The following is a 56339-nucleotide window of genomic DNA, read 5'->3' as shown; positions in this document are numbered from 1 at the left end:
ACGGCGACACGTCCGGGCCGCCGCGAGCGTCGCCGAGCAGCGCGGTCCAGCCGACGTTGTTCGCGGTGCGGTCCCAGCTGCCCAGTTCGGCCATCTGGATCGCCGACGGCGAATCGTTGCGGTCGTCGAGCATCGGGTACACGAGCAGCTGGCCGAGCAGTTCCGGTCCGCCGCGGTCCCGGGCGAGCAGCGCCGTCGCCGCCGCGAGCCCGCCGCCCGCGCTCGCCCCGCCGATCACGACGCGAGAGGCGTCGAAGCCGTGCTCGGCGGCGTGCTTGACCGTCCATTCCAGGCCGGCGTAGCAGTCCTCGACCGGAGCCGGATGCGGGTGTTCGGGCGCGACCCGGTAGTCGACGCAGACGAAGCCGAGGCCCAGTTCGGTCGCGTACTCCTTGAGGAAGTACAGGTCGCCGCCCTGGTGGCCGCCGATGATCATGCCGCCGCCGTGCAGCCAGTACAGCACCGGGACGTCGACCGCCCCGGCGGGCCGCGCGAGGATGAGCGGGATCGGGCCGCGCGGGCCTTCGGCGTCCGCTTCGGACACTTCGAGGGCTCCGTCGGCGGTGATCTCCTCCAGCGAGATCTGCCGCTTCGCCGCGGCCGCGCGCACCGCCGGGATCGATTCGAGCGTCTCGATCGGCGGACGCTCGGTTGCCAGCACCTCAAGCGCCGCGGCCAGCTCGGGGTCGAACGGGAGCGGTGGATACGCAGTCATCGCGGGGCCTCCAAGGACTCGGGTGCTGGCCCCATCCTCGCCGCCCGGGAGCCGGACCGGGCCAGCCGGGCGGCGGGAATCTCCCGCCAGGCGGCGGGTCAGCGGTCCAGGCTGATCGCGTTCTTCGCCCGCTCGACCGATTCCTCCGACGCGGGCCCCGCCGCGTTTTCCGTGGCCAGCGCCTGGTTCAGCTCGACGAACGGGCGCATCCGGGCCTCGTAGCCCGCCACGGATTCCGCCAGCACGTACGCGCCGGCCAAGGCGAGGCTCGTGCCCTGTCCCGACAGCACGGACGCGCAGTACCCGGCGTCGCCGACCAGCGCGACCCGGCCGGTCGTCCAGCGGTCGAGACGGATCTGGAGCATGGCGTCGAAGAAGAACGTCTCGGACTCCTCCATGGCTTTGACCAGGTCGGGCACCGGGCCGCCGACCTCGCTCAGGCGTTCCGCGACGAGCTTCTTCTGCTCCGCGACCTCCCGGATCTCGCGGTACTCCGGCTCGCCGAAACCGAGCGTCACCCGGATCTCCTCGTTGCCCGGCACCGGATAGACCGCGCCGCCGACGCCCTCGCCCTGGAACCAGATCTGCCAGTCTTCGAGGCCGACCGTGTTGGCCGCCGGGAAAATCGCCAGGTACTGGCCGAGATAGCGGCGGAACTGGTCCTCCGGGCCGAACGCGAGCCGCCGGACCGCCGAATGCGCGCCGTCCGCGCCCACGATCAGGTCGAACGTGCGGGGTTCGGCCTCGGCGAACTCGACCCGGCCGGACTCGGCGTCGAGCGCGGTGATCTCGTCGCCGAAGCGGAACTCGACGCCGGCGGCCTCGTGCAGCAGCTCGACCAGGTCGTCGCGGAGGATCTCGACGTCCTCGCTGTCGAGCCGGCCGCTGCTGTACGCGCGCTCCTCGGAACGGAACATTTCGTTGCCGGACGCGTCCAGCATCGACATCCCGCGCATCCGCGTGCGCTTCGCGCGGACCTGCTCGCCAATGCCCATCCGGTCGATGACCTCCAGCGCGACGCCCCGGACGTCGATCGCCTGACCTCCGCTGCGCAACCCCTCGGCGCGCTCCACGACCGTCACGTCATAGCCGCTGCGGCGCAGCCAGTAGGCCGACGCGCAACCCGCGACTCCCGCGCCGCAAACCAGTGCTTCAGGCATGTCCTCACCTCTCGGTACGGTGCATCATTACCCTGATGAACCTGCCGTGACCTGGACTCTGCTGCCAAAACTGACCTAGTACAGATGACCCGCTGACCTAGTACAGACAGGACCTCGATGCCGACGACCGAACCGCCGTACCTCCGCGTCGCCGCCGCGCTGCGCGAAGAGATCTCGCAGCTGCCGCCGGGCGCGAAGGTGCCTTCGACGCGTCAGCTGGCTTCGACGCATGGTGTCGCGAATGCCACCGCGGCCAAGGCGCTCGATGTGTTGCGTCGCGAAGGCGTGGTCCGCGCTGAACCGCGGTCAGGCCATGTCGTCGCTGGTCAGCAGGCGGAGGCTGAGTCGAAGCGTCCGGTGTTGACCCGGGATCGGTTGATACGTGCGGCAATCGCGATCGCCGACACGGAAGGCGTCGCGGCGCTGTCGATGCGCGGACTCGCCGCGCGGCTGGGCGTTCCGGCGATGGCGCCGTACCGCTATCTGTCCGGAAAGGACGAACTGATTTTCCTGATGGCGGACACTGTCTACGGCGAAACCGGTTACCCGGCGCGGGAACCGGAGGGGTGGCGGGCGCGGTTGGAGCTGGTGGCGCGCACGCTGTGGTCAGTGCACCGGCGGCATCCGTGGCTTGCCCATCTCGTCCCGCTCACCCGGCCCTGGCCGCTGCCGAACCTCGCGGCGCACAACGAACGCGCGCTGGCCGCGTTGTCGGTCTTCGGACTGAACGCGGCTGACCTGTGCGATTTGAATGTGCTGTGCTACAACCACATCCAGGGCACCGCGATCCATCTGGAACGCGAACGGCACGCGATGGGGGCGACCGGGATCACCGAGGATCAGTGGATGGAGACACAGGCGCGGGGGTATGCGGCGCTGACGGGGTCGGGACGGTATCCGGTGCTGGCGCGGATGGTGCGGGATCTTGCCGAGGGATACGACCTCGATCTGGACCATCTGTTCGAGATCGGGCTGCAGGCACTGCTGGACGGGCTGGCTGTCCGGTATCCGGTCGGCGGGGCGGTTTCCGGGCTGTACGGCTGCGTTGCGCCCGGTGGAACTGGCGGGCCAGCCTCCGCGAACTCGCCGGCCGCTAAGGAGTGAGCTTCAGAATGTCGATCCCCCGCTTGTTGTCCGCCACATACGCGTACCCGTCGTGCCAGTACGGTGCCCACGAAGCCGCGTCCGCCGGACGGAAGTACGCGATCTGCGTCGGGTTCGACGGGTCGCTCACGTCCAGGAATCGCGTGCCCTGCGCGTAAAACGACTGCACCAGCACGTGCCCGCGCAGGTCGAAGTAGTGCGCCGAGCAGTCGTCGGACACTGGGTCGCTGCCTTCCTGCCCGGCGACGCTCCAGGTGCCGATGCTGCGCATCCGGAACGGCTTCTCCGGCGTGGACCGCCAGCCTTCGCCCTGGTACGAGCCGTCCAGTGCCGAGATCGTCAGCACGCCGTCGCCCGCGCAGCCGGGGAGGAAGCTTTCCTCGGTGGCGTACACGAGGTCGTGCCCGCGCCAGGCGCCGTCGTCGCGGGGGCCGACCGGGTGGAAGCTGTTGTGCATGAACTTCGACGGTGCGGCGGTTTCCGACACTCCGCCGCCCGCGTACGGCACCGGGTTGAGCGCCGTGGCCCAGCGGTAGCGGTTCTGCACCGGGTCGCGGTGGAGGCCGGACGTCCAGTACCCGCGCACGCCACCCGCGCCGGACACCCACGCGACGCCCTTCTTGTCCACCTGAACGTCATGCACGTAATCGGTTTTGCCGTCATTGCGGGCGAGTTCGATCGGGTCCGGGTGCACCTTCGGGGCGCGCGGGTCGCGCACGTCGGTGACCCAGATCGGCCTGCCGCCCCAGTCCGCGGGCTGGTCGTCGGCCTTCGCCGGGCCGCCGGTCCAGAGGTAGCGGCAGCCCTCGACACAGCTGGTGGTGTGGCCGGCCGGGACCTTGACGTAGCTGAGGATCTCCGGTTTCTCCGGATGCGCCACGTCGACCACGTAGATGCCGGATTCGCCGGTGTGCGTGTTGCCCTTGAACGCGCGCGGGTCCCGGGAAAGGAACACGAGCTTGCGGTTCGCGTCGACCTCGGTGTCCTCGGTTTCCCACAGCCCGGGCAGGCTCAGCTCGCCGATCGCGCGGGGCTTGGCCGGATTGGCCGTGAGGTCGTACACCTTCAGGCCGAACTGGCCGGACACGACCATCACGTCGCGTGTGCCGTAGCTGAGGAAGTTCGCCGAAATGGCTCCTTGCGCGTCGGGCACGTTGCCGACCGGCCGCACGCCCTTGATCGCGCCCGGATCGCCGAGGCTGTGCTTCGCTTCGGTGACCGGCTTGTCGTCCTCGCAGGCCGCGGCGGGCAATCCGGTGGCGAGGAGGGTCGCCGCCGCGGTCGCGATCGCCAGTCCGGAGCGGATCCACCAACGGCGCACGCGAAACCTCCTGGAGACCCAGTGTGACGGGAGTACTTTATGGCGGTCCCTAACCGGACACAACCGCCTTTCGTTGCTTTCCACCTGGTAGTAAGACAGCATGCGATCGCGTCTGCTGGTCCCGCTCACGCTCGCCGCCGTCGTCGCGGCCGGTCTTCCCGGCTGTTCGTCCTCGGCCGAACCCGCTCAGCCCGGCGTCCTGTCGGTCGGCCTCGGCGAACCCGGCACGCTGCTGCCCGCCGACGTCACCGATCCGTCCGGGCGGCTCGTCACCGGCGCGTTGTGGACTCCGCTCGCCGATTACGATCCGGCCAGCGGAAAAGTCACCCCGCGCGCGGCCGAGTCGATCACCAGCGCGGACCGGGTGACCTGGACCGTCCGGCTGCGGCCCGGGAAATTCCACGACGGCACTCCGGTCACCGCGCAGTCCTATGTGGACACCTGGAAGGCGATCGCGGGCCACCACTGGGCCAGCACACCGGTGCTCACGAAGTCCCTGCGAGCCAAGGAAATCACCGCAGTCGACGCGAATCAGCTGCGGATCGTGCTCGACCGGCCGTCGAATCAGGTGCCGGCCTGGCTGTCCGCGCCCGGGCTCGTGCCGCTGCCCGCGTCGGTGCTGAAATCGCGCGACTGGAACGGATTCGCCCGCCATCCGATCGGCAACGGCCCGCTGCGGCTGGAGGGCGACTGGCAGTCCGGCTCCGGCGGCAAGCTCGTCCGGGTCGCGGCGGATCCGGGGCGGGCCAAGAAAATCGAGCTGCGCGTCGGCAACCCGGCGGAGCAGTACGACGAGGTCAAGGACGGCAAACTCGACGTCGCCACGTCCGTCCCGGGCGAGCGGCACGAGGCGATGCACGCCGATTTCGCCGACCGGCACACAATGTGGGCGCTCCCCCGCGCCGGCTACCTGGTGTTTTCCGCCGAGGCAACACGATTCGCCGATCCGACGGTGCGGCACGCCTTCGCGCTCGGCACCGACCGTGCCGCGCTGGAGTCCGGCCCGCTCGCGCACCAGGCGGACGCGGCCAAGGGATTGCTGCCGCCCGCGGTCGCGCCCGGCGAGCGGTCCGGGAACTGCCGTCCCTGCACATTCGACGGTCCGGCCGCCAAATCCCTGCTGGAGCAAGCGGGATTCACCGGCGACGCGGCCGTCTACTACGACAGCTTCGACGGCACCTGGCCGCAAGCCTTGGCCGGGGGCCTGTCGAAGAGCCTGGGAATTCCGGTTACCGCACAGCGAAAAGCCACCGGCGGCAAGCCGAGCGGACCGGCCGCGCTGGAGGTCAAGGCCGTGTCGCCGAGCCCGGCCGACCTTCTCCACGCGCTCGCGGACGCCGCTGGTTACACCGATGCCGGGTTCGCCGCCGACCTCAATTCCGCCGAAACCACCGCGTCACCGGAGGAAGCCGCGCAGCTGTTCCGGATCGCGGAGAACGAGGCCTTGCGCGATCTTCCGGCCATTCCACTGTGGACGGGACACGGCCACGCCGTCTGGTCCGCCCGGGTCCACGACACCGTGACGACGCCGTTCGCCGGAATCGACCTGACGCGGCTGCGTGACTAAACCCGCGCGTGTCGCGCCAGCACTTCGCCGAACGCCGCCGTCAACGGGTCCGGTTCGCTGCGGCCGTACGCGACCAGCTCGCGACGGATCGGCTTGCCCGGAAGCAAAATCCGGCCGATGAACTCCGCGGGCAGCACGTTCGCGGGAACCAGCGCGGGCCCCAATCCGGCGGCCGCGAGCAATGGTGCGGCCGCGGTCTGCTCCGTGCGTACCGCGGGCCGCGGACGGAATCCCGCTTCTGCGCAAGCAGCATCGAGAAGTTCGGCCAAGCCGTGGCCAGGCGCGTAGTGCACCCACGCGCAGTCGGCAAGCTCGGCCAGGTCGACAGTACCGTCCGAAGTGGACTCCGTAGCACCGTCGGCCGGGAGCACCACCACAAACTCCTCAGTACCCAGCGTCCGCACCGGGCCAGTCCACCCGGCCGGACGCGGACCGATCGCGAGGTCCGCTTCACCGGCCAGCATCGCGTCGCGCAGTTCGTCGGCGTGACGGTATTCGAAAAGCCGCACGTCGACGTCCGGCCGCTCGCGCCGCCACACCCGGAGCGCGGGTGGAAGCACGCCGAGACTCACTGAGTAGACGGTCGCGATCAGCAGCTCTCCAGCGACCTGGCCAGAAGCCTGCCGCGCGGCGCACCGGGCACGTTCGGCGTCGGCGAGCGCGGCGCGGGCGTGCGGCAGCATCGCGCGGCCCATCGGCGTGAGCCGGACTGAACGCGGCAGCCGCTCCAGCAACGGCCCGCCGACGCTGTGTTCCAGCGCCCGCATCTGATGCGACAGCGCGGGCTGCGTCACGTGCAACTGCTCGGCGGCCCGGGTGAACGAACCGGTGTCGACCACCGTGACCAGGTACTCAAGCTGCCGCAGGCTTGCCATAAATCCAGTTTATCGAAGCGGTGATAAGTAAGCCTTGGACTCATCGACCGAGCACGGTCAGGATCGAAGACATGAGCAGCACACGCGTGGCCCTCGTGGCCGGGGCCAACGGGATCATCGGCCGGAAACTCATCTCTCACCTGCGGACTCTCGACGGCTGGGAGGTGCTCGGGCTCTCTCGTCGCGGCGGGTCGGGCAGCCTCGCCGTCGACCTGCTCGACCCGGCGGGCACCCGGGCGGCGCTGGCCGGCGTCGGCGCGACGCATCTGTTCTACGCGGCCTACCAGGACCGGCCGACGTGGGCCGAACTGGTGGCGCCGAACGCCGCGATGCTGGAGAACCTGGTGAACGGCCTCGACGAAGGCCCGCTGGAACACGTCAGCCTGATGCAGGGCTACAAGGTCTACGGCGCGCACCTCGGCCCGTTCAAAACTCCCGCCCGCGAGACCGACGCCGGACAGCACATGCCGCCGGAATTCAATGCCGTCCAGCAGAAGTTCCTCCAACGCCGAGCCGCGGCCGGGGGCTGGTCGTGGTCGGCGATCCGGCCGTCTGTGGTCGGCGGGACGACGCTCGGCAACCCGATGAACCTCGCGCTCGTGATCGCGATCTACGCCTCGATCTCGAAGGAACTCGGCCTGCCGCTGCGCTTTCCCGGCAAGCTCGGCGCGTACGACAGCCTGCTGGAGATGACCGACGCGCAGTTGCTCGCCGAGGGCACGGTGTGGGCGGCGACCTCCAGTCAGAACGAAGCGTTCAACATCGCCAACGGTGACCTCTTCCGCTGGCGAGAGCTGTGGCCGAAGCTGGCGGCGTACTTCGACCTCGAAGTCGCTTCGCCGTTGCAGTTGCCGCTGACGACAGTGATGGCCGACAAAGAACCACTGTGGACCGAGATGGCGGCGAAGCACGGCCTCGCTGCTTCGTACGCCGACGTCTCTTCGTGGGCCTTCGGCGACTTCGTGTTCTCGTGGGACTACGACATGTTCGCGGACACGTCGAAGTCACGCCGCGCCGGTTTCCACTCCTACGTGGACACTGAGCAGATGTTCTACCGGCTGTTCGACGAGTTGCGCCGCGACCACGTCATCCCCGGCCGATGAACGGCATCGTGGTGGCGGTGATGGTGAGGAACTGGACGTTGGCTTCCAGCGGCAATCCCGCCATGTAAAGAACCGCGTCGGCGACGTGGCCCGCGTCGAAGGTCGGCTCGGCCAGCAGCCGTCCGTCGGCCTGCGGGATGCCCGCGGCCATCCGCTCGGTCATCTCGGTGGCCGCGTTGCCGATGTCGATCTGTCCGCACGCGACATTCCAGGCACGGCCGTCGAGCGAGATCGACCGGGTGAGACCGGTGACGGCGTGTTTGGTGGCGGTGTAGGCGACGCTCGCCGGGCGGGGCGCGTGCGCGGAGAGCGAGCCGTTGTTGATGATCCGGCCGCCACGGGGATCCTGGTCGCGCATCAGCCGCACGGCCTGCTGCGCGCACAGGAACATGCCGGTGAGGTTCGTGTCGACGGTGCGCCGCCAGTCCTGGACGGACAGTTCCGCGACGGTGCCGCCGAGCGACACTCCGGCGTTGTTCACCAGCAGATCCAACCGGCCCCACTCGCTGCGCACGGTCGAAAAAAGGTCCTCCACCGAAGCCGGGTCGGCGACGTCCGTGGGCACGACCAGCGCGTTCGCGGCGGAACCGGCCGTCTCGCGCAGGGCATCCTCGCGACGTCCGGCGAGCGCGACCCGGTAGCCGGCACCGAGCAGCGCCCCGGCGATCCGGCGGCCCAGCCCGGAACCTGCCCCCGTGACCACAGCAGTCTTGTCCGGCCCAGTCTTCTCCGACATGTCGGCCTCCTCGAAAGTCCGTTCGCCCGCACGTTGCCATATCGCGGCACACTGGGTGCATGGGACCACGTGACACTCTGCTCGCCGGTTTCGCCAAACAGCTGGGCCATCCGCGCGGCCGGGCCGGACAGGCTGTTGTCCGGCTGCTCAACAACGTCAACCGCGGGCCGGTCACCGGAGCGGTCGACGCACTGGAGATCCGGCGCGGCGAAACCGCCCTGGACCTGGGTTTCGGCGGCGGTCTCGGACTGGACCTGCTGCTGCGCTCGACCGAGGGCGGCACCGTGCACGGCGCGGAGATCTCCGAAACGGCGCTGGCCCGGGCGCGGCGGGCGTTCCCGAAGAACCTCGCCGCCGGACGGCTGGTGCTGCACCAAGCCGGAATGGCCGAGCTTCCGCTGGACACCGGAACGATCGACGCGGCGCTGACCGTCAACACCGTCTACTTCGTTCCCGACCTGGCGCCCGCGTTCGCCGAGGTCGCGCGGGTGCTCACCGGCGGCGGCCGGTTCGTCGTCGGCATCGGAGATCCCGCGATGATGCGCGAGATGCCGTTCACCAGCCACGGCTTCCGGTTGCGGCCGCCGGAAGAGATCGAGAAAGCGCTCGCGGACGCGGGGCTCGAACTGCGCCGCCACGACCGGCTCGGCGACGGGCCGCGGGCGTTCCATCTGCTGGTCGCCGGACGCTGAAAAGGGCGGGTCCCCCGATCGGTGAACCCGCCCTTCCCGGTACCGCTACTTCTTCGGCACGCCCAGCGCGGCCAGCGCCGGACCCGCCATGATCACGCCGTTGCCGGTCACCGCGTCGAACCCGGGCGCTCCGAGGTCGATCGCGCTCGACACCAGCGCCGTCCGGACCTCCGCCGGGGTCGCGGACGGTTTGCCGGACAGCAGCAGCGCCGCGATCGCCGCCGCGTGCGGGGCGGCCGCCGAGGTGCCGTAGAACGGCTGGAAGCCGGTGACCGAGGTGGCCACCCCGTCGGCCGCGGTGAGGTCCGGCTTCGCACGGGTCGCGCCGCCGGTCGAGGACACGTTGCCCGGGGTCAGCTCGGTGCCGTCGGCGTTGTAGAAGAGGTGCCGCTGGCCGTCGGAGGTGAAGCGCTCCCACTTGCTGGCCGAGGTGAACAGACCCGGGTACGGACCGGCCGGGTTCGCCGGGTCACCGGTCTCCAGCGGACGGCCGAACGCGGTCGCCGCCGGAGCCGCGGCCACCGAGAACGCCGCCGCTGCTGCCGAGTGGCCCGAGGTCACGCCTGCCGTGCTGAAGCCCTTGAGCGAGCCGGAGTCGACGAACCGGCCGCGGATCACGTTGAGCGCGAAGAACCGGTCCGCGCCGTTGTACTTGACCACCGCGACGCGGTAACCGGAGCCGGACGTCGGCACGGTCAGGCTCTCGTACGGGTTCTGCGAACCGTTCTGCGGGTTGGCACTGGACGCGACGACGCTGCCGGAAGCGTTGAGCAGGAACAGGTCGTAGTCGCTGGTCGAGTGCCCCCACGGGTCCGACCAGAACAGCGTCACCGGCCTGCCGAGCGAACCCGGCGAGAGCGGGTCGGCCGTCTGCACGCCGCTGCCCGGATCGAAGTCGTGCGGGGTGCCGGTGACGCCCGGCAGCGTGGTGCCGGACGAACGGAAGTCGCCCTCGTAGTAGCCGCTGGTGCCATCGGTGAGGTTGCCGGAGTTGCCCGCGGAGGAGAAGTAGAGCGCGCCGGCCGCGGTCACGTCGTTGACCGCCTGCGCGACCTGCGTGTCCTGGAAGGGCGACTCGTCGAAGTACGCCACGTCGTCGACGATCACCGTGCACTTGCCGGTGGTGCGCAGCGCGCGGATGTTGTCCGCGAAGCTGGACTCGCTGGTGAACGCGGTCGCGAAGCCGAGCGTCGCGCCCGGGGCGAGGTCGTGGACGATCTCCAGCATCGCGGTGCCCTCGTCGCCGCTGCCTGCCTGGCCGGGCAGCACGTCGACGGCGGGCAGTTCGCCCGCGTCCTGGGACTTCTTCAGCGAGTTGACACCATCGGAAAGCACGCAGACCTTCACGCCGGTGCCGTTCACGCCGTATTGCGTGCGCGCGGTGTCGGCGCCGTGGGTCTTGTCCCCTTCGGACACCTGCACGGCGGCGACGGCCTTCTTGGCCAGCTGCTGGCGCTGCGCGTCCGGCTCGTTCCAGGTCATCGCCTGCGTCGCGGGCTGGACCTGCCGGACGTCGCCGCGCGCCGCGATCCGGTCCACCGCGTTGAGCGGCAGCTGGGCGCGAACCGAGCCATTGGACGATGTGGACTGAACGGTGCCGCCCGCGGCGCGCACGGCCTTCGCGATCGCGGCACCGGCAGTGCCGGCGATGTCGACCGCAACCGTTCCGGCCTGTGTGACCGGCAAACCAGTGCGGTAATCCGGCAGCTGCGCGGCGAGAGTGCGGTCGGCACGCAGGCGCTTCTCCACAACGAGCTGGCTGGACTGCTTCTGCTCAGCCGGGCTGAGGGTCTTCTTGATCCCCTGCAACGCACTGATCCCCGTCCCAGTGCGCACGTTCGCCACGTCCGCGGCGGACTGCTGCGCGACGGCGACCCCGCTCCCGGCGAGCACCACCCCGACCGCGAGGGGTACCGAATACCCCGCCACCCGGCTCGTTCTTTTCATGACAGCTCCTGTCCTCGCCCCCGGCCACCCACTGTGGTCACGTGAATCTAAAGAGCGACCGCGGCTAAGACCACCGACCAAAGTGGTATCTGCCCGGATGGCCCATCTGGTGAGACTTCAACGGGCTCTTCCGGCCTCGGACCGGAGCTGGCACCCTGCGCTCGTGGCGAACCTGGGGAGGGATTTCGCGCGGCTGTGGGCCGCGTACGCGATCAGCACGGCAGGCAGCACGGTCGGCGCGGGCGCGCTCGGGCTCGTCGCGGTGCTCGTGCTCGACGCTCCCGCATGGCAGGTTTCCCTGATCACCGCCATCTCGGCTGCCGCCAGCGCGGTCCTCGCCTTCCCGCTCGGCCCCCGCGTCGAATTCGCCCGGAAGCGTCCCGCGATGATCACCGGAGACCTGGTCCGCTGTGCCGCGCTGGCGAGCGTGCCAGTGGCGGCTGCGCTGCACGTGCTGACCATGCCGCAGCTCTACGCGGTCGACATCGTCGTCGCCACCGCGGCCGTCATCTTTTCCGCGGCCAGCGGCGCGCATCTCAAAGCCCTTGTCGCACCGGACGAGCGGGCTGCCGCCTTGAGCCGCTTCGAAAGCACCGACTGGGTCTGCTGGTCGGCCGGACCGCCGCTCGGCGGGGTTTTGATCAGCGGTCTTGGCGCGACCGCGACGATGCTCGTCGACGCTTTCTCGTTCCTGCTGTCCGCGCTCGGAATCCGTCGTTTGCGGACACCGGAGCCACCGGTTGCAGTTGCTTCAGGGCCTGGGCGCCGAGGATTCACCGACGGATGGCGTTTCCTGCTGCGAAGTCCTGAGCTGCGGCCGTTGTTCTTCAACTCCGTGTTGTTCAGCGGCTCGGTTCTTTGGGTCACGCCGCTGCAAACCGTGCTGATGCTGCGGGATCTCGGCTTCGCGCCTTGGGAATACGGGCTGGTGCTCGGTGTTCCCTGTCTTGGCGGGCTCTTCGGGGCTCGCCTCGCGCCGACGCTCAGCTCCCGTTACGGCGCGCAGAAAGTCTTGCGGTGGACCAGTTTCGCGCGTACGCCGTGGCTGCTCGCCGCTCCGTTCGCCTTTCCCGGGCCGGCCGGGGTCGTCTTGCTGATCGCCGCGGACTTCGGGCTGTTGCTGGTGGCGGGCATCTTCAACCCGACCTATTCGGCGTACCGGCTGTCGCTGATCGACGACGCCGTGCTGACGCGGACGCTCACCGCCTGGTCGACCGGAACCCGTACCGCCAAACCGATTTTCATCACCCTCGGCGGGATCGCTGCCGGAGTGCTCGGCGTGCCCTTCTCCCTGGGGGTCGGAGCTGTGCTCTGTCTGCTCAGCGCCGTCGCGTTGCCCGCCCGCCGGGCCGGATGATCAGTTTTTGTCGGTGGTGCCGGTTACCGTGGCTGCCATGTTCAAGATCGACCGCGCGGCCGCTGCCGACGCCGCCGCGCTCACCGACCTCATGCACGCCTCATCGGCCTATCAAGGCCGGTACGCCTCGATCCTGGAGGGATACGCCGTCACGCCGGATTACCTTCGCCAGCACCAGGTTCTGGTCGCCCGCGGCCCCTCGGGACCAGCAGGGTTCGCCGCGCTCACCGATGCCGAGCTGGACTCGCTGTTCGTCGCCGACGAAGCGCAGGGAACCGGGCTAGGTACCCGGCTTGTGCGGCAAATCCTTGGGGTGGCAAGGGAAAACGGACTGTCCGAGGTGCGCGTGGTGTCGCATCCGCCCGCGGCGAAGTTCTCCGAACGCATGGGCGCCCGGCGGATCGGGATCGTCCCGGCTCGACCGCCGAAGATCTCGTGGTCCCGGCCGGAGCTGGTGTTCTCCTTGCCCGAAACCGACAGTGCCCTGGCCCGCGCAACCACCGCGGGCCAGGGCGACCGTCGAAGAATCAGAAGTTGATCATATGACCGGCCAGTCCGTGTACCGCTTCCTTGACCGCCTCGCCCAGTGTCGGGTGCGCGTGCACGTTGCGCGAAACCTCGTGCACCGTAAGGTCCCACTGCTGCGCCAGCGTCAGCTCCGGCAGCAGCTCCGTGACGTCCGGGCCGATGAGGTGCGCGCCGAGCAGTTCGCCGTACTTCGCGTCGCTCAGCACTTTCACGAAGCCCGCCGCGTCGCCGAGGCCGTGCGCCTTGCCGTTCGCCGTGAACGGGAACTTCGACACCTGGACGTCAAAGCCCTTCTCGCGCGCCTGTTCCTCGGTCCAGCCGAAGCTCGCGATCTGCGGCTGGCAGTAGGTCGCGCGCGGGATCATCACGAAGTCCAGTTCCATGGTCTCCGCGCCGGCGATCGTCTCCGCCGCCACGATGCCCATCGACTCCGACGCGTGCGCCAGCATCAGCTTCGCCGTCACGTCGCCGATCGCGAACAGATGCGGCACGTTCGTCCGGCCGCGGCCGTCGATCGCGATCGCGCCGCGCCCGGTCAGCTCGACGCCGGTGTTCTCCAGGCCGTAGCCCTCGACGTTCGGCCGGAACCCGATGGCCTGCAACACCTTGTCGGCTTCGAGCACCTGCTGCTCGCCGTTCTTCGACACGGTCACCAGCACCTTGGCTCCCGAATCGTCGATCGCCTCGACCTTGGTGCCCAGCAGCACCTTGATCCCCAGCTTGCGGTAGCGCTTGGCCAGCTCGGCCGACACCTCGGCGTCCTCGAGCGGCACCATCCGGTCGAGGAATTCGACGATCGTCACGTCCACGCCGTAGTTGCGCAGCACGTAGGCGAACTCGACGCCGATGGCGCCGGCCCCGGCGATCACGATGCTGCCCGGCAGCTCGCTTTCGAGGATCTGCTTTTCGTAGGTGACCACGCGCTCGCTGCGCTGGGTGCCCGGCAGCAGCCGCGCCGTCGCACCGGTGGCGATGATGCCGTAGGTGAAGGTGATGCGCTCGCCGTTCACCTCAAGGGTGTTGGCGTCCACGAAGGTGCCGCGCCCGTCGTACTCGGTGATCTTGTTCTTCTTCATCAGGAAGTGCACGCCCTTGACGCGCCCGTCCGCGACCTTGCGGCTGCGCTCGTACGCCGCGGTGTAGTCGAACCGGATCTCCCCGTCGGAGGAGATGCCGTAGGTCTTGGCCTCCTCCTTCACCGTGTGCGCCAGCTCGGCGTTGCGCAGCAGCGCCTTCGAAGGGATGCAGCCGACGTTGAGGCACACCCCGCCCCAGTACTTCTCTTCCACGACCGCCACGCTCAGGCCCAGCTGCGAAGCCCGGATCGCCGCGACGTACCCACCGACTCCGGCCCCGAGGACCACCACGTCATAGTCTGCGCTCATACCGTTGAAACTACCTCCCGCGCCCGCGCGGGGCGGCGTGACGGCGCCCGCTTTCGGCCCGGCCGCCGCCCGTCCGGGGCCGCCCGCCCGCTGCCCCGGCGCATCCTCCGGCGGCTGGTCCCGGCGAAACAGCGCGTGCTCCGCGGCAAGCGCGCCACGACCTTTTCCGGCGCAGCCGGATCGTCCACAGTGCCGGCTGCGCCCGCCGGTACCGCGGAGTCCGCCGGTCAGACCGGCGGACGCTCGCCCCGGATCCCGGCCAGCAGCTCCGTCACCGCGGCCATGATCCGCTCCGTCGCCTCCTCCAGCACGTCCCTGGTCAGCTCGCGCTCGCGCAGGTCGCCGAGGTCCACCGGCTCGCCGGCGACGAACTCGATCTTCGGCCGCGGCAGGAAGCGCGGGAACCACGAGCCGGCGGGCAGCAGTTCATGCGTGCCCCAATTCGCGACCGGAACCACCGGCACGCCGGTCTCCAGCGCGATGCGCGCCGCGCCGGTCTTGCCCTTCCCCGGCCAGCCGTCCGGGTTCGCGGAGAGCCCGGCCTCCGGGAAGATCGCGACACATTCGCCTGCCCGCACCGCGGCGACGGCGTCGCGGTACGCGCCCGCGGCGGTCGGCGCGCCGCGGTGGACCGGGATGTGCTTGCCCGAACGCATCACCGACTTGATCACCGGCGCGTTCCACAGGCTCGCCTTCGCCAGGTACCGCGGCACCCGGCCGGAGCCGAGGCAGAAGGCGGTGAGCGTCGTCGGGTCGGCATTCGACAGGTGGTTGGAAGCCACCACGACCCCGCCCGATTCCGGGATGTTCCGCGCGCCGCGCACGCGGAACCTGCTCGTGAGGGCGAGCAGCTGCCACACGACCTCGATCGCGAAGTGGTACCAGGCGCCCCGGCCGGAGCGGGCGAAGCGCCTGCCGTACCTCTGCATGCCGCGGAAGCCGAGCAGCTCCCCTTCGAGCGGGGTCCAGTGGTCCCGGGTCCGGGTGCGCAGCGCCATGAGCGTCATTCGTAGCGGAAGACGCTCCGGTTGGGCGCCGCGCGACCTCAGGACGCGGCGGGAATCACACCCGTTCGAGCACCACCACGGGGATCTCGCGGTCGGTCTTCTTCTGATAGTCGTTGTAGGCGGGCCACACCGCGGCGAGCTTGTCCCACAGCCGGGCGCGTTCCTCGCCGGTCGCGGTCCGGGCGCGCGCGGTGAACTTGTCCGCCCACACCTGCACGCCGACCTCGGGGTTCTCCTGCAAGTTCAGGTACCAGCCGGGGTGGTTCGGCGCGCCGCCCTTCGAGGCGACGATCACCGGGTTGCCGTTGTCCTCCTGGTAGATCAGGGCGAACTTGCGGTCCTGCCCGGTCTTGCGGCCCTTCGTGGTGAGCACCAGCGTCGGCACGCCCTCCTGCCAGTCGTGCCCGACCTGCCCGTCGGTCTCCTCGTAACGGCGAACGTGCTCGTCACCGAACAGCATGCGGATTTCCTTTCGTTCGACTTCCGCGCTCGACAGCCCGGACCTGTCCTCCCACCCTGCCGCGAACCGGTCGGTCGCGCTGATCAGCTCGTGCAGCGTGCCCGGTTCGTCGAAGGCGTGCCCGGCGTCGCCGATCATCTTCAGCTCGGCGCCCGGCAGCACCTGCGCGAGTTCCCAGGCGGTGGTGGCGGGAGTGACCGCGTCGTACCTGCCCTGCACCAGAACGCACGGGATGCCCGACAGCTTCCCGGCGCCGCGGATCAGCTGGTCCGGGGCGAGCCAGCCGCCGTGCCGGAAGTAGTGGTTCTCGATCCGCGCGATCGCGAGCGCGAACTCCGGCTCGGCGAACGCGGCCACCACCTCTTCCTGCGGGGTGAACTTCACCGTCTCGCCCTCCCACCGGCTCCAGGCGAGCGCGGCGGGCCCGTGCACCTTCGGGTCCGGGTGATTCAGCAGTTCGTGGTACACCTCCAGCAGGTCGCCGCCGCGACGCGCGTACGGCACCGGCGCGAGGAAACGCGACCACGCCTCCGGGAACATGCACGCCGCGCCCCCGCCGAAGAGCCACTGCACTTCCTTGAGCCGGAGCGTCGCGACGCCGCGCAGGATCAGCTCGGTCACCCGCTCCGGATGGGTCTCGGCGTAGGCGAGCGCGAGCACGCTGCCCCACGAGCCGCCGAACAGCTGCCAGCGGTCGATGCCGCGATCCTCGCGCAGCTGCTCCATGTCGGACACCAGATGCCAGGTCGTGTTCACCGACAGGTCGACGTCCGGTTCGCTGCAGTGCGGCGTGCTCCGCCCGCAGCCGCGCTGGTCGAAGAGCACGATCCGGTAGCGCGCCGGGTCGAACAGCCGCCGGTGCCGCGCGGACGCGCCGCCCCCGGGACCGCCGTGCAGGAACGCGACCGGTTTGCCCTCGGGATTGCCGCATTCCTCCCAATACAGCGTGTTGCCGTCGCCGACCGGCAGCATCCCGTGGTCGTACGGATCGAGTTCCGGGTACAGACCGAGCATGCAGCCACTATGCCCGACCTCGGCCGGGTCCCGCTGGGGGTCCACTGTGGACGCGCGGACGGGGCCGGGCGGCTCCGGTTAGGCTTCCCGCGTGGCGAAGGTACTGGTGGTGGAGGACGACGCGGCGATCGGCAGCGTCCTCGACTCCGCGCTGCGCGGGCACGGCCACACAGTGCGATGGTGCCGGGACGGCCGGAGCGCGCTGCGCGAGACCGCGGCCGATCTCGTGCTGCTGGACCTTGGCCTCCCGGACGTCGACGGCGTCGAGGTGTGCCGGCGGCTGCGTTCGGCCCTGCCGGGCGCGGTGCTGGTGATCCTCACCGCGCGGGCGGACGAGATGGACGTCGTGGTCGGGCTGGAGACCGGGGCCGACGACTACCTCACCAAGCCCATCCGGCTGGCCGAACTGCTCGCCAGGGTGCGCGCGCACCTCCGCCGGGGCGCGCCCGCCGCGCCGTCGACGCCGGTCGTCCGGATCGGCGCGCTGGAGGTCGACATCGCGAGCAGGCGGGTCAGCCTCGGCGGCCGGGAGGTCGCGCTGCGGGCCCGGGAGTTCGACCTGCTCGCGCGGCTGGCCGTCCAGCCGGGGCAGGCGGTGAGCCGGGACACGCTGATGTGCGACGTGTGGGATTCGCACTGGCACGGCTCCACCAAAACGCTCGACGTGCACATCGCCGCGCTGCGCCGCAAGCTGGCCTCGGCCGCCGAGCCGCCGCACGAGGCGCCGAGGATCGCCACCCTGCGCGGGCACGGATACCGGCTAGAGGGGGACTGAACGGGGTGCGCCGCCGGATCGTGACACTCACCGTGCTCGCGGCGGTCCTGGCCACGAGCCTGTTCGGGCTGCCGCTCGCTGTCGGAACGCTGTGGTACTTCCGCACGCACACCACGTCCGAGCTGGAGCGGGCCGCCGACGGTGCTGCCGTCGTGGTCTCCGACGCGCTCGCCGACGGCCAGCCGTTCGAGGTCCCGGACAACGACAATGGAGCCGAGGTCGGCGTCTACGACCCGGCGGGCCGCCTTCTCGCCGGAGAAGGTCCGCCCACCGCGGACGACGTGGTGCGCGGAGTCGCCGTGACCCGCAGCGACATGCTGAACCACAAAGTCGGCGACGAGGACGTGCTGGCCGTCCCGGTGCTGACCGGCGCCCGCCTCACCGGCATCGTGCGCGCGGCCCTCCCCCGGTCCGCGCTGACCCGCCACGTCGGCATCACCTGGCTGGCGATGGGCGGGTGCGCGATCGGCGCGGTGCTCGCGAGCTGGCTGGTGGCACGCCGGATCGCCGCCCGGCTGACCCGTCCGCTGGAAGACCTGGCCGGCACCGCGACCCGGCTCGGCGAAGGCGACTTCTCCGCCCGGTCCCGGCGCTCGGCGATCCCGGAAATCGACCGCGTCGGCGCTGCCCTGGACGTCACCGCGACCCGCATCGGCGAAACCTTGGAACGGGAACGCGCCTTTTCCGCCGAGGCCTCGCACCAGCTCCGCACCCCGCTGGCCGGACTGCGCCTGCACCTGGAATCCGCCTTGGAAACCCCCGGCCGCGACCCCTACGCGGCTGTGCGCGCCGGAATCACCGCCGCCGACCGGCTGGAACGGACCGTCGAAGACCTGCTCGCGCTCTCCCGGGAACGCCGCGCCTCTCGCGACGAACTGAACCTGGCCGCCCTCCTGGCGGAATTGACCGACGTCACGCTGCCCGGCCACCGCGAACTGCGCCTGGAGATCACCGACCCGCCACCAGTACGCGCGTCGGCCCCCGCGGTCCGGCAAGTGCTGGCTGTCCTGCTGGACAACGCGGTGAACCACGGCGAAGGCACCATCACCGTCCGAGCCCGCGACGCCGGCGGCGCACTGGCCGTGGACGTCGTCGACGAAGGCCCGGACCTTGGCGAACGCGACCCGTTCTCCGACCACACCCCCGACGGCCACGGCATCGGCCTCCGCCTGGCAAGAAGCCTGGCCGAAGCCGAGGGCGGCCGGCTGCGCCTGTCGCGGCCCGATCCGCCGACGTTCACGTTGCTGCTTCCGGAAGCACCTGCCTCCTGAACCACCCTCGGGTGCGCGGGCACACACCCCCCTCGGGTGTGCCCGCGCACCGCCGACCTGCCCGGCAGGCGACCGGCACAGCTGCCCTCCGCGCCGCCAAGATCCCCCCGCCGCGGACGAGGGGACACTGCGCCGCTCTCCTGGCTCACCGCCCGGCAACCTCCCGCGCCACAGCCACCGCACCTGACCGCGATTCCTCCCCGGCCCGCCTCCGCGGCCAATCCCGGTCACCCGCAAGCGTCTCGCCCGGCACCCTCGGCTCCTCCGCCCGCCCCCGCCCGCAGCCGCCGCGACGGGCACGACTCCACCTTTCATCCGGCCCCGCCCAGCACCCCGGCTCCTCCATCCGCCCCGCCCGCAACCGCCGCAACAGGCACCACCCCGCCATTCATCCAGCCCCGCCCAACACCCGCCCAGCTCGCAGCCGCCGCGACGGGCACCCGGCCTGCCCGGCGTCCGGCCAGGCCGGGTGCTCACCGCCCACCTACCTCGCCCTGACCTGCGCGAGCAAACCCGCCAGCGCGAGTCCCCCACCCCGATCACTTAGAGTCAGAAACGGCCCGCAGGCCCACCCGCCGCAGGCGGCAACCCCGCAGAAACCAACCCCGAGAGCACAATGAATCACGCGTCACCGCCAGCAATCCACAACACATCTCGGTTTTCGGGGCAGTTTTCGATCGATACCGTGGCTCGAAGTCGGCCTGAGCGCAACCGGCGTCACCATCAATCGCTAGGAGCCGCCCGGTGAGCACCACCTCCAGTTCCGCGCGCGGGAGGCTCGGCACGGCCGTGCTGCGCCGCAAACCGGTCACCGATCTGGTGGCCGAGGCGGACCACGGTCCGCTCAAGCGGTCGCTCGGGCTCAGCCAGCTGACCATGCTCAGCATCGGGGCCACCCTGGGCAGCGGGATCTTCGTGGTGCTCGGCGAGGCGGTCCCGGTGGCCGGGCCAGCTGTCGTGGTTTCGTTCGTGCTGGCCGGGATCACCGCGTTGTTCTCGGCGCTTTCTTACGCCGAACTGGCGGGCATGATCCCGCTCTCCGGCTCCTCGTACTCCTACGCGTACGCGACGCTCGGCGAGCTGGTCGCCTGGGTGTGCGGCTGGTGCTTGGTGCTGGAGTACGGCGTCTCCGTCGCGTCAGTCGCGGTCGGGTGGGGGCAGTACGTCAACGAACTGCTGCACCTGGCGTTCGGCGTCACGTTGCCAGAAGCGCTCAGCGGACCTCCGGGCGACGGCGGGCTGGTCAACATTCCGGCCATTGTCGTGGTGCTGCTGGCGATGGTGCTGTTGCTGGCCGGCGCGAAGGAAAGCGCGCGGGCCAACGCGATCATGGTCGTGGTGAAGATCGGCACGCTGATCCTGTTCTGCGCCATCGCGTTCACCGCGGTCCGGGCGCAGAACTTCACCCCGTTCCTGCCGCTCGGGATGGCCGGAGTCAGCGCGGGCGGAGCGAAGTTGTTCTTCTCCTACATCGGGTTCGACGCCGCGTCCACCGCCGGCGAGGAGGCGCGCGACCCGCAGCGCGACCTGCCGCGCGCGATTCTGCTGTCGCTCGGCATCGTGACCGTTCTCTACTGCCTCGTCGCGTTCGCGGCGATCGGGGCGCTGCCCTGGCAGCAGTTCGGCGACAAGCAAGCCGCGCTGTCGCACGTGCTCGCCACGATCTCGAACAACCCGCTCTGGGCGATCCTGCTCGCGATCGGCGCGATCGTGGCGACCTCCAGCGTTGTGCTGACCGTCCTTTACGGACAGACCCGCATCCTCTTCGCCATGTCCCGCGACGGGCTCGTGCCGAAGTCGCTGTCCACCGTCCACGCGAAAACCGGCGTGCCGCGCACCAACACCTTCGTGGTGTCCGGGTTCGTCGCGCTGCTCGCCGCGTTCATCCCGCTCGGCAAGCTCGCCGACGCCACCAGCATCGGGACGCTGTTCGCGTTCGGGCTGGTCAACGTCGCCGTGCTGCTCCTGCGCAAACGCCGCCCCGAGGCGCAGCGCACCTTCCGGGTGCCGTTCGCGCCGGTCACGCCGATCCTCGGGCTGGCCTGCTGCGCGTACATGATGTTCAGCCTCGACGGGGCGACCTGGGTCGTGTTCGGCGCGTGGATGCTGGTCGGGCTCGTCATCTACTTCGGCTACAGCGTCCGTCGTTCGCGGCTCGCGGAGGTCGTCCGATGATCGTCGCCGTTCACCAAGGTCCGTTCGACCGGCTGCCCGAAGCGATGGCCGCCGCCGCGGAGCGCGGTGCCGAGCTGATCGTGACCGCCGAGATGGGCACGACCGGTTACCACATCGGCGCGAAAGCCGTCGCGGAGCTGGCTGAACCGGCGGATGGGCCACGGGCGGCCGAGATAGGCGCGCTGGCCGCCGAGCACAAGCTCGCGGTGGTCTACGGCTATCCCGAGCGCGACGGCGAAGCCGTGTACAACTCGGCTCAATTGCTGTCCGCGCAAGGGGAACGGCTCGCGAACTATCGCAAGACGCATCTGTTCGGCGACCTCGACCGCGACCAGTTCTCGCCCGGCGACGATCCGGTGGTGCAAGCCGACTTCAAGGGTCTCCGCACCGGTCTGCTGATCTGTTACGACGTCGAGTTCCCCGAATTGGTCCGTGCGCACGCGCTCGCGGGCACGGACCTGCTGCTCGTGCCCACAGCGTTGATGCGGCCGTACGAGCGCATCGCCGACCTGCTCGTTCCGGTTCGTGCCCACGAAAACCAGCTGTACGTCGTGTACGCGAACCGCTGCGACACCGAAGGCGAGCTGACCTACTGCGGACGCTCGACAGTCGCGTCGCCGGACGAAGTCGTCGCGAAGGCCGGGCCGGACGAAGAGCTGCTGTTCGCCGAACTCGACCCCGCTGTGCTCGCCCAGGCGCGAGCCGAAACCCCCTACCTGGCCGACCGACGGCCGTCGCTGTACCGCTCTCTCACCGAAGGACCCCGGGCATGACCTCCGCAGTTCCCGCCGCGATCCACGCCGAGGAACCCGCCGGCCGGCCGATCACCATGTTCGGCCCCGATTTCCCGTTCGCCTACGACGACTACCTCGCGCATCCGGCCGGACTCGGCAGCGTGCCGGAGCAGGCGCACGGCACCGAGGTCGCGGTGATCGGCGGCGGACTCTCCGGCATCGTGGCCGCCTACGAGCTGATGAAGCTCGGGCTGCGGCCGGTCGTGTACGAGATCGACCGCATCGGCGGGCGGCTGCGCACGCACCGCTTCCCCGGACTGCCCGACGACGTGGTCGCCGAGATGGGCGCGATGCGGTTCCCGCCGTCGTCGACGTCGCTGTTCCACTACATCGCCAAGGCCGGGCTGGAAACCACTCCGTTCCCGAACCCGCTTTCGCCCGCCACGCCGAGTACGGTCGTCGATCTCAAGGGTCGCAGCCATTACGCGCGTACGCCCGAAGATCTGCCCGGCGTGTACGGCGAAGTGGCGCAGGCGTGGCAGCGCACGCTCGATGAGCACGCTTCGTTCGCCGAGATGCAGACCGCGATCCGCAATCGCGACGTCGCGACGGTCAAAAAGATCTGGAACGAGCTGGTGCCCCGGCTCGACAACCAGACCTTCTACGGATTCCTGTGCGATTCCCCGGCGTTTTCCTCGTTTCAGCATCGAGAGATCTTCGGTCAGGTCGGATTCGGCACTGGCGGCTGGGACACCGACTTCCCGAACTCGATTCTCGAAATCCTCCGGGTGGTCTATACCGGCGCGGACGACGAGCACCGCAGCATCGTCGGCGGCAGCGGGCAGCTTCCGAAACGGCTGTGGGAGCACGTCCCGGAGAAGCTCGCGCACTGGCCGTCCGGCACGAATCTGGCCTCCCTGCACGAAAACGGCGTGCCGCGGCCGGGGGTCACGCGGCTGCACCGCACCGCGCCGAACAACATCACCGTCACCGACGCCTCCGGCCATATCCGCACGTTCGGCGCCGCGGTGTTCACCGCGCAGAGCTGGATGCTGCTGTCGAAGATCGAATGCGACGAGGCGCTCTTCCCGATCGACCACTGGACGGCCATCGAGCGCACCCACTACATGGCCTCCTCCAAGGTGTTCGTGCCGGTCGACCGCCCGTTCTGGCTCGATGCCGACCCGGCCACCGGCCGCGACACGATGAGCATGACGCTGACCGACCGGATGCCGCGCGGCACCTACCTGCTCGGCGACGACCCGGACCGGCCCGCGGTGATCTGCCTGTCCTACACGTGGGCCGACGATTCGCTGAAGTGGCTTCCGCTTTCGGTGTCCGACCGCGTCGAGGTGATGCTGCAGTCGCTGCGCGAGATCTACCCCGTGCTCGACGTGCGGCGGCACATCGTGGGCGACCCGGTGACGGTGTCGTGGGAGGCCGAACCGCATTTCATGGGCGCGTTCAAGGCGAACCTGCCCGGGCATTACCGGTACCAGCACCGGCTTTTCACCCACTTCGTGCAGGATTCACTGCCCGAGCGCTACCGCGGTTTGTTCCTCGCGGGCGACGACATTTCGTGGACCGCGGGCTGGGCCGAGGGCGCGGTGCAGACCGCGCTCAACGCGGTGTGGGGCGTGCAGCGGCACTTCGGCGGCGCGAGCGATCCGGCGAATCCCGGTCCTGGCGACCGTTTCGCGGACCTCGCGCCGATCGCGCTTCCGGACTGACCAAAAGCCGTCAACCCATACCGCGCGGTAGCAGCCGAACGTGTTTCCGCCGCGACATTCCGCGCGGTTGATCCGCCGTGCTGAACCGATCATGCCAAACTGATGCCATGAGCACCGATCCGGCGCCGAAGTGGCGGCGACTCGAACCGGACGAACGCAAAGAGCAGATCTACGCCTGTGCGGCGCGGCTGTTCGGCGAACGACCGTATTCGGAAGTGTCCACTTCGGACATCGCGGCCGAGGCAGGCGTGGCCCGCGGACTGATCAATCATTATTTCGGAACAAAAAGGGAGTTGTACCTCGAAATCGTTCGGCGCGCGCTTACCGTGCCACGGATTGCGGTGCAGATTTTGCCGGATGGCCCGCTGGAAGTACGCGCGGACGCCGCCATCGACTGGCTGCTCGACATGGTGCGCGGGCAGGAGAAGCTGTGGCTCGCCGCGATCGCGCCGGAGGGCATCGGCCGCGATCCGGAGGTGGACCGGATCGTCGCCGAGGCCGACCGCGCGTCGGCCGACCGCGTCCTGGAAGCGGTCGGGCTGTCCCGCGACAGCGCGCACGGCGAGGAACTGAACGCCGCGGTGCGCGCGTTCGCCGGCATGGTGAAGGCGGCGGGCCGCGAATGGCTCGTGCACCGCTCGCTGGACCGGCACCAGGTGCACACGCTGCTGACCATGTCGCTCGTGACCGTGGTCGGCCAGGTCTTCCCCGCGATCCAGCATCCGCCCCAGCACTGACGTACCGGAAGGAGAACCCCCGGCACCACGAGGGGGGAGGAAAGTGCCGGGGGCCCCTTCCGGAGGCAAGGCCCCCGGTAGCTGTCCAGGCTACGCCGGGGAGGCATCGAATCGGTGTCGGTCGGCGCGGCGACCGCCCGACTTTTCACTACGACCACGCGGACGGCCCAGCGCGGACGCCCCGGCCGGGCAATTTCGCGAATTTCAGCCGCGCGATCGGGCCAATCGGCACGTGAGCCCGTCCAGGCAGCTGCGGATCGCCAAGTCGAACAGCCGCGGATGGTGACCGGCCGCGGCTGCCGGGTCGGCGAGCAGCTCCCGCATCGCGCGGCCGTGCGCGGCCATGCCGGGCAGGTCCGCGCGGTCGTGGTAGGAGGCGTACTCCTCGGTGTTGTCCAGGCGCAGCCCGAGGCCGCAGTCCCGGTCGTCCTCCAGTGCGACGTACTGGCACGCGGTGGTGGTGAGCATCGTGTAGGCAAGCGCGCTCTCGTCGCCGAATCCCGCGTCCAGCAGCATCCGCACGCCGCGGTCCAGCGTAGGCGTTGCCGCGGCCACCGACGGGCCGAACGACGCCATCCGGCGCGCCGTGCCCGGGTGCTTGCGCAGCACCTCGCGCAGGCCGGTCAGCAGTTCGACGAACCACTCCTGCCATTCCAGCTTTTCGTCGGGCAGTCGCAGCTGTCCGACGACGCGGTCGAGCACCGCGCAGACGACCGCGTCGCGGTCCCCGACGTGGTAGTAGACGACCGCCGGGTACGCCCCGATCGCGGCGGCCAGCTGCCGCAGCGTCCAGTTCTCCAGACCGCGTTCGACGGTGAGTTTCACCGCCGCGTCGATCACCTTCTTCGCGGTGACCGCGGGCAGCCCGGCGGCGGAACGGGACCGGGCGCGCTGTCCGGCACGCGAAGTCGGCATGGCGTGCACCGTAACCGGCGGCCGGCCGGCTCGGCCACACGCGGTTCCACGCTGCGGCATGATCGGGGCATGCCACGCGCACAGGCCAACGGCCTCGAACTCGAGTACGACACGTTCGGCGATCCGGCCGCGCCGCCGATCGTGCTGGTGATGGGACTCGGCGCCCAGATGATCACCTGGGAGGAGGGCTTCTGCGAGCTGCTCGCGAGCCGCGGCTTCCACGTCGTGCGCTTCGACAACCGCGACGCGGGCCTGTCCACCTGGTTCGACGAACTGGGCGCGCCGGACCTCGCCGGGATCGTGGCGGGCACGGCCCCGGCGCCGTACCTGCTCTCGGACCTCGCGGACGACATCGTCGGGCTGTTCGACGCGCTCGGTTTCGCGAAGGCGCACGTCGTCGGCGCTTCGATGGGCGGAATGGTCGCGCAGCAGCTCGCGATCGACCACCCGGACCGGCTGCTGAGCCTGACGTCGATCATGTCGACGACCGGCGACCAGTCGGTCGGCCAGGTCTCGCCCGCCGCGCTGGCGACGCTCACCAAGCCGGCCCCGGAAACGCGCGAGGAGCAGATCGAACAGAGCGTCGCGAACTACCGCGTGACCGGGTCGCCGGGCTATCCCGCCACCGAGGAATGCCTGCGGCGCAGGGCGACCCGGAGCTACGACCGAGCCAGGCACCCTGTCGGGATGCAGCGGCAGGCCGCCGCCGTCGTCGCGTCGGGCGATCGTACTGAACGACTGCACGACGTCCGGGTGCCGGCCGTCGTCCTGCACGGCGACTCCGACGTGATGATCGACGTCAGCGGCGGGAAAGCCACTGCGGCGGCGATCCCGGACGCGGAGCTGGTCATCGTCGCGGGCATGGGGCACGACCTGCCGGAGCCGTTGTGGCCGGAGATCGTGGCCGCGATCGTCCGCGCGGCTGCCCGCGCCTGACGAGGTCAAGAAGCCGTCAATAACGGAGGCCGGGGCGTACGGAACCCGTCCGCGGGTCCTGCTTCGCGCGCCCGCGCGGGCTGCCATGGGACATGGGTACTGAAGAACGGCTGGCTGGCGGATTCGGTTTCCCGCTCGGCTGTGTGGCGGTGGTGGCGGCTGTGATCGCGGCGAAGCTCGCTTCCGCGCATCCCGGCTATGCCGTGGTGGCCGTAGCGCTCGCGGTCGGTGCAGTGGCAGTGATCACCACTCCCCTCGCGGCGGGCGGGGTGACGGCGGTGGGCTGGTCGGTGCTTTCCGGTTTCGGCTACGGCCGGGCCGGGACTCTGGTTTTCACCGCGGCGACCGGCTGGGTCGCGGTGATCTTGGCTGGTGCGGCGGGGNCGTTGCCGGTGCCGGATGGCGCGCGGTTCGACGGGATCGTCCGGTGATCGCGGAGGCTGTCGTGCCGGTGCCGCGACGGGCGGTCGAATCGGGCCACCGCCGGGTGGCGTCACTCTGAAATGGCTCGCCAAGGTGCGTGAAGGGCGCCAGGCTGACGGGGTATCACGTCGTCACCTTCGGAGGTCAGCCATGAGTGAAGCGCAACCGGCACCCAGCGACGGGGAGGGCGACGTCAAGCGGAAGTTCCGCGAGGCGCTGGAGCGGAAGCAGGCCAAGGCGCGGGACGGGGCCGCGCACGAGAACGGCGGGCAGCACAGTCAGCACGCGCACGGGCCCGCGGCGAACAAGCGGACGTTCCGGCGGAAGAGCGGCTGATCGCCGCGTCCAGGGGCGTGGGGCACCCCGAAGCTTGAGTGCGCTGGCTGCGGTCACCGGGGCGGTCGTGAGGGGAACCCTCAGGGAATCCGGTTCTGTCAGGGTTCCCCTCACCGACCTCGGCGGAGCTACACCGTGAGGATGGAGCGGAGGCGGCCGACGTCGGCCATCCGGCGTTCGGCCAGGCGGTCGGCAGCGGCGGCGGGGGGTACGCCGTCGGCCTTCGCCAAGTCGTACACCGCCTTCGTGGTGTCGAAGATGGCCGCCGTCTTGCGCTGGGCGCGGGCGAAGTCGAAGCCGTGGCGTTCGTCGTCCACCTGGATCACGCCGCCCGCGTTCACCAGATAGTCGGGGGCGAACAGGATGCCGCGGTCGTCCAGGAGCTTGTCGACGCCGGGGTGGGCGAGCTGGTTGTTCGCCGCGCCGCACACGATCCGCGTGCGCAGAGCGGCTACTGTCTCGTCGGTGAGCACGCCGCCCATCGCGCAGGGGGCGAAGACGTCCAGTTCGGTGCCGATCATGGTGTCCACATCGGACACCACCTCGACCTCGGGGTGCGCCGCGCGGGTGCGTTCCACCGCGCTGGGCGCGACATCGGTGATCACCACGTGCGCGCCGGCCGCCACGAGATGGCCGACGAGGATGTGGCCGACCTTGCCGACCCCGGCGACGCCGACGCGGCGGCCGGTCAGTTCGGGCACGCCCCACACCTGGTCCGCGGACGCGCGCATTCCCTGGTACACGCCGAAAGCAGTGAGCACCGAGGAGTCGCCTGCGCCACCGTCCTCGGGGGAACGTCCGGTGACGTGCCGGGTCTCGCGGGCGACCACGTCCATGTCGCGCACGTACGTGCCCATGTCGCAGGCGGTGAGGTAGCGGCCGCCGAGCGATTCCACGAAGCGGCCGTACGCGCGGAGAAGCGCTTCGGACTTCAGCGTGTTCGGGTCGCCGATGATGACGGCTTTGCCGCCGCCGAGGTCGAGGCCGGCGAGTGCGTTCTTGTACGCCATTCCCTTGGAGAGCGCGAGAACGTCGTCGAGTGCGGCGTCCTCAGTGGCGTAGGGGTAGAACCGGGTGCCGCCGAGGGCCGGGCCCAGAGCGGTGGAGTAGATGCCGATGATGGCTTTCAGCCCGCTGGCCTCGTCCTGGCAGAACACGACTTGCTCATGGCCGCTGTGCCGGCCGAACACGCCTTCGGTCACGGTGGTGACTCCTTTGTCTCCCACGCGGCTCGTGGCCGCGCGAATGTGTGAACGGTGCGCACCGGGGAACGGGGGTTGCCCGTCCCGCAGTGCACACCGTCAACCTACTTCGCCGTTCTCCGGGCCACCACCCGCGTCCCGGGAGCTTCACCCCAGATCCGCGACAGCTTCCCGAAGGGTGGAAATCGCGGTCTCAAGCTGTTCATCCGACAGGTACGGCGCGGGTCCGAACCGGAGGTATTGGCCCCGGCTGTCAGTCCGCACGCCGCGCGCGGCCAGGCGTTCGCACAGTCGCCCGGCGACCGGGCTGCGCAGCGAGAGGAAGCCGCCGATGCCGCCGAGCGGGGTCTCGCGATCGCGGGTGACGACGTCGTCCGGAAGGCCGAGACTGTCGAAGCAGCCGGCCAGCAGGTCGACCTGGTGCTGCGAAACCTCGCGCAGGAACTCGGCGGTGAGTCCTTGCTCGGCGAAGAATTGCTGCACTCGCACGCCGCGGTAGTGACTCGACGGGTCGTAGGTGGCTCCGGCGAACCGGTCGCCGCCGGGTGCGTATGCGACTTCGCCCGGCCGGCGTTCGTCGGCGAGGGCGCCGAATTCCGCGTACCAGCCGGTGATCACCGGGCGCAGCTCCTGTGCGTGCGCGGGCAGGCGCAGGAAGCAGTTGCCCTCGCCGAGCTGCAGGTACTTGTAGCCGCCGCCGAGCACCCACGCGTTGGTGAGGCCGAGGTCGTGCAACGGGAACGGGATCGCGCCGACCGCGTGGTAGGCGTCCACGACCAGCTCGGCCGAGCGGCTCCGGCAGGTTTCGGCGAGATGCGCGAGGCCCGGCACGATCCAGGAGGTCTCGAACAGCACCGCCGACGCGAGCACCGCGGCAGTGCGGTCGTCGACCTGCTCGGCGAGCCGCTCGGCCAGCGTCGCGACGGGCGCGGCGGGCACGCGGACGACCTCGACGCCCTCCTCGGCCAACCGGGCGAGCTGGCGGCGCAGAGTGTGGAATTCTCCGTCCGTGGTCACCAATCGCGGCCGTTGCCGCAGTTCGAGCGCGGACAGGAACCGCAGCACGAGTTCGTGCGTGTTCTGGCCGAGCGCGTAGTCGCCGTGCGGATCCGACAGCCACTGCCGGAACCCGTTCCGCAGCTCGCCGGCCTTCGCGAACGCCCGGCCCCACTTTTCGTCCACCTCCTCCGCGGCGTCGGCGAACGCTTCGCGCAGCCCCTCTTCGGCGACGTCCGGCCAGGCCTGGTGCGAATGCGCGGACAGCAGCAGCCGGTCGGCGACGCGGAACCGCGAATAGTGCGGAGCGAGCGCGTTTTCTTTGGCGCGCAAGGATTCCACTGTGATCACAACCGGCTCCGGACGGCCCACAGATCCGGGAACATCGGGGTGAACAGCGTGGTGCGCAGGTAGGTCGCGCCGGACGAACCGCCGGTGCCGGTCTTGTCGCCGATCGTGCGTTCGACCATCTTCACGTGCCGGTAGCGCCATTCCTGGAGGCCCTCGTCGAGGTCGACCAGCGCCTCGGCGAGCACCGACGGGCCGCCGTCGTCCTGGTAGACCTTCAGCAGCACTTCCTGCAGTTCCGGCGACGGCTCCAGCGGACGGGTCACGTCGCGGTCGGTGGCGACCGGGTAGCCCTGTCCGGACAGGTACGTCAGGAACGAGTCGAACACCGACGGACGGCGCATCGCGTCGGCGATCCGGGTGCGCTGCTCGCCGCCGTCCGGGTAGTGCGCGAAAACGCGCTCGTCGCGGCGGCCGAGCACCGCCTCCAGCTCGCGGAACTGGCCGGACTGGAAACCGCTCGACGCGTCGAGGCGGGCGCGGAAGCTGGTGAACTGGCTGGGCGTCATCGTCTCCAGCACGTCGATCTGCGCGACCACCACCTTCAGCACGGTCAGGATGCGGCGCAGTGTGCGGATCGAATGCGCGGTGTTGCCCGCCTCCAGGTTCTCTTGCAGGAACGCGGCCTCGTGCAGGATCTGCTTGAACCACAGCTCGTAGACCTGGTGGATGACGATGAACAGCAGTTCGTCGTGTTCGTCCGAGCGCGGGCGCTGGGCCGCGAGCACCTCGTCGAGGGCCAGGTAGGACGTGTAGCTGAGCGCGGCCTGGGTGTCGTCGGTTCCGGTCATCGGGTTCCTCATCTCGTGGACAGGGTTCGGTCGAAGTGGCGCTGAGCGGGTGGCGCCAGCGCCGAGTACAGGTCGTGGAACAGCTTGACCGCCGCGGCCCGGGTCTCCGGCGCGGGGATCAGCCCGGCCGGCAGCTCCGGGTCCAGCGACGGGAATTCGCGATAGGTGTGCACCAGGCGGGTGCGCACGGCGAATGCTTCCGGGTCGCTGAGATCGCGCGGGCAGTCGCCGAACTCCGCGACGAACGCGGCGTACCGGGCGGACAGTCCGTCCAGGTCCCAGGCCCGTCCGGCGAGCCGGCGCACGTCCAGTGCGGCGGACGGCGTGCCGAGCATCAGGCCGGCGTGTTCGGCGACTTCGAGTTCGGTGAGCAGCGCGAGCACCTCGGCCTCGCGGTCGTGCGGGGCGAGCCAGGTGCCGTCCTGGACCGGGCCGAATCCGAGGAAGCGCAGCCGCCGCACCAGCCGTTCGCGGGATTTGCGCCGGGTTTCCGGGATGTTCTGCCACAGCACGGTCCAGGTCCCAGCCGGTTCGTCCCGGCGGCCGAGACCGAAGATCCGCCGGTCGCCGTCGTCGAGCAGGGCGACCGTGCGCGACGTCAGCGAGTAGTGCACCAGCCTGCCCTCGCGATGGCGGGACAGCAGGCCGCGGCGCACCAGCCGGGTCAACGCGATCCGGGCCGCGCCGTCGGAGAACCCCAGCTCGTGCAGCAGCGCGACGAGCCCGCCGGACCACACGCGCCTGCTCTCGCGCGGGCGCACGTAGCTGCCCAGCAGCGTCATCACGAGCTCCTGGGGTGTGCGGGCGGGTTCGGTGTCGGGCACGACGCAACTCTATACACCCCAGCCCGCTGCGGTGTAGCTTTCGGGAGTGAGCAGTTTTTCCGACCGAGTCGTCGTGGTCACCGGCGGCACCCGCGGCATCGGCGCGGCCGTCGCCGAGCGGTTCCGCGACACCGGCGCGACCGTGCACTCGCCCGGCCGCGCCGACTGCGACGTGACCGACGAGGCCGCCGTCCGCGCGTACTTCGCCCAGCTCGGACCGGTCGACGTGCTGGTCAACAACGCGGGAGTGGCTTCGAGCGCACCGCTGGCGAAGACCGGGCTCGACGACTGGCGCAGCCAGTTCGAGGTAAACGCGACCGGCGCGTTCCTGTGCACGCGCGAGGTGCTGCCGGGGATGCGCGAACGCGACTTCGGGCGAATCGTCACAGTCGCGTCGACCGCGGGTCTGGCTGGCGCGCGCTACACCTCGGGCTACACCGCGTCGAAGCACGCGGCCGTCGGGTTGATGCGCGCGGTGGCGGCGGAAGTGGCTGGCACTGGCGTCACGTCGAACGCGGTGTGCCCGTCGTTCGTGCGCACCGGCATGACCGCGACCTCGGTCGCCCGGATCCGCGAGCGCACCGGCCGCGACGAGGCCGGCGCGGAGGCCGCGCTCGCTGCCGCCTCCCCGCTCGGACGGCTGCTCGAACCCGGCGAAATCGCGTACGCCGTGGAGTTTTTCGCCGCCCCGGAAGCGGCCGCGATCAACGGACAGACCCTTGTACTCGACGGTGGAGGAATCCAGAAATGAGCCCGTTCCGCGCCAGTGTCCCGCTTACGCGATCGTGGGAGCACTTCGAGTTCACGGTGGACGACGGGGTCGCGACGGTGACCTTCGACCGGCCGGAAAAACTCAATGCGCTCACCTTCGACGTCTACGCCGATCTGCGCGACCTCGTCGCCGAATTGCCGCACCGAGGCGACGTGCGGGTGCTCGTGCTGACCGGAAAGGGCCGCGGGTTCTGCTCGGGCGGCGACGTCGAGGAAATCATCGGCGAACTGCAGAAAATGGACACCGCGGAACTGCTCGAATTCACCCGGATGACCGGCGCGGTGGTGAAAGCGATGCGCGAGACGCCGATCCCGATCATCGCGGCGATCAACGGCGTCGCGGCCGGCGCCGGCTCGGTCCTCGCGCTGGCGAGCGATTTCCGGCTGCTGGCCGAATCGGCGAAGTTCGCGTTCCTGTTCACGAAGGTCGGCTTGGCGGGCGCGGACATGGGTTCGGCGTATCTGCTGCCGCGCCTGGTCGGCCTCGGCCGTGCGACGGAACTGCTGATGCTGGGCGACAAGCTTCCTGCCGCGCGCGCCGAAGCGATCGGACTGGCGAACCGCGTCGTGCCGGACGCCGAACTGGCCGACGAGGCCGCTGCACTGGCGCGACGGCTCGCGGACGGTCCGGCGCTGGCCTACTCCACCACGAAGGTGCTGCTGACCCGCGAACTCGACAGCGACCTGGGCAGCTCGATCGAACTGGAAGCCATCACCCAGGCGTTGCTGATGACTGCCAAGGACCACAAGGAGTTCTACGCCGCATGGGCCGCGGGACGCAGTCCACAGTGGACCGGTCGCTGAGCGGACCCAGTCGTCACGGTTTTCCGGGCATTCCAGGTTGACCTCGCGGGGATAGCCGGTCGGCTGGCAGCCGTTGGCATGGATCCGGCGGGCCACCGCAGCCCCAGCATGGCACCCAGTTGCTCAGTGGTGACCTTCTCGTCGAGGATCTCCTGGACCTGCTGGAGAAGCCGAGCGATGACGCGGTCGAGGCGCGCCAGCTGGGCCGCGGTGCAGGAGCGGTAACCAGTGGCGGGGTCGGCGTCAGCCGGGCGAAGTCGCCGATGCTGAACATGACGCCTTCGAGTTGACTGCCTGACACGGTGTGAGAGTCAAGAAACTGGTCAAAGATCCGTGTAGGCGATCGCGTTCTCTTCCAGGGACCCGAACCACAACCGGCCGTGATACTCGCGGATGCCCACCAGCAGGTGGAATCCCGGGATCTCGCCGCGCAGTTCCCGCGCCACCGCGCCCTCCGGGGTGACCGCGACCGCGCCCACCCGGCGTTTCGGGGCGGGCTGCAGGGAATCCGGCAACGCGCGCACCGCCGTCCGGACCGCCGCGGGCAGGCGGCGCACGACGTCGAGGGCGCGGATGCGCGGGCTGGCCTCGGTGATCCAGATCAGCCCGTCCGAACCGGTCGCGATGTTGTCCGGGAAGCCCGGCAGGTCGTCGATCAGGATGTCGCGGTCGCCCGCGCGCGGGCCGGTCAGCCAGATCCGGCTGACCCGGCACGCGCCGGTTTCAGCGACCGCCGCGAAGGACTCGTCCGGCGGCAGCGCGACGCCGTTCGCGAACTGGAGACCGTCGGCGAGCAGGTCGATGCGGCCGTCCGGCGTGCGGCGCAGCAGCCGTCCGCCCGCGGTCTGTTCGATGAGGTCGTCGCGCCAGTTGTCGATGCCGAAGCGGCGCGAGGAATCCGTGAAGTAGACCGTTCCGTCGGCGGCGACCGCGGCGTTGTTGCAGAACACGAAGTCCAGCCCGGCACCCGACGTCGCGAGGGTCGTGGTCTCGCCGCCGGCCAGCGGCATGGTCAGCAGGCCGGAGCGGGCGTCGCAGATCAGCAGCTCGTCGTCGCCGTACAGCTCCAGCCCGAGCGGGCGGNAGCGGGCGGCCGCCGGTGTCGCCGATCTGGTCGATCCGCCGTCCGTCCGGCGAAACGCGCAGGATCCGGCCGTCGTCGACGCCGGTGTAGACCCGGCCCTCGGCGTCCACGACCACGTCTTCCGGACCGTGCCCGTTCACCGGCACGATCGTGACCTCACCGAACCGCACGCCGGCCTCCTACCGGTAGCTGAGCAGCCGCGCGTTCTCGCCTTCGAGATGCGGATGCTCGTTGAAGGACAACAGGTTCACGCCGCCGCGGCCGGAAGTCAGTTTCGTGATGCCGGTGTTCACGGTGACGCGGTTCAGCTTCAGCAGCCCAGGTCCTGGCGTGCCCAGCAACGATCCGGCGACCGCGCCCAGCACACCGCCGGAGGTGAACACGAGCCCGTTCTCGCCCTTGCCCAGCGAACCGGCCAGCTCGGCCAGCGCCGCCGTGCAGCGGCCGAGGAAAGCAGGCCAGCTTTCCGTGCACGGGCCGCTGTCGCCGGAGTCGACCCACTCGGTCAGCGCGGCGTCCAGCAACCGCTGGTACTCGCGCGAATCCTGTTGCGGCGCACCGCCCGCGTGGTGCGCGGCGATGTCGACGTGGTCGTATTCGTTCCAGCGTTCGTCCTCGACCACCGGCACGTCGCAGCCGAGGGCCTTCAACGCCGTCGCCGCCGTGTCCCGCTGACGGGCCAGCGTTCCCGAGCGCACCTGCGCGAACTCGACGCCGCGCCGTTTCAGCTCCGCGCCGAGCACTGTGGACTGTTCGAACCCCAGCGGCGACAACGCGTCGTAATCCGCCGCCCCGAACGACGCCTGGCCGTGCCGGATCAGGTAAATCGCACCCATTTATGCCGTCCCGTCAGGAAAACATCCGCAGCAACCGGCCAGGAGCCAAGCGTACCGCGAGACTCAGCGGCACCCAGGGCCACGAAGGCACGTACGCGCGCTTCGGTTCCGCTTCGATCGCCTTGACCAGCGCGTGCGCACCGGCTTCGGCCGACACCATCAGCGGATTGCGTTTGGTCGAGCGAGCGGTCATCTCGGAGCTGATGTAGCCGGGCCGCACGTCGGTGACCGTGACGCCGTGGCTGCTCAGCTCAAGCCGCGCACCGTCGGCGAACGCGGAGATCCCGGCCTTCGACGCGGAGTACGCGGTGAGGTTCCGGGGAAAACCGCGCAGCGCCATGAACGACGAGATCACCGCGAGATGCCCGTCGCGCTGCTCGCGGAAGATGCCCGCCGCCGCCTCGATCTGGGCCACCGCGCCGACGAGATTGGTCTCAAGGGTCTGCCGGTTGGCGTCGAACCGGCCCGCGCCGACCGGCTGCCCCTTGCCGAGCCCGGCGTTGACGATCACGCGGTCGAGCCTGCCGAGTTCCGCCCGGAATTCCCCGAACACCTGGAAGACGCGGTCGTGGTCGGTGACGTCGAGCGCGCGCGTGCCGACGGTGATCCCCGGGTACGCGGCACGCAGCTGCGCGGCCAGGTCGTCGAGCCGGTCGGTGCGCCGGGCGCACAGCGCGAGATTGCGGCCGCGAGCGGCGAACTGCCGGGCCATTCCCTCGCCGAGACCGGAGCTGGCTCCGGTGATCAGGATGTTCTGCCGCAAGACCATGCCTGGAGCCTACCCGCTGGTAACCGCACCTGCGGCCCGTGTGACCCCGTCGAAGACCCGAGATGAAGCCGAAGGAGTTTCGCACTTGTCCCGGTGCCGCCCGGTGCGGCGGCAGCCATGCGGATCCGGCGCGGATGACCGGTGGCCCGGCCTCTGGGGGCATGCCGGGCCACCGGTTCCGGGCGCGGCCGCCGGCCGGGCGCGGGGCGCGGTCCGCGCTGCCGGGGCCGAGGCTCCGGACGCGCCGGGGGCGGCGCGTTCCGTCCTGGCCATGGAAGCGCGACCGCGCAGGTCACGGCAATGGTTCCCAGTTGCCAGTACTAGCCCGTTCGTCCGAATGGCACGGCGGTACAACCTGGCCGGGCGGCTGCTACCGTGCCTGTGTCGGGCTCGGCACGGTCGGTTACCAGCGGGGGCGGGCGGCGGGACATGACGCAGCGGCATGCGGACCACGCCGGTCCGGACACCGACGGAGGTGCCCGGACCGCGTTCGCGAGCGCGCTGCGCGCCGCGATCGGAGCGAGCGGGCTTTCCCTGGACCGGATCCAGGCACGGCTGCGCGCGCGAGGCGCGACGGTCAGCGTCACCGCACTCAGCTACTGGCAATCGGGCAAACGCCAGCCGGAACGAGCCGGATCGCTCTCGGCGGTGCGGGTGCTGGAGGAAATCCTCGGCGTCCCCGACGGCGCGCTGCTCGGTTTGCTGCCGCCGCCCCGTCCGCGCGGCGCGAGCAGACGCGACCGGGCGGGCGAGGAACCGGTCACCTTCACCCGCGAGATCCTGCAGCCGCTGCTGGAACGCGTCGGCGCGCCCGACGCGCTGGACCAGCAGCACCAGCTGAAGCTGATCGGCCTGCACGACCGCTGTGACATCGCGGCCGACGGCGGCCAGCTCGCGGTCACCTCGCGCGCGGTGTTCCAGTCCGGTGCGGACGGTCAGGACCGCTGGCTGCTGGTGTACGCACAGGGTGACGCGACGGCGGTGCCCGACTTGCGGCCAGTGCGCAACTGCCGCGTCGGCCGCGCCGAAGTGGACGACGACCACGGCATCCTGGTGGCCGAACTGCTCTTCGACCGCGCGCTGGAACGCGGCGAGACGCACCTCATCGAATACACCCTGCGCAACTCGGGGCCGCCGTATCCGCAATGCCGGGCCACGCACTATCGGGAATTCCGCCGCCCGGTCCGCGAGTACCTGCTGGAGATCCGCTTCGACCCGATCGCGGTGCCCGCCCGGTGCTGGCAGTACGCGAACGCCACCGACGAAGCACCCGCACGGCGCCGGCTCCGGCTCGACAGCGGCAACGGCGTGCACGCGATCGCACTGGACTTCGGGCCGGGGATCTTCGGCATCGGCTGGGGTCCGTGAGCCTGGCAGCCGAGGCGCGGGAGCTGACCGTTCTGGTCGACACGCAGCGGTGGCGCGAGACGGTGCTGGACTCGGTGTGCCTCGCGGTGCCAGCGGGGCGGGTCACCGCGTTGCTCGGCGAATCCGGGTGCGGCAAATCCATGGTCGCGGCGGCGTTGACGGGCTCGCTTCCTTCGGTTGCGCGCAGCACCGGGGAGGTACGCGTTCACGGCACCGTCGGCCTGGTGCCGCAGGCCGGGGCCACGGCGTTCGCCGCGGAGCGAACCGTCGGCGCGCAGCTGGACGAGCGTCAGCAGCTTTTTCGAGGCCGCAGCGTCGAGGACGCCTGCAAGGCAGCGATCTATCCCGTGGAGACGCTGGATCTCTTGCCGCATCAGCATTCCGGCGGGCAGATCCAGCGGGCCGCGCTCGCGGCGGCCTTGCTGTCCGAACCGGATTTGCTCGTGGTGGACGAACCCAGCGCCTCCCTCGACCGAGGCACCGCCTACGAGGTGTGGGCCAGCCTGCGCACTTACGCCGGCACCGGTGCCGGCGTGCTGGCCATTACCCACGACGGCGCCCTGCTGACGGAGACCGGGGTCGCCGACGCGATGGTGTTCCTGCGCGACGGCCGTACCATCGCCGCCGGGTCCCCCGCCGAAATCCACGCCCTCGCAGATCCCTACGTGCGGGGCTTCTTCCCCTGACCGCGCTCAGCCCAGCTTGGTCCGCAACACCTTCCCGGTCGCGTTGCGCGGCAACTCGTCCAGGAACTCCACATCCCGCGGCACCTTGTAGCGCGCCAGATTCGCCTTCACGTACTCGCGCACGCCGTCCTCGTCGAGCGTCGAGCCCTCGGTCCGCACCACGAACGCCTTGAGCCGCGCGCCGAAGTCCTGGTCCTCGACTCCGACCACCGCCGCCTCAAGGACGTCATCACGCTCCACCAAGAGGTTCTCCACCTCGATCGGGAACACGTTCTCGCCGCCGGAGACGATCATTTCGTCGTCGCGGCCGTCGATGAACAGCAGGCCGTCCTCGTCGAAGTGGCCGACGTCGCCGCTGGAGAGCAGGCCGTCGATGATCTCCTTGTTGCGGCCGTCGGTGTAGCCGCCGAAGCTGAGCCCGCTGCCGACGAACACTCGCCCGGTCACGTGCGGCTCGGTGATCTTGGCGCCGCGTTCGTCGTACAGCGCGACGCGACAGCCGACCGGCGCACGGCCGACCGTGCCCGGCGCGCGTTTCCAGTCCTCCGGCGTCGCGACCGTCGCCACTGCGACTTCCGTGGAGCCGTACAGGTTGTGCACCACGTCGCCGAATTCCTCGTTCGCCCGGTTGCCGAGATCCGGCGAAAGGGCGGCCCCGGCGACGAAGACGATCCGCAGGCACGAGGTGTCGTAACGGTCGCGGACTTCCTTCGGCAGGTCGACGATCCGCTGCAGCATCGTCGGCACCAGCACGAGCGCGGTGCAGCGGTGCGCGGCGACGCCTTTCAGCGTGGCCTCCGGGTCGAACTTCCGGCGCATCACCACCGTGCAGCCGAGCGCGAAGCTGAGGATGAACTGCGACAGCCCGGTGCCGTGGAACAGCGGCGCGCCCAGGTAAGTCGCCTCGCCGGCGCGCAGCGGGATGCGGTCCAGGAACTGCGCCGACGCCAGCGGGGACGTGTGCGGGCGCGGCGCGCCCTTGGGGGTGCCGGTGGTGCCGCTGGTGAGCAGCACGAAGCCGCCGGGCTTGACGGGCGCGGGCAGCGGGCGGTCGTCGGTGCTGGCGATGATCTCGGCGAGCACCGGGATCTCGTGCCCGCCCGGTTCGTCCACCCAGGCCAGATAGCGGTCGACTTTGCCGGCGCTGTCGTCGATCGCGTCGAGCAGGCCGGTGAACTCCTGGTCGTAGACGAGCGCGGTGACGCCCTCGCGCTTGGCGACGTCGGCGAACTGCGGTGTGGCGAACCCGGTGTTCATCAGCAGCAGCCGCGCGCCGAGCTTGCCCGAGGCGGCCATCGTGAGCACGAGCCCGCGGTGGTCGCGGCACAGCGCGGCGATCACCGAACCGGGCCCGAGTCCGCGCTGCGACCAGGCGCGGGCCAGCGCGTTGGACTGGTCGTCGAGCTGCTTGAAGGTGAGCGGGCCGAGGTCGTCGACGATCCCGACGGCCGTCGCGTCGCGCCGGGCCGCGATGTGGTTCGCGCCGGCGAACGGGCCGTACTTGCGGATCGCGACGAGGGACCGCAGGCCCTCGTCGAGCCGGGGAAACGGCACCAGCCCGGCGCGGCGCATCACCTCGACGCTGCGCACGGTCTCGGTCAGCTTGCCTGCCACCTGGCCGGCCAGCTCGGCCACACTCATCCGGGCACCTCCATTGCTGCGGCGGGAGCGCCCACGCCGACGGCCTCCGTACCGCCGGTATGGGAGTTACTCGACAGTAAAGCAAGGCCCGGCCGCGCACCAGTGCCCGGCCGGGGAGGAAATCTCCGGCACCGGTCACGGACCGTCCGTGACGGACCCCTTGAGGGAATCCGAGTCCGTCAAGGAGCCCTTCACGGACCGTCCCGGCACCCGGTGCGCGGAAATTGTCGGTGCCGGTCCGCACAATGTGACGGTGCAGGTGATCACCGGCCGGGAGGAGGACTCCGGCTACACGATCGAGGGCCCCTCGGGGACCCTCCGCGGGCTTTCGCGCGCCGACTGGGCCGACGAGGTGCGCCGGCTCGAGGCGGCCGAAAGCCCGCGCTGGGTGCTGCCCTCGGCCGAGGAGAGCTATCCCACGCTGATCGAGGCCGGCGTGCGGCTGGGCCGGTGCTACGACCTCTCGCTCGCCGAAGGACTGCTGCTCGCCTACGAGGGCAGGGAGGGCGAATCGCGCAGTTTGCGGGCAGCGTGGGCGCGGGCGAACGGGGAAGAACCGCCCGACGACGGCCCGGCCTTCGGCGAAGACGCGCAGCCGACCCTGTTCTCCCCGCGCGGCCCTGGCCTGCCGCCGGGAGTCACCGTCGTCGCCGCGGCCCGGCGGGTGCTGGCCGCCCAAGAGAAACGCATCGCCGCCACCGAGGCCCCCGCGCGGATGCGGCTGCTGCTCGCGGCCGAATCGGCCAGCGCGCTGGCCGCCGCGGAAATCTCCGCCGCCGGGCTGCCCTGGCGCGCCGACCGGCACCTGCAGTTGCTGGAAGAACGTCTGGGACCGCGCGTACCCGCTGGTCAACGCCCGAAAGCTCTCGTCGAGCTCGCCGCGAAAATCTCCGCGGCACTCGGCGGACGGCCGGTCAATCCCGACTCTTCGGCCAGCGTCGTCCGCGCACTGGCCAGGGAGGGCATCGAAGTCCCGGCGGCGCGGAAGTACCTGCTGCAGGACATCGACCATCCCGCGGTCGCGCCGCTGCTGGAGTACAAGGAACTGTCGCGGCTGCACTCGGCCAACGGCTGGGCGTGGCTGGACGAATGGGTCTCCGAGGGACGTTTCCGGCCGCACTACGTGGTCGGCGGCGTGGTGTCCGGCCGCTGGGCCACCAGGGGCGGCGGGGCGCTGCAGATCCCGCGCGCGCTGCGCTCGTGCGCGTCCGCGGATCCAGGCTGGAAACTCGTCGTCGCCGACGGGGCGCAACTGGAGCCGCGCGTCCTCACCGCCCTGTCCGGCGACCGCCGGCTGGCCGAAGTCGCCGCGGCCACCGATCTGTACGCCCGGCTGGCCGAAGCGCTGTTCTCCGGCACCCGCTACGTACCGCTCCGCCCCGGAGACACGCGAGACGACCGTTCCCGCGCGAAGATCGCCATGCTGTCCGCGATGTACGGCGGCACCTCCGGCGAGGCCGGTCCGCTGCTTGCGTTGCTGCGCCAGCGTTTCCCGGACGCAGTGTCCTATGTGGAACACGCCGCCGCGGCGGGCGAACGGGGCGAACGGGTCCGGTCGCGGCTGGGCCGTACTTCTCCGGCTCCGTCTGCCGCTTGGCGTGCCTTGACCGGCGGACTCACCGAGGACGAGGCGACGGAAACTCGCGCGCGGCGGGCATCGCGCAGCTGGGGACGGTTCACACGGAACTTCGTGGTGCAGGCGAGCGCGGCCGACCTGACGGCGGTCCTGCTGGCCACTTTGCGCGGCCGGCTGCCCGAACCGGCGCATCTGGTGTTCTTCCTGCACGACGAGGTGATCGTGCACGCGCCCGCGGAGCTGGCGGACGAGGTCGCGGCCATCGTGGAGTCGGCGATCCAGGAGGCGGCCCGGCTGGTCTTCGGGGAGGCGTGTCCGGTGCGATTTCCCATGGCCGCGAAATCGGTGGACAATTATGCGGAGGCGAAGTGATCAGCTGACTCAGCTTTCCCCTCAACCACCTGGGTGACGCCGGTAAATCCGTTTGGCGGAGCGCGGTGTTGCCGTCGGTGGTGCGCACCGCGGCGCATTCCACCGCAAAGGCGCTATCCATCAGGAGCCGATGATCAGTACCTTCGTGCTCCATGGCGGGGAGAAAAAGGAAGAAGAAAATCGGCAGCCTCTGGAGCTTTCTGGCTTTCATCGCGGTCATCGCTCTGTGGGCGGTCCCGGCGATCGGGCCGGGCGCCATCGCGATCCTGTCGGCTTTCGTAGTGCTGTACGGCCTCTTTCAGGCACCGACCTGGTGTTGCGCGCCTACCCGGGCAAACGAGTTCTGCCGCAACAACGCCAACGGAATCCTCCTCGGGTGCCATATCCGGCAGCACAAATGGCAGAAGCTCACGATGGCGTTCAAGGAGCAAGCACCGGCGAAAGCGCTCCGGAGAATGCTCGGCAACGTGAACGGAGTGGCGGCTTCGCTGTCCGCCGTCGCGGGCACGGTTTCAGCCAGCGCCGCCACCGTCACGCTCCTGGTGAAATGATCCTCAGGCGAGCGCCTCGTCCAACGCCTTAGTGATCCTCTTCAACGACACCGGACGCGCCGTCCCCAGTGTCTGCGCGAAGAAGCTCACCCGGAGCTCCTCGATCATCCACCGCACCTCTGCCAGCGCGGGCGACGAAGTCCCCGGCGGCAACGTGGCCACCGCGTCCTCGTACTCCTTCGTGATCCACGCGACGTCAGCCATCCGCTGCAGGTCCCGCGTCTGCTCCAGCGGCAGCTTCTCCAGCCGGCGCTCGATGCCGCGCAAGTACCGGACCACGTTCGGCAACCGATCGGCTCCGGTCTCCGTCACGAAGCCCTTGTGCACCAAACCGTCCAGCTGACGGCGGATGTCCGCCAGCGACTCGGCCGGGCCGCGGGTGTCAGCCAGGCGCGTTTCGACGTCGATGGCCGCCCGCAGGATCCGCTCGACCTCCGTCAGCACCTCCAGCACCTTCGGGTTCAACCCCGCCCGCACCTTCTCCAGCAGGGCGGCGAAACCCGCCTCGTCCCAGGCCGGGCCGCCCGCTGCGGCCATCAGCGCGTCGACCGCGCAGTCGACGCAATCCTCCAGCAAGCCCGCGACACTGCCGTGCGGGTTGCGGTTCAGCACGAGCTTCGAGGAGTTCGACAGCGACCGCGTAATGAACTTCATCGGCGAGTTCAAGTTCAGCCGCAGCATCCGCCTCGTGCCGGACCACATCGCGTGGTGCTGTTCGGCAGGCGTGTCGAGCAGCCGAACGGCCACCGACGCGCCCTCGTCGACCAGCGCCGGATACGCCTTCACATCGTGGCCGCGCCGGGTCGACGCGAACACCTTCGGCAGCTCGCCGAACGACGGCTGCACCAGCCCGGCCTTCTCAATGCTGTTGGCAGCCTTGGAAATCGTCTCCCGCACCCGCGGCGCGAGACGGCGCTTCAGCTCGTCGAGGTCCTTGCCCTCGGCCACCCGCTTGCCGCGCTCGTCCACCACGCGGAAGGTGATCCGGAGGTGGTCCGGCACCGCCGAGAGGTCCCACGCCGAATGCGGGATGTCGATGCCGCGCATGGCGTGCAGCTCGTCGCCGAGGATGTCGGGCAGCGGACCGTCCGAAGGGGACATTCGCGTCAACGCGTCGGCAGCCGTGTCCGGAGCCGGGACGAAGTTGCGCCGCAACGTTTTCGGCAGCGACTTGATCAGCTGCGTCGCCAGTTCGCCGCGCAGTCCGGGCACCTGCCAGTCGAAACCGTCCGGCGTCACCTGGTTCAGCACCGGCAGCGGGATGTGCACGGTCACGCCGTCCGCGTCCGCGCCGGGTTCGAACTGGTAGGTCAGCTTGAAAACGTGCGTGCCCTGCGTCCACGAGTCCGGGTAGTCCGATTCACGGACCGCGCCCGCGATCTCGTTGATGAGCATGGACTTCTCGAACGACAGCAGGTCCGGCTCGGTTCGCCGCGTCTTCTTCCACCAGCTGTCGAAGTGCCGCACGGACACGATGTCCTCGGGCACGCGCGCGTCGTAGAACTCGTACAGCGTCTGGTCGTCCACCAGGATGTCGCGCCGGCGGGCGCGGTTCTCCAGGTCCTCGACCTCGTCCAGCAGCGCGCGGTTCTCGGCGAAGAACCGGTGGTTCGTATGCCAGTCGCCCTCGACCAGCGCGTGCCGGATGAACATCGCGCGCGAGATCTCCGGGTCGATCCGGCCGTAGTTCACCCGCCGGTCGGCGACCAGCGGCACGCCGTACAGCGTCACCTTCTCGGTCGCCATCACCGCGCCCTGTTTGCGCTCCCAGTGCGGCTCCGAATACGAGCGCTTCACGACGTGCTGCGCGAGCGGTTCGACCCACTCCGGCTCGATCCGCGCGTTGACCCGGCCCCACAGCCGCGACGTCTCCACCAGTTCCGCCGACATCACCCAGCGCGGCTGCTTCTTGAACAGCGCCGAACCGGGGAACACCGAGAACCGGGCCCCACGCGCGCCGAGGTAGTCGCCCTTCGCCGGGTCCTTGAGCCCGATGTGCGACAGCAGCCCGGAAATCAGCGCCGTGTGCACGTGCTGCGGTTCGGCGGGCGTGGTGGCGAGCGTGATGCCGAGCGGTTTGGCGAGCTGGCGCAGCTGGCCGAAGATGTCCTGCCACTCGCGGATCCGCAGGTAGTTCAGGTACTCGGTGCGGCACATCCGGCGGAACTGGTTGCCGGTCAGCGTCTTCTGCTGTTCGCTGACGTACTCCCACAGCTTGAGATAGGAGAGGAAGTCCGACGTCGGATCGGCGAACCGGGCGTGCTGCGCGTCGGCGGCCTGCTGTTTCTCCGCGGGCCGTTCGCGCGGGTCCTGAATGGACAGTGCGGCGGCGATGATCATCACCTCGCGCACGCAGCCGTTCTGCGCGGCCTCCAGCACCATCCGGCCCATCCGCGGGTCCACCGGCAGCAGCGCGAGCTTCCGGCCGACTTCGGTGAGCTTCGAGGAATCGCCGGTCTCGAACGCGCCGAGTTCCTGGAGCAGCTGCACGCCGTCAGTGACCTGGCGGCGGTCCGGCGGCTCGACGAACGGGAACGCGTTCATGTCGCCGAGGCCGAGCGAAGTCATCTGCAGGATGACCGACGCCAGGTTCGTCCGCAGGATCTCCGGATCGGTGAACTCCGGCCGCGATTCGAAGTCTTCCTCGGAGTACAGCCGGATGCAGATGCCGTCCGAGGTACGCCCGCACCGGCCCTTGCGCTGGTTCGCCGACGCCTGCGAAACCGCCTCGATGGGCAGCCGCTGCACCTTCGTGCGGTGGCTGTAGCGCGAGATGCGCGCGGTGCCCGGGTCGATCACGTACTTGATCCCGGGCACGGTCAGCGACGTCTCGGCGACGTTCGTGGCCAGCACGACCCGCCGTCCGGTGTGCCGCTGGAACACGCGGTGCTGATCAGCCGCGGACAGCCGCGCGTACAGCGGCAGCACCTCGGTGTTCGGCAGCTCCAGCCGGTTCAGCACGTCCGCGGTGTCGCGGATTTCGCGTTCGCCGGAGAGGAACACGAGGATGTCGCCGGGGCCCTCGCCGGACAGCTCCCGCACCGCCTCGGCGATCGCCTGCGTCTGGTCGCGGTCCGGGTCGCCCTCGGGCTCGTCCGGGTCCGCCAGCGGGCGGTAGCGCACCTCGACCGGGTAAGTCCGGCCGGAGACCTCGACGATCGGCGCGTCGGCGAAATGCCGCGAGAACCGCTCCGGGTCGATGGTCGCCGAGGTGATGATCACCTTCAGGTCGGGACGGCGCGGCAGCAGCTGCTTGAGGTAGCCGAGGATGAAGTCGATGTTGAGACTGCGCTCGTGCGCCTCGTCGATGATCAGCGTGTCGTACTGGCGCAGCATCCGGTCGGTCTGGATCTCGGCCAGCAGAATGCCGTCGGTCATCAGCTTGACCAGGGTGTCCTGGCCGGACTGGTCGGTGAACCGGACCTTGTAGCCGACCGTGTCGCCCAGTTCGGTCTTCAGCTCGCTGGCGATCCGGTCGGCGACCGTGCGCGCGGCCAGCCGGCGCGGCTGGGTGTGCCCGATCTGCCCGCGCACGCCGCGGCCCAGCTCCAGGCAGATCTTCGGCAGCTGGGTGGTCTTGCCCGACCCGGTCTCCCCCGCGACGATCACCACCTGGTGATCACGGATCGCGTCGCCGATCTCATCCTTGAGCCTGCTGACCGGCAACTCGGCGGGGTACTCGATCTTCGGCACGCTTTCGCGGCGCTGCTGCACGCGCAGCAGCGCCGTTTCCACGTCGGCGGCGATGCGCTCGGCAGTCTGCTGCTTGTCGCGAGACCGGCGCGCGCCGTCGAGACGACGGCGGAGCCGGTGCTCGTCGCGCAGCATCAATTCGGGCAGCTGGGCGCGCAGCTCTGCGAAGGGGGCTGGAGTGGACATACTTGGACCAAGGATAGCCGTGCGTGACCGCCGTGGCTTCCGAATATGCCGGGAGCGACAGCCCGGTGTCCCCGGCTCACGGCACCGGCACCGGGCGCGGCCGCACGAGCTTGGCCGGAAGCAGCCAGGTCAGCCGGTCCGAACGGAGCACGGCGAGCGGTCCGATCACGGCCAGCAGCAGCACGTATCCGGCAACGAACGGGGCCACCCGCGAGTCGAGCCCGGCAGTGGTCGCCATCGCCGCCAGGACCAGCGAGAACTCGCCCCGGGTGAGCACGGTCAGCCCGATGTTCACGCCTTCCTGCCGGTCGAAGCCGTGCAACCGGGCGGCGAACGCGCCAGCACCGAGGTTCAGCACCAGCGTCAGCGCGACTGCGGCGAGCACCGGGAGGACGACCGTGCCGACCGCGCCCGGGTCGATCGACAGCCCGAAGATGAAGAAGAACAACGCGCCGAACGCGTCCCGCAACGGCAGCACCAGCTTGTGCACCCGCGGCGCGACCTTGGAATTGCCGAGCATCATGCCGACCATGAACGCGCCGATCGCGTCGGACACGCCCACCTCCTCGGCCGCCGCGGCACCGAGCACGGCCACGCCGACGAAGCAGACGGTGAGCAGTTCGTCGTCCGCCGAACCGAAGAGCCGCGACACCAGCCGTCCGCCCCAGCGCGCCAGTGCGGCGAGTACGAGCAGGAAGCCGAACGCCTTGCCGAAGTCGGCTAGCGCCGCGCCGAAGCCGTCCGCGCCGCTGAGCACCGGCTGCAGCAACGCCAGGTACAACGCGAGGAAGAGGTCTTCCAGCACGATGATGCCCATGATGAGGCGGGATTCCCGGTTGTTCATCCGCCGGGTTTCCAGGAGCAGTTTGGTGACGATGGCCGAGGAGGAGATGCCGATCGCGCCGGCGATCACCAGCGCCTCGCGCGTGCCCCAGCCGAGCGCGAAGCCGAACGCGAGCCCGCCGCCGATGTTCAGCACGAGGTAGGCCAGCCCCGCCCAGGCGAGTCTGGCGCCGCCGCGAGCGAGGTCGTCGAGCGAGAACTCCAAGCCGAGATAGAAAAGCAGGAACACGAGGCCCAGCCCGGCGAGCACGCCGAACTCGGCCGGATCGTCCACAAGGGACAGTCCGGGGGTGTGCGGGCCGAAGACGAAACCGGCCAGCATGAACAGGGGAATCGTGGGCAGCCCGATCCGGGCGCCGACGCGGGCGAGGGCGCCGGCGGCGAGAAACGCGCCGCCGACGGCCAGCAAAGCATGACCGTTGCTCATGAAATCCTCTTAAGAGCCGGGTACAGGTGGCGAACGAGTACTCAGCGATCGGGAGGAGCCCGCGCCGCGGCGGGCGCGGGCGCGCGGTCCAGTTCGACCGGCGGCGCGGCGGAAAACGGGACGGTGCACCAGCCGGGCCGGGCGAGGCGGATCTCGCCGGGGGCGTCGGCGAGCGGCAGCGGATGCGCGGCGACGAGATGCGGGCCCTGTTCCTGGACCAGGGCGGGTTCGGGGTCGTGCGGACGCGGGCCGGCCGGCCCCGGACCGGGGACGGCCACCCCGAGCAGGAGCAGCGCGGCGAGTGCCACGACGAGGATGGACCGGTGCCGCGGCGCGGAAGCGGCGGCGGCAGTCGTCATCTCGGGGCGAGTTTACCATGTCTTTAACGTGTGCCGGGCACTCCACTTTGAGTCCATAGTGGACCGTTTGCTGCCGGATCCCGTGACCCGGTCCGCTTTTCGGCCTTCTCCAGGCAATCTTTGTTGTCCATAGTGGACCATCAAGGTCCATGTCCGGGAAACCTCGGCACATCCCTTGTCTCGCCGCTTCACGCTCGGTTATCGTCGCGCTACGCCACAGCAGTACCCGGAACCGGTCCGGCCGCCTTGCCTACGCACCGAGGAAAGGGACTCCCCTCATGCGCAAGACGATGCGGCCCACGCTGGTCGCCGGTCTCACGGCTGCCTCCACCGAGCTTCCGGCCCTCAGCCCCATGCCACCTCTCGATGCCCCCCAGCAGCTCCTCACCGTCACCACACACACCGCGTCCGCGTGGGACCACGCCGACTTCGGCTGGGCACGGGCACTCGGCCCGTACCCGGCCGAAGTCGGCGCGCAAAGAATCGGCGTTGCACGCGAAGGACTTTCCCGTACCCCGGCCGGAACCTGGCCGCTTACCGAAGCCTTCGGCATCGCCCCGAACCCCGGCACCCGGCTCCCCTACCGGCAAGTGACCACTTCGGACTGGTGGGTGTCCGATGCGCACTCCCCGCTCTACAACACGCATTACCGAGGCGTCGCAGGCCCGTTCGACGAAACCGCCGGAGAGAACCTCGGCGCGGCGGGTCCGGCGTACGCGCACGCCGTGGTGATCGACTACAACCGCTCGCCGGTCGTGCCCGGTGCCGGTTCGGCGTTCTTCCTGCACGTGGCCACCGGCGGACCGACCGCGGGCTGTGTCGCTCTGGCCCCCGAGGACCTCGTCGCCGTCCTTCGCTGGCTCGATCCCGCACGGAATCCCGTCATCGCGATAACTGATCGGCCGTCCGCGTGTTGATGACCCGGTCCGGCCCGATGCCCGCCTTTTCCGCGCGCGCACAGCCGTAAGCCTGCCAGTCCAGCTGGCCGGGCGCGTGCGCGTCGCTGTCGATCGCGAACTCACAGCCCAGCTCGACCGCCTGGCGCAGCAACCGCATCGGCGGGTCGAGCCGGTCCGGCCGCGAGTTGATCTCCACCGCCACGCCGTTCTCGCGGCAAGCGGTGAACACCTTTTCCGAGTTGAACTGCGACTCCGGCCTGCTGCGTCCGCCGACCAGCCGTCCGGTGCAGTGGCCCAGCACGCGGACGTGCGGGTTCTCGACGGCGGCCAGCATCCGCGGCGTCATCTCCCGCGCGGGCATCCGCAGTTTCGAGTGCACGCTCGCCACCACGAAGTCGAGCCGGTCCAGCAGCTTTCCGGTCTGGTCGAGCGCGCCGTCGTCGAGGATGTCGACCTCGATGCCGTGCAGCAGGCGAAACGGCGCCAGCTGCTCGTTCACCCGCGCGACCTCGTCCATCTGCGCCCGCAGCCGCTCTGGAGACAGGCCGCGCGCGACGGTCAGCCGCGGCGAATGGTCGGTGAGCACGATCCACTCGTGCCCCAGCTCGCGTGCCGTCTCAGCCATCTCGGCGATTGGACTGCCGCCGTCGGACCAGTCGGAGTGCGTGTGACAGTCGCCGCGAAGCGCGGTACGCAGCGCACCGCCGGATGGCAGCTTGCTTTCGGGCAGCTTCGCCGCGTACGCGGGCGTACGGTCGTGCCACGCGTCCTCGATGACCCCAGCAGTGGCTTTGCCGATCCCCTTCAACGCCTGAAGCGTCTTCGCACCGACGCGCGACGACAGCTCGTCTTCGGAGAGCCGATCGACCACCGCGGCCGCCTGACGGAACGCGCGCACCCGGTAAGTCGGTTCACCGGCGCGCTCAAGCTGGAAGGCGATGTCGCGCAGCGCGCGGGCCGGGTCCATGACTCCTGTTTTACCCGCTCAGCCGCGCCGAGGCAGCTCGTGCAGCTCGACGCTGTCGAGACGCCCGTCGCGGATCTCGGCGGTCTGGTAGGTGCAGAACGGCTGCCGCCGCCGGTCAGTGGGCGAACCGGGGTTGAGCAGCCGCAGCCCGCCAGGCGTCACCGTGTCCCACGGAATGTGGCTGTGCCCGAAGATCAGCACGTCGACGTCCGGATACAACGCGTCGCAGCGGGCCGCACGACCTTTCGCGTCGCCGGTTTCGTGGACGACCGCCAGCCGGACGCCCTCCAGCGTCTCCCTGGCCACCTCCGGCAGGCGTTTCCGCAGCTCGGGGCCGTCGTTGTTGCCGTAAACGCCGATCAGCCGGGCGCTGCGGGCTTCAAGCGCGTCGAGAGTCTCGACGTCGACCCAGTCGCCCGCGTGCACCACGACGTCGGCCTTCGCGACTTCGTCCCAGACCTGCGCAGGCAGCTCCTTCGCCCGCTTCGGCAGGTGGGTGTCCGCGACAAGCAGCAACCGCACGCCGTCACTCCTCCCCGATCGCCTCAAGCACGTGGTCGAGGAACGCCGCGATGTGCGCGCGCAGCAGTTCGGCCGCGCCGTCCTCGTCGCCCTTCCTCGCGGCGGCGAGCACCGCCTTGTGCTCGTTCCATTCCTTGCGCCAGCTGGGATTCGCGTCCCAGCCGACCACGGTGATCAGCGCGGCGCGGTCGCGCAAGTCGTCCAGCATCGACACCATCAGCGGGTTGCCGCAGCCCGCGTACAACGCGCGGTGGAACCGCCGGTTCAGCAGGCTCAACGTGGTCTGGCCGGCATCCGCGGCCGACGCTTCCTTGAGGATCCGCGCGGCCTCGTCGAACGACGCGCGGTCCGCCGCTCGCACGGCGCGGCGCAGCGCTTCCGGTTCCAGCACCATCCGCACGTCGTAGACCGATCGCGCCAGCTCCGCGTCGACCACGCACACCGACGCTCCCTTGTACGGGCTGAACGTGACCAGCCCGGTGTTGGACAGCACCTTGAGCGCCTCGCGCACCGGTGTCTTCGACACCCCGAGCCGCGCGGCCAGCTCCGCCTCCACCAGCTGCTGGCCGGGCACCAGCTCGCGGGCGAGAATGCCGCGCCGGATCTCCTCCAGCACCACCTCGGTGCGGGAGGCGGGGAGGCTGAACGTGGACGGCATGCCGACCCTCCTGGCTTTCGCGCTCGTCCCCGCACATTCAACCAGGCGGGCGTCTCCGAGCGTCGACACGTACGATCATATATCAGATGCCATCCGTCGACCGAGAGGACGCGCAGCATGAAGGCACCCGAGGACCTGCGCAGCCACCGCTGGTTCGGCGGCGACGACCTGCGGAACTTCAGCCACCGCACCCGCGCCCGGCAGCTGGGCTACGCACCGGAGGAGCACCTCGGCAAGCCGGTGATCGGCATCCTCAACACCTGGAGCGACATCAACCCGTGCCACCAGCATCTGCGCGAACGCGCGGAGCAGGTCAAACGCGGCGTGTGGCAGGCGGGCGGATTCCCGCTGGAGTTCCCGGTGGCGACACTGTCGGAGACGTATCAGAAGCCGACGCCGATGCTGTACCGGAATCTGCTGGCGATGGAGACCGAGGAACTGCTGCGCTCGTATCCGGTCGACGGCGCGGTGCTGATGGGCGGCTGCGACAAGACCACCCCGGCACTGCTGATGGGTGCGGCGAGCGCCGGGCTGCCCTCGATTTTCGTGCCCGCGGGCCCGATGCTGCGCGGAAACTGGCGCGGCGAGGTGCTCGGCAGCGGCACCGACATGTGGAAATACTGGGACGAACGGCGCGCGGGCACGATCGGCGACCGCGAACTGGCCGAACTGGAACACGGCCTCGCCCGCTCCCCGGACACTGCATGACGATGGGCACCGCGTCGACCATGACGTCCGCCGCCGAAGTGCTGGGGCTGACCCTGCCCGGCGCGGCCTCGATCCCGGCGGTCGATTCCGCGCACCACCGGATGGCCGCGGCGAGCGGTGCGCGAATCGTGGGCATGGTGTGGGAAGACCTCACGATCGCGAAGATCCTCGACGAGCGCGCGTACGCCGACGCGATCACGACCGTGCTGGCGCTCGGCGGGTCGACCAACGCGGTGATCCACCTGATCGCGATGGCCGGGCGCAGCGGGATTTCGCTGTCGCTGCGGGATTTCGACGCGATCGCGCGCCGGGTGCCGGTGCTGGCGAACATCCGGCCGGGCGGCGACGGTCTGATGGAGGACTTCTATTACGCGGGCGGTCTGCCCGGGCTGCTGTCCCGCTTGACCGACCTGCTGCACCTCGACCGGATCACCGTCACCGGACGTCGGCTCGCCGATTCTCTCGCCGACGCCCGCGTGCACGACGACGACGTGATCCGCCCGCGCGGCAACCCGGTCGCCAGCGAGGGCGGCGTGGCCGTGCTGCGCGGCAACCTCGCTCCCGGCGGCGCGGTGATCAAGCACATCGCCGCCGATCCCGCTCTGCTCACCCACACAGGTCCGGCAGTGGTTTTCGACAACTACAAGGACTTGAAGGAGCGCATCGACGACCCGGCGCTGGGCATCACCGCTGATTCCGTATTGGTGCTGCGAGGATCCGGTCCGCTCGGCGGTCCCGGGATGCCCGAGTACGGCATGCTGCCGATCCCGGCACATCTGCTGGAACAAGGCGTGCGGGACATGGTGCGGATCTCCGACGCCCGGATGAGCGGCACCAGTTACGGCGCGTGCGTGCTGCACGTGGCACCGGAATCGCACGTCGGCGGGCCGCTCGCGCTGGTCCGCGACGGCGACCTGATCACCCTGGACGTGCCCGCCCGGACGTTGCAGTTGCAGGTGGACGACGCCGAGCTGGAGCGTCGTCTCGCTTCGTGGGCCGCCCCTGCGCCGCGGTTCGAGCGGGGTTACGGTGCGCTGTACGCGGAGCACATCACGCAGGCCGACGAGGGCTGCGACTTCGACTTCCTCGCCCGCGCCGGCGCCAATCCGGAACCGGACGCAGGGTGAGCGTCGTGAGTGCTGGCGCCGGTGAGAACCGGTGCCAGCACTCACGACGAAGGGTGACCGGTTTGTTCCGCTGGGGGCAGTAGTCCGGCATGTCCGGCTCGGCCCGTACGCTGTGCACCTGACCGCAGCGAATCGAAGGGGTCGTGAGGTGCAGTACGAACCGCGCTGGCCGGAAACCGACAGCGACCAGACCGAGGTCCTGCCGGTCGTACCACCGGAGGAACCTCCGTCGCCGCCGCGAAGGCGCGGCCTGCGCAAAGCGGGCTGGATCAGCGGCGGCGTGCTCGGCGTCCTGGTCGTCGCGTACCTCATCGACCTGCTGACCAGCCAGGGCCGGGTGCCGCGCGGCGTCGTCGTGGCCGGCGTGGACGTCGGCGGGCTGGAGCGGCCGGTCGCCGAACGCGAACTGCGCGGGAAGATCGAGCCCCGGCTCACCCAGCCGCTCACCGTCACCGCGGGCAACGCGCGCACCAAGCTGTCGCCGACCGAGGCCGGGCTGGGCCTCGACTGGAGCGGCACCCTCGACCAGGCGGGCGACCAGCCGGTCAACCCCTTCACCCGGCTCACGTCGTTCTTCAGCACGCGCGAACTGGGCGTCGTGTCGCACGTCGAGGCCGCGAAGCTCGACCCGGCGCTCGAGGACCTGCGCGGCCGCGTCGACCGGGCACCGGCCGAGGGCACGATCCGGTTCGACGGCACCACGCCAGTCGCGGTCCCGCCGCAGTCCGGGCAGAAGCTGGACGTCGCGGCGGCGCGGGCGAAGGTGCTGAGCGGCTGGGCTTCGGGCAGCGAACTGACGCTCCCGGTCGCGCCGGCGCCGGTGCGCACCACTGCCGAGGGCGTTCAGCGTGCGCTCGCCGAGTTCGCCAAGCCCGCGGTGTCCGCGCCGATCATCGTCAAGGGCGAAGGCGCGGACGCGACGCTGACGCCGGAGCAGATCGCCGGTGCGCTCACGTTCGTGCCCGCCGACGGCGGCGGCCTCGCCCCGCGGATCGACCCGAAGAAGGTCACCGACGCGCTCGCGCCGCAGCTGAAGTCCACCGAGCAGGAGGGCAAGGACGCGGCCATCGCGTTCTCCGGCGGAAAACCGGTCGTCGAGCCGTCCGCGGACGGCAACACGGTCGACTGGGAGCAGAGCCTCAAGCCGCTGCCCACCACGCTGAAGCAGGCCGACAGCCGCGAACTGAAGGCGATCTACAAGAAGACGCCCGCGAAGGTGACCACCGAGCAGGCGGACAAGCTGGGCGTCAAGGAAGTCATCGGCGAATTCAGCACCGGCGGGTTCGCCGCCGACTCCGGCACGAACATCCGGGTGGTCGCCGAGAAGGTGAACGGCGCGATCGTGAAGCCGGGAGAAACGTTCAGCCTCAACGGATTCACCGGTCCGCGCGGACGTCCGCAGGGCTACGTCGAGGCGGGCGTGATCGAGAACGGCGCGCCCGCCCGCGAGGTCGGCGGCGGCATTTCGCAGTTCGCCACCACGCTGTACAACGCGGCGTACTTCTCCGGGATGAAGGACGCCGGGCACAAGGAACACAGCTACTACATCAGCCGCTACCCGGCCGCGCGCGAGGCAACGGTGTTCCAGAACCCCAACGGCGCCAGCGTGATCGACCTGAAGTTCACCAACGACTCGGACACCGGCGTGGCGATCCAGACCGTCTGGACGTCGTCGTCGATCACCGTGAAGCTGTGGGGCACCAAGCGGTACACCGTCGAGTCGGTCCCCGGCGAGCGCACGAATCCGACGCCGCCGACGACGAAACCGGGTTCGGCGGAGAACTGCCACGCGTCCAGCGGCGCGCCCGGTTTCACCGCGAGCGACACCCGGATCCTGCGCGACGCCTCGTCGGGCCGGGAGGTTTCGCGGCACACGCGGTCGGTCCGCTACAACCCGCAGCCGAAGATCACCTGCGGGGAGTAGCGAGTCGCTGCATCGTGGCGGCTACCGCGAGGTCGACGGCGAAGGCGAACTCCGCTTCGTGATCGCATCGCGCCAGCTGCGGCGCGGATCCGACCACGGCGGGAAGCCCGGTCTGCTCCAATTCGGCGCGGCGGCGGGCGATTCCGGCTTCGTCAGTGACACCGAACGCCGGCCCCGCGCCCGCCTCGCGCAGGAGCGAGCCGACGACGACGGCCAGGAGCGAGCGCAGCAGGTGCACCGCCTCTTCGGGCGACGCACCTGCCTTGCGCAGCACTGAAAGCACCGCCTCGACCGGAGCGAGCGCGGCGATCGACGGCAACTGCCTGGTTAGGACCAGCGCGGCGGCCTGCGGGTGCGCACGGGTTGCTTTCCGGAACGACTGGGCGATCGCGCCGAGGTCTTCCTCGGGCTGTCCGGTCAGCGCGGGGAGGTCGATCCCGCCCAGGACGTGACCCGCGATGGCGTCGAGCAAAGCTTCTTTGCCGTCGATGTGGTGGTAGAGGCTCTTCGCGTCCACGCCAAGACGCTGCGCGACAGTCCGCATGCTCACCGCTGCCGCTCCGTCGGCGTCGACTGCTTCCAGCGCGGCCGTCAGGATCGCCTCCCGCGACAGCCTGGCGTCTCCCTTGCGCGGGCGTCCCCGGCGCGTCGTCGTGTTCACGGCTCCATCATGGCGCACTTGCGTTAAACCCACAGCGTGGATTAAATTGCGGCTTCGCTCTCCCGGCTTGGAGGAACCCGTGGACCCGTTGGCCATCCCCGCGCCCGAAGTGCTGCGCGCCCGGCACAAGCTCGTCCTCGACCACTTCCAGGACGAGGTGCGCCAGGACTGGGACGAGGTGCTGGCGACGTTCCCGCACCCGCACTACGAAATCGTGCCGACGATGACCGTGCACGACGGCGATTCCGCGGTGCGCGGCTACTACGACGAAACGCGCCGCGCTTTTCCCGATCAAGACCACGAAATCATCGCGCTGCGGCACAGCGCCGATGCGGTCATCGTCGAGTTCTGGCTTCTGGGCACGCATCGCGGGCCGCTCGGGAAAATTCCGCCGACCGGGCAGCGGTTCCGGGTCCGGATGACCGCGTACTTCCTCTTCGACGCTGACGAACAACTGGTGTGCGAACGCATCTACTTCGACACGCTCACCATGCTGCGCCAGCTGCTGCGCGCGTACGACGTCCGGAAACCCGCCTCCTGGCCCAAACTGGTTCGCACGGTGCGCGGGCTGCTGGCGATGTCCGGGACCCCGGACCCGCGGCTTTCCGACACCACTCCGCCCGCGTTTTGTCGGTGACCCCGCGTACAGTCAGGCGCACACCACGGGAAGGGGGAACCGGTGTCCGACGACGCGGCCATGGGGCTTTACGGACTCACCAAACGGTTCGGGACCACGCTGGCGGTAGACGATGTGCGGCTGGAAGTGCCGCGGGGATCGTTCTTCGGTCTCGTCGGCCCCAACGGAGCCGGGAAAACGACGTCGCTGTCGATGGCGGTCGGCCTGCTTCGGCCCGACGCCGGCGAAGCGCGCGTGTTCGGCGTGGACGTCTGGCGGGAACCGGAACGGGCGAAAAGCCTGATCGGCGTCCTCCCGGACGGTTTGTCCATTCCGGAGCGGCTCACCGGACGCGAACTGCTGACGTACATGGGCCTGCTGCGCGGGCTCGCGCCGGACACGGTCGCCGAACGCGCCCAGGAACTGCTCGGCGTGCTGGAGCTGACCGACGCCGAGCGCACCCTCGTCATCGACTATTCCGCGGGCATGCGCAAGAAGATCGGCCTCGCGACCGCGTTGCTGCACGGTCCCCGGCTGCTCGTGCTGGACGAGCCGTTCGAGGCAGTGGACCCGGTTTCGGCGTCGACGATCCGCACGATCCTGCAGCGGTTCGTCGCATCCGGCGGCGCGGTCGTGCTGTCGAGCCACGTGATGGCGTTGGTGGAACAGCTGTGCAGCCACGTCGCGGTGATCACGCGCGGACGCGTCGTCGCCGCGGGCGCGGTGGCTGACGTGCGGGGCGAAGGCACGCTGGAAGACGCGTTCGTGCACATTGTCGGCGGGCGGACCGGTGGAGCGGAGGGGCTGGCGTGGTTGGCGTCCTCGTCCGACTGAAGCTGCGGGTCCTGCGCAATTCGCTGCGCGGGCGGCAGATCGCCGGAATAATCGTCGGCGGCGTCTTCGGGCTGCTGGCGGCCGCGTTCACGATCGGCGTCGCGGTGTTCCCGGCTCCGGAAGCGCGGATCACCGTAGACCTGCTCACCTCGGTCTACGCGGTGTGGATGGCGGGCTGGGTGCTCGCGCCGATCGCGACCGGCGGCGGCGACGACACCCTGCGGCCGGAACACTTCGCGCTGCTGCCGATCGGCCGCCGCAAGCTGGCGGTCGGCCTGCTCGCGGCGAGCTTC

The 56339-nt window shown here is 70.1% G+C and carries 50 protein-coding genes and 2 pseudogenes (2 of these 52 cut by a window edge); 27 read left to right on the top strand and 25 right to left on the bottom strand.

The window, feature by feature from the left end; all coding sequences use genetic code 11:
- Both A4R44_RS20425 and A4R44_RS20420 read right to left on the bottom strand, forming a co-directional pair.
- Positions 1 to 715, bottom strand: partial view of an alpha/beta hydrolase fold domain-containing protein gene (locus A4R44_RS20425; RefSeq protein WP_067582922.1) — the 5' portion only. It extends 248 nt beyond the left edge of the window; only the first 715 of its 963 coding nucleotides appear in the window; the start codon lies at positions 713 to 715; its stop codon lies off the left edge, out of view.
- 98 nt (positions 716 to 813) lie between these two features.
- On the bottom strand, positions 814 to 1875 hold the full coding sequence (locus A4R44_RS20420) for an FAD-dependent oxidoreductase (RefSeq protein ID WP_067582918.1): 1062 nt from the start codon (positions 1873 to 1875) through the stop codon (positions 814 to 816).
- A gap of 117 nt (positions 1876 to 1992) precedes the next feature.
- Between A4R44_RS20420 and A4R44_RS20415 the strand changes: the two genes are divergently transcribed.
- On the top strand, positions 1993 to 2979 hold the full coding sequence (locus tag A4R44_RS20415) for a TetR/AcrR family transcriptional regulator C-terminal domain-containing protein (RefSeq protein WP_232791687.1): 987 nt from the start codon (positions 1993 to 1995) through the stop codon (positions 2977 to 2979).
- Here A4R44_RS20415 and A4R44_RS20410 read toward each other — a convergent pair.
- Positions 2969 to 4300, bottom strand: a complete 1332-nt coding sequence (locus tag A4R44_RS20410) for an LVIVD repeat-containing protein (protein ID WP_067582916.1) — start codon at positions 4298 to 4300, stop codon at positions 2969 to 2971. The two genes, A4R44_RS20415 and A4R44_RS20410, sit on opposite strands and share 11 nt — an antisense overlap.
- 100 nt (positions 4301 to 4400) lie before the next feature.
- Here A4R44_RS20410 and A4R44_RS20405 point away from each other — a divergent pair, with 100 nt between their 5' ends.
- A complete protein-coding gene (locus tag A4R44_RS20405) occupies positions 4401 to 5867 on the top strand; it encodes an ABC transporter substrate-binding protein (protein WP_067582914.1) in 1467 nt (488 codons plus the stop codon).
- On the opposite strand, the gene A4R44_RS20400 is transcribed toward A4R44_RS20405, so the two are convergent.
- Positions 5864 to 6742, bottom strand: coding sequence for a LysR family transcriptional regulator (locus A4R44_RS20400; RefSeq protein ID WP_067582911.1), 879 nt, complete (start codon positions 6740 to 6742; stop codon positions 5864 to 5866). The genes A4R44_RS20405 and A4R44_RS20400 overlap by 4 nt on opposite strands.
- 71 nt (positions 6743 to 6813) lie before the next feature.
- On the opposite strand from A4R44_RS20400, the gene A4R44_RS20395 reads away from it, so the two are divergent.
- Positions 6814 to 7845, top strand: a complete 1032-nt coding sequence (locus tag A4R44_RS20395; RefSeq protein ID WP_067582909.1) for an SDR family oxidoreductase — start codon at positions 6814 to 6816, stop codon at positions 7843 to 7845.
- On the opposite strand, the gene A4R44_RS20390 is transcribed toward A4R44_RS20395, so the two are convergent.
- Positions 7829 to 8581 (bottom strand): SDR family oxidoreductase, encoded by a 753-nt coding sequence (locus tag A4R44_RS20390; protein WP_067582906.1) that lies wholly within the window; start codon positions 8579 to 8581, stop codon positions 7829 to 7831. The genes A4R44_RS20395 and A4R44_RS20390 overlap by 17 nt on opposite strands.
- Positions 8582 to 8640: 59 nt before the next feature.
- Here A4R44_RS20390 and A4R44_RS20385 point away from each other — a divergent pair, with 59 nt between their 5' ends.
- Positions 8641 to 9273 carry a class I SAM-dependent methyltransferase gene (locus tag A4R44_RS20385; protein WP_067582903.1) on the top strand — a complete coding sequence of 211 codons (633 nt, stop codon included), beginning with the start codon at positions 8641 to 8643 and terminating at the stop codon, positions 9271 to 9273.
- Positions 9274 to 9318: 45 nt separating this feature from the next.
- Here the strand turns inward: A4R44_RS20385 and A4R44_RS20380 are convergent, their stop codons facing one another.
- Positions 9319 to 11220 (bottom strand): S8 family serine peptidase, encoded by a 1902-nt coding sequence (locus A4R44_RS20380; protein WP_067582900.1) that lies wholly within the window; start codon positions 11218 to 11220, stop codon positions 9319 to 9321.
- Positions 11221 to 11383: 163 nt separating this feature from the next.
- Here A4R44_RS20380 and A4R44_RS20375 point away from each other — a divergent pair, with 163 nt between their 5' ends.
- Positions 11384 to 12577, top strand: a complete 1194-nt coding sequence (locus A4R44_RS20375; RefSeq protein WP_232791686.1) for an MFS transporter — start codon at positions 11384 to 11386, stop codon at positions 12575 to 12577.
- 37 nt (positions 12578 to 12614) lie between these two features.
- Positions 12615 to 13115, top strand: a complete 501-nt coding sequence (locus A4R44_RS20370) for a GNAT family N-acetyltransferase (RefSeq protein WP_067583039.1) — start codon at positions 12615 to 12617, stop codon at positions 13113 to 13115.
- Here A4R44_RS20370 and lpdA read toward each other — a convergent pair.
- The 3 genes from lpdA to pip all read right to left on the bottom strand — a co-directional run bounded on the left by lpdA (position 13105) and on the right by pip (position 16971).
- The gene (gene lpdA / locus A4R44_RS20365; RefSeq protein WP_067582894.1) at positions 13105 to 14490 is read right to left on the bottom strand and encodes a dihydrolipoyl dehydrogenase; all 1386 of its coding nucleotides are present in this window, start codon (positions 14488 to 14490) and stop codon (positions 13105 to 13107) included. The genes A4R44_RS20370 and lpdA overlap by 11 nt on opposite strands.
- 227 nt (positions 14491 to 14717) lie before the next feature.
- A complete protein-coding gene (locus A4R44_RS20360; protein ID WP_093576219.1) occupies positions 14718 to 15497 on the bottom strand; it encodes a 1-acyl-sn-glycerol-3-phosphate acyltransferase in 780 nt (259 codons plus the stop codon).
- 55 nt (positions 15498 to 15552) lie between these two features.
- Positions 15553 to 16971, bottom strand: a complete 1419-nt coding sequence (gene pip, locus A4R44_RS20355; protein WP_067582892.1) for a prolyl aminopeptidase — start codon at positions 16969 to 16971, stop codon at positions 15553 to 15555.
- 91 nt (positions 16972 to 17062) lie between these two features.
- On the opposite strand from pip, the gene A4R44_RS20350 reads away from it, so the two are divergent.
- The 6 genes from A4R44_RS20350 to A4R44_RS20325 all read left to right on the top strand — a co-directional run bounded on the left by A4R44_RS20350 (position 17063) and on the right by A4R44_RS20325 (position 24393).
- Complete coding sequence (locus A4R44_RS20350) at positions 17063 to 17746, top strand: response regulator transcription factor (protein WP_067582889.1); 684 nt, start codon at positions 17063 to 17065, stop codon at positions 17744 to 17746.
- A gap of 5 nt (positions 17747 to 17751) precedes the next feature.
- Positions 17752 to 19017 (top strand): HAMP domain-containing sensor histidine kinase, encoded by a 1266-nt coding sequence (locus tag A4R44_RS20345; protein ID WP_067582885.1) that lies wholly within the window; start codon positions 17752 to 17754, stop codon positions 19015 to 19017.
- Positions 19018 to 19761: 744 nt separating this feature from the next.
- Positions 19762 to 21192 carry an amino acid permease gene (locus A4R44_RS20340; RefSeq protein WP_067582882.1) on the top strand — a complete coding sequence of 477 codons (1431 nt, stop codon included), beginning with the start codon at positions 19762 to 19764 and terminating at the stop codon, positions 21190 to 21192.
- Complete coding sequence (locus A4R44_RS20335) at positions 21189 to 21965, top strand: carbon-nitrogen hydrolase family protein (protein ID WP_067582879.1); 777 nt, start codon at positions 21189 to 21191, stop codon at positions 21963 to 21965. Before A4R44_RS20340 ends, A4R44_RS20335 begins: the two co-directional genes overlap by 4 nt.
- Positions 21962 to 23656, top strand: a complete 1695-nt coding sequence (locus A4R44_RS20330; protein ID WP_067582877.1) for an NAD(P)/FAD-dependent oxidoreductase — start codon at positions 21962 to 21964, stop codon at positions 23654 to 23656. Before A4R44_RS20335 ends, A4R44_RS20330 begins: the two co-directional genes overlap by 4 nt.
- A gap of 107 nt (positions 23657 to 23763) precedes the next feature.
- Positions 23764 to 24393, top strand: coding sequence for a TetR/AcrR family transcriptional regulator (locus A4R44_RS20325; protein WP_067582875.1), 630 nt, complete (start codon positions 23764 to 23766; stop codon positions 24391 to 24393).
- 204 nt (positions 24394 to 24597) lie between these two features.
- Here A4R44_RS20325 and A4R44_RS20320 read toward each other — a convergent pair whose 3' ends face one another.
- A complete protein-coding gene (locus A4R44_RS20320) occupies positions 24598 to 25308 on the bottom strand; it encodes a TetR/AcrR family transcriptional regulator (protein ID WP_067582873.1) in 711 nt (236 codons plus the stop codon).
- A 69-nt stretch (positions 25309 to 25377) separates the two neighbouring features.
- Here A4R44_RS20320 and A4R44_RS20315 point away from each other — a divergent pair, with 69 nt between their 5' ends.
- Together A4R44_RS20315 and A4R44_RS20305 are read left to right on the top strand one after the other, a co-directional pair.
- Positions 25378 to 26244, top strand: a complete 867-nt coding sequence (locus A4R44_RS20315) for an alpha/beta fold hydrolase (RefSeq protein ID WP_067582870.1) — start codon at positions 25378 to 25380, stop codon at positions 26242 to 26244.
- A 573-nt stretch (positions 26245 to 26817) separates the two neighbouring features.
- Positions 26818 to 27003, top strand: coding sequence for a DUF5302 domain-containing protein (locus A4R44_RS20305; protein ID WP_067582864.1), 186 nt, complete (start codon positions 26818 to 26820; stop codon positions 27001 to 27003).
- 128 nt (positions 27004 to 27131) lie between these two features.
- Here the strand turns inward: A4R44_RS20305 and A4R44_RS20300 are convergent, their stop codons facing one another.
- From A4R44_RS20300 to A4R44_RS20285, 4 genes are all read right to left on the bottom strand, one after another.
- Positions 27132 to 28205, bottom strand: a complete 1074-nt coding sequence (locus tag A4R44_RS20300) for a Glu/Leu/Phe/Val dehydrogenase (protein WP_067583034.1) — start codon at positions 28203 to 28205, stop codon at positions 27132 to 27134.
- 147 nt (positions 28206 to 28352) lie between these two features.
- Positions 28353 to 29552, bottom strand: coding sequence for a kynureninase (locus A4R44_RS20295; RefSeq protein WP_067583031.1), 1200 nt, complete (start codon positions 29550 to 29552; stop codon positions 28353 to 28355).
- Positions 29549 to 30340 carry a tryptophan 2,3-dioxygenase gene (locus tag A4R44_RS20290; RefSeq protein WP_067582861.1) on the bottom strand — a complete coding sequence of 264 codons (792 nt, stop codon included), beginning with the start codon at positions 30338 to 30340 and terminating at the stop codon, positions 29549 to 29551. Before A4R44_RS20290 ends, A4R44_RS20295 begins: the two co-directional genes overlap by 4 nt.
- 8 nt (positions 30341 to 30348) lie before the next feature.
- Positions 30349 to 31122: a PaaX family transcriptional regulator C-terminal domain-containing protein gene (locus A4R44_RS20285; protein WP_067582858.1), complete on the bottom strand. Its 774-nt coding sequence runs from the start codon at positions 31120 to 31122 to the stop codon at positions 30349 to 30351.
- Between the two features lie 88 nt (positions 31123 to 31210).
- Here A4R44_RS20285 and A4R44_RS20280 point away from each other — a divergent pair, with 88 nt between their 5' ends.
- The 3 genes from A4R44_RS20280 (at position 31211) to A4R44_RS48125 (ending at position 33029) form a co-directional block, all read left to right on the top strand.
- Complete coding sequence (locus tag A4R44_RS20280; protein ID WP_067582856.1) at positions 31211 to 31915, top strand: SDR family NAD(P)-dependent oxidoreductase; 705 nt, start codon at positions 31211 to 31213, stop codon at positions 31913 to 31915.
- On the top strand, positions 31912 to 32739 hold the full coding sequence (locus A4R44_RS20275; protein ID WP_067582853.1) for an enoyl-CoA hydratase family protein: 828 nt from the start codon (positions 31912 to 31914) through the stop codon (positions 32737 to 32739). Before A4R44_RS20280 ends, A4R44_RS20275 begins: the two co-directional genes overlap by 4 nt.
- Before the next feature lie 119 nt (positions 32740 to 32858).
- Complete coding sequence (locus A4R44_RS48125; protein WP_157904946.1) at positions 32859 to 33029, top strand: hypothetical protein; 171 nt, start codon at positions 32859 to 32861, stop codon at positions 33027 to 33029.
- A 33-nt stretch (positions 33030 to 33062) separates the two neighbouring features.
- On the opposite strand, the pseudogene A4R44_RS20270 reads toward A4R44_RS48125, so the two are convergent.
- From A4R44_RS20270 to A4R44_RS20260, 3 genes and pseudogenes are all read right to left on the bottom strand, one after another.
- Positions 33063 to 33993 (bottom strand): annotated as a pseudogene (locus tag A4R44_RS20270) (SMP-30/gluconolactonase/LRE family protein).
- Positions 33994 to 34002: 9 nt separating this feature from the next.
- Positions 34003 to 34659 carry a histidine phosphatase family protein gene (locus A4R44_RS20265; RefSeq protein WP_067582850.1) on the bottom strand — a complete coding sequence of 219 codons (657 nt, stop codon included), beginning with the start codon at positions 34657 to 34659 and terminating at the stop codon, positions 34003 to 34005.
- Between the two features lie 13 nt (positions 34660 to 34672).
- On the bottom strand, positions 34673 to 35428 hold the full coding sequence (locus A4R44_RS20260; RefSeq protein WP_067582847.1) for an SDR family oxidoreductase: 756 nt from the start codon (positions 35426 to 35428) through the stop codon (positions 34673 to 34675).
- 429 nt (positions 35429 to 35857) lie between these two features.
- Here A4R44_RS20260 and A4R44_RS20255 point away from each other — a divergent pair, with 429 nt between their 5' ends.
- Together A4R44_RS20255 and A4R44_RS20250 are read left to right on the top strand one after the other, a co-directional pair.
- Positions 35858 to 36796, top strand: a complete 939-nt coding sequence (locus A4R44_RS20255) for a hypothetical protein (RefSeq protein ID WP_067582844.1) — start codon at positions 35858 to 35860, stop codon at positions 36794 to 36796.
- Positions 36793 to 37482, top strand: coding sequence for an ATP-binding cassette domain-containing protein (locus tag A4R44_RS20250; protein ID WP_232791685.1), 690 nt, complete (start codon positions 36793 to 36795; stop codon positions 37480 to 37482). The genes A4R44_RS20255 and A4R44_RS20250 overlap by 4 nt, the downstream gene beginning before the upstream one ends.
- 6 nt (positions 37483 to 37488) lie before the next feature.
- Here the strand turns inward: A4R44_RS20250 and A4R44_RS20245 are convergent, their stop codons facing one another.
- The gene (locus tag A4R44_RS20245; RefSeq protein WP_067582841.1) at positions 37489 to 39123 is read right to left on the bottom strand and encodes an acyl-CoA synthetase; all 1635 of its coding nucleotides are present in this window, start codon (positions 39121 to 39123) and stop codon (positions 37489 to 37491) included.
- A gap of 253 nt (positions 39124 to 39376) precedes the next feature.
- Between A4R44_RS20245 and A4R44_RS20240 the strand changes: the two genes are divergently transcribed.
- Together A4R44_RS20240 and A4R44_RS20235 are read left to right on the top strand one after the other, a co-directional pair.
- Complete coding sequence (locus A4R44_RS20240; protein WP_067583025.1) at positions 39377 to 41071, top strand: bifunctional 3'-5' exonuclease/DNA polymerase; 1695 nt, start codon at positions 39377 to 39379, stop codon at positions 41069 to 41071.
- A gap of 152 nt (positions 41072 to 41223) precedes the next feature.
- On the top strand, positions 41224 to 41622 hold the full coding sequence (locus A4R44_RS20235; RefSeq protein ID WP_067582837.1) for a hypothetical protein: 399 nt from the start codon (positions 41224 to 41226) through the stop codon (positions 41620 to 41622).
- Positions 41623 to 41625: 3 nt separating this feature from the next.
- Here A4R44_RS20235 and hrpA read toward each other — a convergent pair whose 3' ends face one another.
- The 3 genes from hrpA to A4R44_RS20220 all read right to left on the bottom strand — a co-directional run bounded on the left by hrpA (position 41626) and on the right by A4R44_RS20220 (position 47130).
- Positions 41626 to 45501, bottom strand: coding sequence for an ATP-dependent RNA helicase HrpA (gene hrpA, locus A4R44_RS20230; protein WP_067582834.1), 3876 nt, complete (start codon positions 45499 to 45501; stop codon positions 41626 to 41628).
- A 76-nt stretch (positions 45502 to 45577) separates the two neighbouring features.
- Complete coding sequence (locus A4R44_RS20225) at positions 45578 to 46771, bottom strand: cation:proton antiporter (RefSeq protein WP_067582831.1); 1194 nt, start codon at positions 46769 to 46771, stop codon at positions 45578 to 45580.
- A gap of 41 nt (positions 46772 to 46812) precedes the next feature.
- The gene (locus tag A4R44_RS20220; RefSeq protein ID WP_067582828.1) at positions 46813 to 47130 is read right to left on the bottom strand and encodes a hypothetical protein; all 318 of its coding nucleotides are present in this window, start codon (positions 47128 to 47130) and stop codon (positions 46813 to 46815) included.
- A gap of 278 nt (positions 47131 to 47408) precedes the next feature.
- Between A4R44_RS20220 and A4R44_RS20215 the strand changes: the two genes are divergently transcribed.
- Entirely contained in the window at positions 47409 to 48047 is a 639-nt protein-coding gene (locus tag A4R44_RS20215; protein ID WP_232791684.1) for a L,D-transpeptidase, read from the top strand.
- On the opposite strand, the gene A4R44_RS20210 is transcribed toward A4R44_RS20215, so the two are convergent.
- The 3 genes from A4R44_RS20210 to A4R44_RS20200 are packed head-to-tail and all read right to left on the bottom strand — an operon-like array spanning position 48013 to position 50176.
- Positions 48013 to 48996 carry a PHP domain-containing protein gene (locus A4R44_RS20210; RefSeq protein WP_067582825.1) on the bottom strand — a complete coding sequence of 328 codons (984 nt, stop codon included), beginning with the start codon at positions 48994 to 48996 and terminating at the stop codon, positions 48013 to 48015. The genes A4R44_RS20215 and A4R44_RS20210 overlap by 35 nt on opposite strands.
- Before the next feature lie 18 nt (positions 48997 to 49014).
- Positions 49015 to 49518: a metallophosphoesterase gene (locus tag A4R44_RS20205; protein ID WP_067582821.1), complete on the bottom strand. Its 504-nt coding sequence runs from the start codon at positions 49516 to 49518 to the stop codon at positions 49015 to 49017.
- 4 nt (positions 49519 to 49522) lie between these two features.
- Positions 49523 to 50176, bottom strand: coding sequence for a GntR family transcriptional regulator (locus tag A4R44_RS20200; RefSeq protein ID WP_067582818.1), 654 nt, complete (start codon positions 50174 to 50176; stop codon positions 49523 to 49525).
- 117 nt (positions 50177 to 50293) lie between these two features.
- On the opposite strand from A4R44_RS20200, the pseudogene araD reads away from it, so the two are divergent.
- A pseudogene (gene araD / locus A4R44_RS20195) lies at positions 50294 to 52011 on the top strand (L-arabinonate dehydratase).
- Positions 52012 to 52159: 148 nt separating this feature from the next.
- Positions 52160 to 53935, top strand: coding sequence for a VanW family protein (locus tag A4R44_RS20190; protein ID WP_067582815.1), 1776 nt, complete (start codon positions 52160 to 52162; stop codon positions 53933 to 53935).
- On the opposite strand, the gene A4R44_RS20185 is transcribed toward A4R44_RS20190, so the two are convergent.
- Positions 53919 to 54596: a TetR/AcrR family transcriptional regulator C-terminal domain-containing protein gene (locus A4R44_RS20185; protein WP_067582812.1), complete on the bottom strand. Its 678-nt coding sequence runs from the start codon at positions 54594 to 54596 to the stop codon at positions 53919 to 53921. The two genes, A4R44_RS20190 and A4R44_RS20185, sit on opposite strands and share 17 nt — an antisense overlap.
- Positions 54597 to 54675: 79 nt before the next feature.
- On the opposite strand from A4R44_RS20185, the gene A4R44_RS20180 reads away from it, so the two are divergent.
- The 3 genes in view from A4R44_RS20180 to A4R44_RS20170 are tightly spaced (at most 42 nt apart) and all read left to right on the top strand, a layout consistent with a single transcriptional unit that may run on beyond the window.
- On the top strand, positions 54676 to 55233 hold the full coding sequence (locus A4R44_RS20180) for an ester cyclase (protein WP_067582809.1): 558 nt from the start codon (positions 54676 to 54678) through the stop codon (positions 55231 to 55233).
- Positions 55234 to 55275: 42 nt separating this feature from the next.
- On the top strand, positions 55276 to 56046 hold the full coding sequence (locus A4R44_RS20175) for an ABC transporter ATP-binding protein (protein ID WP_067582806.1): 771 nt from the start codon (positions 55276 to 55278) through the stop codon (positions 56044 to 56046).
- Positions 56022 to 56339 carry the start of a hypothetical protein gene (locus A4R44_RS20170; RefSeq protein WP_067582804.1) on the top strand. The gene runs 1269 nt beyond the window's last position, so only the first 318 of its 1587 coding nucleotides appear in the window; the start codon lies at positions 56022 to 56024; the stop codon falls past the right edge of the window. Before A4R44_RS20175 ends, A4R44_RS20170 begins: the two co-directional genes overlap by 25 nt.

Origin of the sequence: Amycolatopsis sp. M39, from assembly GCF_001651785.1 — a bacterium.
Lineage (GTDB): Bacteria > Actinomycetota > Actinomycetes > Mycobacteriales > Pseudonocardiaceae > Amycolatopsis > Amycolatopsis rubida.
Note: the sequence above shows the minus strand (reverse complement) of the source record. Positions and strands in the feature narration are given on the sequence as shown.

Excerpts from the sequence above, each read along its gene's own strand:
- A4R44_RS20420 (WP_067582918.1), bottom strand. The coding sequence starts at position 1,875 with ATGCCTGAAGCACTGGTTTGCGGCGCGGGAGTCGCGGGTTGCGCGTCG.
- A4R44_RS20415 (WP_232791687.1), top strand. The coding sequence starts at position 1,993 with ATGCCGACGACCGAACCGCCGTACCTCCGCGTCGCCGCCGCGCTGCGC.
- A4R44_RS20405 (WP_067582914.1), top strand. The coding sequence starts at position 4,401 with ATGCGATCGCGTCTGCTGGTCCCGCTCACGCTCGCCGCCGTCGTCGCG.
- A4R44_RS20400 (WP_067582911.1), bottom strand. The coding sequence starts at position 6,742 with ATGGCAAGCCTGCGGCAGCTTGAGTACCTGGTCACGGTGGTCGACACC.
- A4R44_RS20395 (WP_067582909.1), top strand. The coding sequence starts at position 6,814 with ATGAGCAGCACACGCGTGGCCCTCGTGGCCGGGGCCAACGGGATCATC.
- A4R44_RS20390 (WP_067582906.1), bottom strand. The coding sequence starts at position 8,581 with ATGTCGGAGAAGACTGGGCCGGACAAGACTGCTGTGGTCACGGGGGCA.
- A4R44_RS20385 (WP_067582903.1), top strand. The coding sequence starts at position 8,641 with ATGGGACCACGTGACACTCTGCTCGCCGGTTTCGCCAAACAGCTGGGC.
- A4R44_RS20380 (WP_067582900.1), bottom strand. The coding sequence starts at position 11,220 with ATGAAAAGAACGAGCCGGGTGGCGGGGTATTCGGTACCCCTCGCGGTC.
- A4R44_RS20370 (WP_067583039.1), top strand. The coding sequence starts at position 12,615 with ATGTTCAAGATCGACCGCGCGGCCGCTGCCGACGCCGCCGCGCTCACC.
- lpdA (WP_067582894.1), bottom strand. The coding sequence starts at position 14,490 with ATGAGCGCAGACTATGACGTGGTGGTCCTCGGGGCCGGAGTCGGTGGG.
- A4R44_RS20360 (WP_093576219.1), bottom strand. The coding sequence starts at position 15,497 with ATGACGCTCATGGCGCTGCGCACCCGGACCCGGGACCACTGGACCCCG.
- pip (WP_067582892.1), bottom strand. The coding sequence starts at position 16,971 with ATGCTCGGTCTGTACCCGGAACTCGATCCGTACGACCACGGGATGCTG.
- A4R44_RS20335 (WP_067582879.1), top strand. The coding sequence starts at position 21,189 with ATGATCGTCGCCGTTCACCAAGGTCCGTTCGACCGGCTGCCCGAAGCG.
- A4R44_RS20330 (WP_067582877.1), top strand. The coding sequence starts at position 21,962 with ATGACCTCCGCAGTTCCCGCCGCGATCCACGCCGAGGAACCCGCCGGC.
- A4R44_RS20325 (WP_067582875.1), top strand. The coding sequence starts at position 23,764 with ATGAGCACCGATCCGGCGCCGAAGTGGCGGCGACTCGAACCGGACGAA.
- A4R44_RS20320 (WP_067582873.1), bottom strand. The coding sequence starts at position 25,308 with ATGCCGACTTCGCGTGCCGGACAGCGCGCCCGGTCCCGTTCCGCCGCC.
- A4R44_RS20315 (WP_067582870.1), top strand. The coding sequence starts at position 25,378 with ATGCCACGCGCACAGGCCAACGGCCTCGAACTCGAGTACGACACGTTC.
- A4R44_RS20305 (WP_067582864.1), top strand. The coding sequence starts at position 26,818 with ATGAGTGAAGCGCAACCGGCACCCAGCGACGGGGAGGGCGACGTCAAG.
- A4R44_RS20290 (WP_067582861.1), bottom strand. The coding sequence starts at position 30,340 with ATGACCGGAACCGACGACACCCAGGCCGCGCTCAGCTACACGTCCTAC.
- A4R44_RS20285 (WP_067582858.1), bottom strand. The coding sequence starts at position 31,122 with ATGACGCTGCTGGGCAGCTACGTGCGCCCGCGCGAGAGCAGGCGCGTG.
- A4R44_RS20275 (WP_067582853.1), top strand. The coding sequence starts at position 31,912 with ATGAGCCCGTTCCGCGCCAGTGTCCCGCTTACGCGATCGTGGGAGCAC.
- A4R44_RS20265 (WP_067582850.1), bottom strand. The coding sequence starts at position 34,659 with ATGGGTGCGATTTACCTGATCCGGCACGGCCAGGCGTCGTTCGGGGCG.
- A4R44_RS20260 (WP_067582847.1), bottom strand. The coding sequence starts at position 35,428 with ATGGTCTTGCGGCAGAACATCCTGATCACCGGAGCCAGCTCCGGTCTC.
- A4R44_RS20255 (WP_067582844.1), top strand. The coding sequence starts at position 35,858 with ATGACGCAGCGGCATGCGGACCACGCCGGTCCGGACACCGACGGAGGT.
- A4R44_RS20245 (WP_067582841.1), bottom strand. The coding sequence starts at position 39,123 with ATGAGTGTGGCCGAGCTGGCCGGCCAGGTGGCAGGCAAGCTGACCGAG.
- A4R44_RS20235 (WP_067582837.1), top strand. The coding sequence starts at position 41,224 with ATGGCGGGGAGAAAAAGGAAGAAGAAAATCGGCAGCCTCTGGAGCTTT.
- hrpA (WP_067582834.1), bottom strand. The coding sequence starts at position 45,501 with ATGTCCACTCCAGCCCCCTTCGCAGAGCTGCGCGCCCAGCTGCCCGAA.
- A4R44_RS20225 (WP_067582831.1), bottom strand. The coding sequence starts at position 46,771 with ATGAGCAACGGTCATGCTTTGCTGGCCGTCGGCGGCGCGTTTCTCGCC.
- A4R44_RS20220 (WP_067582828.1), bottom strand. The coding sequence starts at position 47,130 with ATGACGACTGCCGCCGCCGCTTCCGCGCCGCGGCACCGGTCCATCCTC.
- A4R44_RS20215 (WP_232791684.1), top strand. The coding sequence starts at position 47,409 with ATGCGCAAGACGATGCGGCCCACGCTGGTCGCCGGTCTCACGGCTGCC.
- A4R44_RS20210 (WP_067582825.1), bottom strand. The coding sequence starts at position 48,996 with ATGGACCCGGCCCGCGCGCTGCGCGACATCGCCTTCCAGCTTGAGCGC.
- A4R44_RS20200 (WP_067582818.1), bottom strand. The coding sequence starts at position 50,176 with ATGCCGTCCACGTTCAGCCTCCCCGCCTCCCGCACCGAGGTGGTGCTG.